Origin of the sequence: Anaerorhabdus furcosa, from assembly GCF_900167375.1 — a bacterium.
Lineage (GTDB): Bacteria > Bacillota_I > Bacilli_A > Erysipelotrichales > Erysipelotrichaceae > Anaerorhabdus > Anaerorhabdus furcosa.
The window spans coordinates 230,686-288,356 of sequence record NZ_FUWY01000002.1 but is presented as its reverse complement, the minus strand read 5'-3'; the positions used below and the strand labels follow the sequence as shown (position 1 = coordinate 288,356).

57 protein-coding genes and 2 tRNA genes (2 of these 59 only partly in view) are annotated in these 57,671 nt (G+C 31.1%); 5 read left to right on the top strand and 54 right to left on the bottom strand.

Going from position 1 to position 57,671, the window contains the following annotated elements:
- The 19 genes from B5D14_RS04520 to B5D14_RS04430 all read right to left on the bottom strand — a co-directional run.
- Positions 1–311, bottom strand: the 5' portion of a protein-coding gene (locus B5D14_RS04520) for a GNAT family N-acetyltransferase (protein WP_078711404.1). 142 nt of this gene lie to the left of the window's left edge; the window shows 311 of its 453 coding nt (coding positions 1–311); the start codon lies at positions 309–311; its stop codon lies off the left edge, out of view.
- A gap of 3 nt (positions 312–314) precedes the next feature.
- Positions 315–569, bottom strand: coding sequence for a thioredoxin family protein (locus B5D14_RS04515; RefSeq protein WP_078711403.1), 255 nt, complete (start codon positions 567–569; stop codon positions 315–317).
- 103 nt (positions 570–672) lie between these two features.
- On the bottom strand, positions 673–1,266 hold the full coding sequence (locus B5D14_RS04510) for a TlpA family protein disulfide reductase (protein WP_078711402.1): 594 nt from the start codon (positions 1,264–1,266) through the stop codon (positions 673–675).
- Between the two features lie 78 nt (positions 1,267–1,344).
- Positions 1,345–2,274 carry a 1-phosphofructokinase gene (locus tag B5D14_RS04505; RefSeq protein ID WP_078711401.1) on the bottom strand — a complete coding sequence of 310 codons (930 nt, stop codon included), beginning with the start codon at positions 2,272–2,274 and terminating at the stop codon, positions 1,345–1,347.
- Positions 2,275–2,276: 2 nt separating this feature from the next.
- The gene (gene pepT, locus B5D14_RS04500; protein WP_078711400.1) at positions 2,277–3,497 is read right to left on the bottom strand and encodes a peptidase T; all 1,221 of its coding nucleotides are present in this window, start codon (positions 3,495–3,497) and stop codon (positions 2,277–2,279) included.
- A gap of 13 nt (positions 3,498–3,510) precedes the next feature.
- Positions 3,511–4,110, bottom strand: coding sequence for a DUF1349 domain-containing protein (locus tag B5D14_RS04495; RefSeq protein WP_159443723.1), 600 nt, complete (start codon positions 4,108–4,110; stop codon positions 3,511–3,513).
- A gap of 89 nt (positions 4,111–4,199) precedes the next feature.
- Positions 4,200–5,384 carry a SpoIIE family protein phosphatase gene (locus B5D14_RS04490; protein ID WP_159443722.1) on the bottom strand — a complete coding sequence of 395 codons (1,185 nt, stop codon included), beginning with the start codon at positions 5,382–5,384 and terminating at the stop codon, positions 4,200–4,202.
- Positions 5,377–7,047 (bottom strand): [Fe-Fe] hydrogenase large subunit C-terminal domain-containing protein, encoded by a 1,671-nt coding sequence (locus tag B5D14_RS04485; RefSeq protein ID WP_078711397.1) that lies wholly within the window; start codon positions 7,045–7,047, stop codon positions 5,377–5,379. The genes B5D14_RS04490 and B5D14_RS04485 overlap by 8 nt, the downstream gene beginning before the upstream one ends.
- Complete coding sequence (locus B5D14_RS04480; RefSeq protein ID WP_078711396.1) at positions 7,044–7,298, bottom strand: (2Fe-2S) ferredoxin domain-containing protein; 255 nt, start codon at positions 7,296–7,298, stop codon at positions 7,044–7,046. Before B5D14_RS04480 ends, B5D14_RS04485 begins: the two co-directional genes overlap by 4 nt.
- A 10-nt stretch (positions 7,299–7,308) precedes the next feature.
- Positions 7,309–8,769 carry a 4Fe-4S dicluster domain-containing protein gene (locus B5D14_RS04475; RefSeq protein ID WP_078711395.1) on the bottom strand — a complete coding sequence of 487 codons (1,461 nt, stop codon included), beginning with the start codon at positions 8,767–8,769 and terminating at the stop codon, positions 7,309–7,311.
- Between the two features lie 510 nt (positions 8,770–9,279).
- Positions 9,280–10,260, bottom strand: coding sequence for a carbohydrate kinase family protein (locus tag B5D14_RS04470; protein ID WP_200804757.1), 981 nt, complete (start codon positions 10,258–10,260; stop codon positions 9,280–9,282).
- Positions 10,257–11,249, bottom strand: coding sequence for a LacI family DNA-binding transcriptional regulator (locus B5D14_RS04465; RefSeq protein WP_159443721.1), 993 nt, complete (start codon positions 11,247–11,249; stop codon positions 10,257–10,259). Before B5D14_RS04465 ends, B5D14_RS04470 begins: the two co-directional genes overlap by 4 nt.
- Positions 11,250–11,304: 55 nt before the next feature.
- Positions 11,305–12,741: a glycoside hydrolase family 32 protein gene (locus tag B5D14_RS04460; RefSeq protein ID WP_078711392.1), complete on the bottom strand. Its 1,437-nt coding sequence runs from the start codon at positions 12,739–12,741 to the stop codon at positions 11,305–11,307.
- A gap of 11 nt (positions 12,742–12,752) precedes the next feature.
- Entirely contained in the window at positions 12,753–14,594 is a 1,842-nt protein-coding gene (locus B5D14_RS04455) for a PTS sucrose transporter subunit IIABC (protein ID WP_078711391.1), read from the bottom strand.
- 118 nt (positions 14,595–14,712) lie between these two features.
- Complete coding sequence (gene typA, locus B5D14_RS04450; protein WP_078711390.1) at positions 14,713–16,545, bottom strand: translational GTPase TypA; 1,833 nt, start codon at positions 16,543–16,545, stop codon at positions 14,713–14,715.
- Between the two features lie 101 nt (positions 16,546–16,646).
- Positions 16,647–17,408, bottom strand: a complete 762-nt coding sequence (locus B5D14_RS04445; protein ID WP_078711389.1) for a DUF1295 domain-containing protein — start codon at positions 17,406–17,408, stop codon at positions 16,647–16,649.
- The gene (locus B5D14_RS04440) at positions 17,405–19,171 is read right to left on the bottom strand and encodes a DegV family protein (protein WP_078711388.1); all 1,767 of its coding nucleotides are present in this window, start codon (positions 19,169–19,171) and stop codon (positions 17,405–17,407) included. The genes B5D14_RS04445 and B5D14_RS04440 overlap by 4 nt, the downstream gene beginning before the upstream one ends.
- A gap of 1 nt (position 19,172) precedes the next feature.
- Positions 19,173–19,562 (bottom strand): DUF2177 family protein, encoded by a 390-nt coding sequence (locus tag B5D14_RS04435; protein WP_078711387.1) that lies wholly within the window; start codon positions 19,560–19,562, stop codon positions 19,173–19,175.
- Between the two features lie 104 nt (positions 19,563–19,666).
- Entirely contained in the window at positions 19,667–20,962 is a 1,296-nt protein-coding gene (locus B5D14_RS04430) for a D-alanyl-D-alanine carboxypeptidase family protein (RefSeq protein ID WP_078711386.1), read from the bottom strand.
- Positions 20,963–21,056: 94 nt separating this feature from the next.
- On the opposite strand from B5D14_RS04430, the gene B5D14_RS04425 reads away from it, so the two are divergent.
- A tRNA-Leu gene (locus B5D14_RS04425) sits at positions 21,057–21,140 on the top strand.
- Between the two features lie 525 nt (positions 21,141–21,665).
- Here the strand turns inward: B5D14_RS04425 and B5D14_RS04420 are convergent.
- The 9 genes from B5D14_RS04420 to B5D14_RS04380 all read right to left on the bottom strand — a co-directional run bounded on the left by B5D14_RS04420 (position 21,666) and on the right by B5D14_RS04380 (position 31,011).
- A complete protein-coding gene (locus tag B5D14_RS04420) occupies positions 21,666–23,240 on the bottom strand; it encodes an ATP-binding cassette domain-containing protein (RefSeq protein ID WP_078711385.1) in 1,575 nt (524 codons plus the stop codon).
- Between the two features lie 524 nt (positions 23,241–23,764).
- Positions 23,765–24,613, bottom strand: coding sequence for a CPBP family intramembrane glutamic endopeptidase (locus B5D14_RS04415; RefSeq protein ID WP_078711384.1), 849 nt, complete (start codon positions 24,611–24,613; stop codon positions 23,765–23,767).
- A gap of 31 nt (positions 24,614–24,644) precedes the next feature.
- Complete coding sequence (locus tag B5D14_RS04410) at positions 24,645–25,073, bottom strand: helix-turn-helix domain-containing protein (protein ID WP_078711383.1); 429 nt, start codon at positions 25,071–25,073, stop codon at positions 24,645–24,647.
- A 259-nt stretch (positions 25,074–25,332) separates the two neighbouring features.
- Positions 25,333–26,004: an ABC transporter ATP-binding protein gene (locus B5D14_RS04405; RefSeq protein WP_078711382.1), complete on the bottom strand. Its 672-nt coding sequence runs from the start codon at positions 26,002–26,004 to the stop codon at positions 25,333–25,335.
- A complete protein-coding gene (locus B5D14_RS04400; RefSeq protein WP_078711381.1) occupies positions 26,004–26,486 on the bottom strand; it encodes a hypothetical protein in 483 nt (160 codons plus the stop codon). The genes B5D14_RS04405 and B5D14_RS04400 overlap by 1 nt, the downstream gene beginning before the upstream one ends.
- Positions 26,487–26,498: 12 nt before the next feature.
- Positions 26,499–27,695, bottom strand: a complete 1,197-nt coding sequence (locus tag B5D14_RS04395) for an ABC transporter permease (protein WP_078711380.1) — start codon at positions 27,693–27,695, stop codon at positions 26,499–26,501.
- On the bottom strand, positions 27,696–29,117 hold the full coding sequence (locus tag B5D14_RS04390; protein WP_078711379.1) for a permuted SH3 domain-containing protein: 1,422 nt from the start codon (positions 29,115–29,117) through the stop codon (positions 27,696–27,698).
- 70 nt (positions 29,118–29,187) lie between these two features.
- Positions 29,188–30,336, bottom strand: coding sequence for a sensor histidine kinase (locus tag B5D14_RS04385; RefSeq protein ID WP_078711378.1), 1,149 nt, complete (start codon positions 30,334–30,336; stop codon positions 29,188–29,190).
- A 3-nt stretch (positions 30,337–30,339) separates the two neighbouring features.
- Positions 30,340–31,011 (bottom strand): response regulator transcription factor, encoded by a 672-nt coding sequence (locus tag B5D14_RS04380; RefSeq protein ID WP_078711377.1) that lies wholly within the window; start codon positions 31,009–31,011, stop codon positions 30,340–30,342.
- Positions 31,012–31,400: 389 nt separating this feature from the next.
- Here B5D14_RS04380 and trxA point away from each other — a divergent pair, with 389 nt between their 5' ends.
- A complete protein-coding gene (gene trxA, locus B5D14_RS04375) occupies positions 31,401–31,715 on the top strand; it encodes a thioredoxin (protein WP_078711376.1) in 315 nt (104 codons plus the stop codon).
- Positions 31,716–31,739: 24 nt separating this feature from the next.
- Here trxA and B5D14_RS04370 read toward each other — a convergent pair whose 3' ends face one another.
- From B5D14_RS04370 to B5D14_RS04320, 11 genes are all read right to left on the bottom strand, one after another.
- Positions 31,740–33,266, bottom strand: coding sequence for an HAAS signaling domain-containing protein (locus B5D14_RS04370; protein WP_078711375.1), 1,527 nt, complete (start codon positions 33,264–33,266; stop codon positions 31,740–31,742).
- A 3-nt stretch (positions 33,267–33,269) separates the two neighbouring features.
- Positions 33,270–33,590, bottom strand: a complete 321-nt coding sequence (locus tag B5D14_RS04365) for a PadR family transcriptional regulator (protein ID WP_078711374.1) — start codon at positions 33,588–33,590, stop codon at positions 33,270–33,272.
- Between the two features lie 113 nt (positions 33,591–33,703).
- Positions 33,704–34,387, bottom strand: coding sequence for a Crp/Fnr family transcriptional regulator (locus tag B5D14_RS04360; protein ID WP_078711373.1), 684 nt, complete (start codon positions 34,385–34,387; stop codon positions 33,704–33,706).
- An 82-nt stretch (positions 34,388–34,469) separates the two neighbouring features.
- Positions 34,470–35,393, bottom strand: a complete 924-nt coding sequence (locus tag B5D14_RS04355; protein ID WP_078711372.1) for a GGDEF domain-containing protein — start codon at positions 35,391–35,393, stop codon at positions 34,470–34,472.
- On the bottom strand, positions 35,390–35,641 hold the full coding sequence (locus B5D14_RS04350; protein WP_078711371.1) for a hypothetical protein: 252 nt from the start codon (positions 35,639–35,641) through the stop codon (positions 35,390–35,392). The genes B5D14_RS04355 and B5D14_RS04350 overlap by 4 nt, the downstream gene beginning before the upstream one ends.
- A gap of 57 nt (positions 35,642–35,698) precedes the next feature.
- On the bottom strand, positions 35,699–36,103 hold the full coding sequence (locus tag B5D14_RS04345; RefSeq protein ID WP_078711370.1) for a VOC family protein: 405 nt from the start codon (positions 36,101–36,103) through the stop codon (positions 35,699–35,701).
- A gap of 313 nt (positions 36,104–36,416) precedes the next feature.
- Positions 36,417–37,925: a response regulator transcription factor gene (locus B5D14_RS04340; RefSeq protein WP_078711369.1), complete on the bottom strand. Its 1,509-nt coding sequence runs from the start codon at positions 37,923–37,925 to the stop codon at positions 36,417–36,419.
- A 323-nt stretch (positions 37,926–38,248) separates the two neighbouring features.
- Positions 38,249–38,836: a Crp/Fnr family transcriptional regulator gene (locus B5D14_RS04335; protein ID WP_078711368.1), complete on the bottom strand. Its 588-nt coding sequence runs from the start codon at positions 38,834–38,836 to the stop codon at positions 38,249–38,251.
- Between the two features lie 253 nt (positions 38,837–39,089).
- Positions 39,090–41,612 carry a bifunctional diguanylate cyclase/phosphodiesterase gene (locus B5D14_RS04330; protein WP_078711367.1) on the bottom strand — a complete coding sequence of 841 codons (2,523 nt, stop codon included), beginning with the start codon at positions 41,610–41,612 and terminating at the stop codon, positions 39,090–39,092.
- A gap of 614 nt (positions 41,613–42,226) precedes the next feature.
- Complete coding sequence (locus B5D14_RS04325) at positions 42,227–43,183, bottom strand: virulence RhuM family protein/type II toxin-antitoxin system death-on-curing family toxin (RefSeq protein ID WP_078711366.1); 957 nt, start codon at positions 43,181–43,183, stop codon at positions 42,227–42,229.
- A gap of 109 nt (positions 43,184–43,292) precedes the next feature.
- Positions 43,293–43,369 (bottom strand) — tRNA-Arg (locus B5D14_RS04320).
- Positions 43,370–43,536: 167 nt separating this feature from the next.
- Between B5D14_RS04320 and B5D14_RS04315 the strand changes: the two genes are divergently transcribed.
- Both B5D14_RS04315 and B5D14_RS04310 read left to right on the top strand, forming a co-directional pair.
- The gene (locus B5D14_RS04315) at positions 43,537–44,061 is read left to right on the top strand and encodes an FUSC family protein (protein WP_159443720.1); all 525 of its coding nucleotides are present in this window, start codon (positions 43,537–43,539) and stop codon (positions 44,059–44,061) included.
- 32 nt (positions 44,062–44,093) lie between these two features.
- Positions 44,094–44,894: an HAD family hydrolase gene (locus B5D14_RS04310; protein WP_078711364.1), complete on the top strand. Its 801-nt coding sequence runs from the start codon at positions 44,094–44,096 to the stop codon at positions 44,892–44,894.
- On the opposite strand, the gene B5D14_RS04305 is transcribed toward B5D14_RS04310, so the two are convergent.
- From B5D14_RS04305 to B5D14_RS04235, 15 genes are all read right to left on the bottom strand, one after another.
- Positions 44,884–45,765 carry an RluA family pseudouridine synthase gene (locus B5D14_RS04305; RefSeq protein ID WP_159443719.1) on the bottom strand — a complete coding sequence of 294 codons (882 nt, stop codon included), beginning with the start codon at positions 45,763–45,765 and terminating at the stop codon, positions 44,884–44,886. The two genes, B5D14_RS04310 and B5D14_RS04305, sit on opposite strands and share 11 nt — an antisense overlap.
- A gap of 42 nt (positions 45,766–45,807) precedes the next feature.
- Positions 45,808–46,605 (bottom strand): ABC transporter permease subunit, encoded by a 798-nt coding sequence (locus tag B5D14_RS04300; protein ID WP_078711362.1) that lies wholly within the window; start codon positions 46,603–46,605, stop codon positions 45,808–45,810.
- Positions 46,602–47,489 carry an ABC transporter ATP-binding protein gene (locus B5D14_RS04295; RefSeq protein ID WP_078711361.1) on the bottom strand — a complete coding sequence of 296 codons (888 nt, stop codon included), beginning with the start codon at positions 47,487–47,489 and terminating at the stop codon, positions 46,602–46,604. The genes B5D14_RS04300 and B5D14_RS04295 overlap by 4 nt, the downstream gene beginning before the upstream one ends.
- 12 nt (positions 47,490–47,501) lie before the next feature.
- Positions 47,502–48,302 carry an ABC transporter permease gene (locus B5D14_RS04290; protein WP_078711360.1) on the bottom strand — a complete coding sequence of 267 codons (801 nt, stop codon included), beginning with the start codon at positions 48,300–48,302 and terminating at the stop codon, positions 47,502–47,504.
- A 7-nt stretch (positions 48,303–48,309) separates the two neighbouring features.
- Positions 48,310–49,101, bottom strand: coding sequence for an ABC transporter permease subunit (locus B5D14_RS04285; protein ID WP_078711359.1), 792 nt, complete (start codon positions 49,099–49,101; stop codon positions 48,310–48,312).
- An 8-nt stretch (positions 49,102–49,109) separates the two neighbouring features.
- Complete coding sequence (locus tag B5D14_RS04280; RefSeq protein ID WP_078711358.1) at positions 49,110–49,982, bottom strand: ABC transporter ATP-binding protein; 873 nt, start codon at positions 49,980–49,982, stop codon at positions 49,110–49,112.
- A 102-nt stretch (positions 49,983–50,084) separates the two neighbouring features.
- Positions 50,085–50,645, bottom strand: a complete 561-nt coding sequence (locus B5D14_RS04275; RefSeq protein ID WP_078711357.1) for a DUF4256 domain-containing protein — start codon at positions 50,643–50,645, stop codon at positions 50,085–50,087.
- A 115-nt stretch (positions 50,646–50,760) separates the two neighbouring features.
- Positions 50,761–52,080, bottom strand: coding sequence for a 23S rRNA (uracil(1939)-C(5))-methyltransferase RlmD (gene rlmD, locus B5D14_RS04270; protein ID WP_078711356.1), 1,320 nt, complete (start codon positions 52,078–52,080; stop codon positions 50,761–50,763).
- 10 nt (positions 52,081–52,090) lie between these two features.
- Complete coding sequence (locus tag B5D14_RS04265) at positions 52,091–53,197, bottom strand: DHHW family protein (RefSeq protein WP_078711355.1); 1,107 nt, start codon at positions 53,195–53,197, stop codon at positions 52,091–52,093.
- Positions 53,198–53,206: 9 nt separating this feature from the next.
- Positions 53,207–54,550, bottom strand: a complete 1,344-nt coding sequence (locus B5D14_RS04260; RefSeq protein WP_200804756.1) for an MBOAT family protein — start codon at positions 54,548–54,550, stop codon at positions 53,207–53,209.
- A gap of 61 nt (positions 54,551–54,611) precedes the next feature.
- A complete protein-coding gene (locus B5D14_RS04255; protein ID WP_078711353.1) occupies positions 54,612–55,148 on the bottom strand; it encodes a DUF4358 domain-containing protein in 537 nt (178 codons plus the stop codon).
- Positions 55,149–55,284: 136 nt separating this feature from the next.
- A complete protein-coding gene (locus B5D14_RS04250) occupies positions 55,285–55,674 on the bottom strand; it encodes an Inorganic pyrophosphatase (protein WP_078711352.1) in 390 nt (129 codons plus the stop codon).
- Between the two features lie 76 nt (positions 55,675–55,750).
- A complete protein-coding gene (locus B5D14_RS04245; RefSeq protein WP_078711351.1) occupies positions 55,751–56,752 on the bottom strand; it encodes an alpha-hydroxy-acid oxidizing protein in 1,002 nt (333 codons plus the stop codon).
- A 9-nt stretch (positions 56,753–56,761) separates the two neighbouring features.
- Positions 56,762–57,046, bottom strand: coding sequence for an ArsR/SmtB family transcription factor (locus tag B5D14_RS04240; protein WP_245289555.1), 285 nt, complete (start codon positions 57,044–57,046; stop codon positions 56,762–56,764).
- A gap of 5 nt (positions 57,047–57,051) precedes the next feature.
- A complete protein-coding gene (locus B5D14_RS04235) occupies positions 57,052–57,516 on the bottom strand; it encodes a hypothetical protein (RefSeq protein WP_078711349.1) in 465 nt (154 codons plus the stop codon).
- Positions 57,517–57,607: 91 nt separating this feature from the next.
- On the opposite strand from B5D14_RS04235, the gene tgt reads away from it, so the two are divergent.
- A protein-coding gene (gene tgt / locus B5D14_RS04230) for a tRNA guanosine(34) transglycosylase Tgt (RefSeq protein ID WP_078711348.1) crosses the window boundary here: on the top strand, positions 57,608–57,671 show its 5' end (the start). The gene runs 1,067 nt beyond the window's last position; the window shows 64 of its 1,131 coding nt (coding positions 1–64); its start codon is at positions 57,608–57,610; the stop codon falls past the right edge of the window.

Below are 57,671 nucleotides of genomic sequence, written 5' to 3'. Positions count from 1 at the left end.
GTAATGATTAGCTGATCCATTAAATACTTATCTTTTGCGAGTTGAAATAATATCTTACAAGCTTTGTATGCATAATTATGACCACGAAACTCTTTGGCTACACTATATCCAATATTACCCACAAGATATAATTCTCGATCCATTCCAATCCTCAAATCACAACGTCCAACTTTTTTATTAGACTCGTGTAGTCGAATATCATAACATATTGATGGTATAAAATTATTTTCTTTACTACCTTTTAGTTGATAAGTTTCAACTAAATCAATTTCTCCATCAGTATACTTTGGTTTTTGAAATGGCCAAAACATAGATTATATTGCCTTATCTAAAACTTCTTTTACTTGTTCAAGAGTAACAGTTCCTTCATGTACTTTGACTTCATCCACATAAAAAGTTGGCACATAGTAATAATCATATTGATTTGCAATATCTGGTTCTTTATGCTCATCAATCATTTCAATTTCTACATGACTATATTTATCTTCTTTACGTAATTCATCTAAAAAATCTAATGCCTTTTTGCAATGTGGACATCCATCAAACATAAACATTTTAATCTTTTTCATTTTATCACCTCTAATTATAGTTTAGCAGTATTCGACTGTTTTGAGTATGGATATGCTTTGCTATCTCTATTTTAGCACGATTTAAAACAATAAAAAACTACGCTTAGCGTAGTTTATTCATCATATCAATGTAAATTTTCTTTAACTCATTACGTTGTGATTCATCCATATCTTTTCCTAAACTAATATCATAGCTTTCAATTAGGCTTAAATGATCACCTACAATTTCTCCATCCTTAATTACGAAGACTTGTGGAACATAGAATACTGGTTCCCCTTCATCTTTAATTAAGAAGTCTTTAATGTGATCAACTAATGTGTTGTATGCTTCTTCACTATTTCCTTCATCACTCATTACATCTACATAGTAGATATCTAAACCTTCTTCACGAGCTGCATTATTTAATACAGGAACAGCTTGTTGACAGAAAGGACAAGAATTGTACCCATAATAAATTACACCAGATCCTTTTTCTTCAAATAAACGAATTGATTCTTCCAATGTAATTTCTTTGTAAACATGTTTTGTATCTGTCAATAAAGTATAACCACTCATGTCTGCATCAGTAGTATTTAAATCTAAGATATTTAATGTTGAAACATCAATCTTTTCTTTAGTTGAAGACCCACCTGTAGGTGTAGTTGAACAACCAAACAATAAGAACGCTGTTAAAACTAAAGTTAATATTTTTTTCATTTGAATTACCTCTTTTCAACTAAATCATTTTACCAAAACAAGATGTTATAAACAAGAGGAACACATAATTTTACATAATTAAAAATCTTCTAGTTTTTCAATTTCAATGTTGTCATAGATTGCATTAATCTTATCTCTAATCTCCAAACTCTTAGAAAATCCTGTTGCATCACTACAACTATTTGCGAATTTAAAGCATTCAATTGCTTTTGTTGTTCGTAGTGAATTCATGACAAAACCAGCAACCATTGCATCATTCATCCCCACAGTATTAATACCTGTCATTGTCGTTTCAGTTTGTTGAGATCGATAAACACCTTCTTTGTTAACCAGTAAAGAACCTTCTTTTAATCTTATCATTACATTCTTTGCACCTTGCTTTACGCAATGTTTACCTGCAATGATAATCTCTTCTAGTGTACCGCATGACAATGCCGTAATTTCTTCTAGTTCTGTAAAACTTGGGTTTATCAAATACGGTTTATATTGCAAACAACGGCTAATGATATTTGGATTTGTATCCAGTACAACACGTACACCTTCTTTGGCACAATCCTTCAACATCTTTTCTACTTGGTCGAGTAAATAGTTTGGACTATTTCCAGAGAAAACTAAAATATCATTTTCATCCAAACGTTCTAACCTTGCGATAAGTTGTTCCATATTCTTATCAGTTATATAAGGTCCTGCTGCATTTAAATCAATACTATCTTCATTCGCTTTTATTTTGACATTAATTCGTGTATGCCCATCAATGTAACAAAAACTTGGTTGGATGTATTCATATTTTTGAAGTAAATTAATATAGAAATCTTTTGTAAATCCTCCAATAAAACCAAGGGCACGAGAAGGTATCATTAAATTATTCAACACAATTGAAACATTTATTCCTTTTCCACCTGCTTCGTAATATTCTAGTTGACTACGATTGGTAGATTCTTTACTTAACTCCTCAGAAAATTCCATGTAATAATCTAATGATGGATTCAATGTGCAAGTATAAATCATAGTTACTCCTTACTAGCGACTAATTCTGCAATTTTAACAATTAAAGATACAGCTTGTTCCATTTCTTGTATACAACAATATTCATAACGACCATGGTAATTTCCACCACCTGTTCCAAGATTTGGACAAGGTAATCCCTTAAATGTTAATGTTGCACCATCTGTTCCTCCACGTACACTTTCTTTCTCAACATCTATTCCTAATTCACTAAGAGCTTTTGTTGCGATTTGTACAGGTTCTGGATTATCTTTAAGTATTTCAAACATATTTTTATATTCATCATGAATAGAAATTGATACTAGTTCTTGTCCATAGAGTTTATTGATATATTCTTTCGCTAACTCCATTGCTTCTTTTTGCAGATCTAACTTACGAGCATCATGATTACGTAGAATATAATGCATCTTTGCTTCCTCTACACTGCCTTCCATATCTGTAAGGTGATTAAATCCTTCTCTTCCCTCTGTTGTTTCAGGGCGTGCTGATTTTGGAAATAATGCATGGAATTCTTGGGCAACATTCAGCGCATTAATCATCTTCCCTTTTGCTTCACCTGGATGAATACTGAATCCTTTAATACTCACATCAACACTTGCAGCATTGAATGTTTCATCGGCAACGACATTTACTTCGCCACCATCCATTGTATAAGCAAACTTAGAATTAAATCCTTCTACATCAAAGTAGCTAGCACCTCGTCCAACTTCTTCATCTGGCGTAAAGCCAACTCGAATTTCTCCATGTTTAATTTCTGGATGAGCAATTAAATATTCACAAGCACTCATAATTTCAGCTACGCCTGCTTTATCATCAGCACCTAATAAAGTATTTCCATCTGTTACAATTAAATCTTTTCCTTTTAATTTTTCCAATTTTGGAAAATCACTTATTTTCATTACAACTTCATTATTTAGTTGAATGTCTAAACCATCATAATTTTCAATAACACGTGGATTTACATTTTCACCAGTAAAATCTGGTGCTGTATCTACATGGGCAATAAAACCAATTGTATCTACTTCATAGTCCACATTTGATGGTAGTGTACCATACAAATATCCTTGATCATCTAGTTTTACATTTACTAAACCAATTGATTCCATCTCTGCTTTAAGCATTTTAGAAAACTCAACTTGGCAAGCTGTTGTTGGTACTGTATTACTTTCTGGGTTTGATTGTGTATTTATTTTACTATATTGTATTAATCTATCTTGTACTTTCATCTTTTTTCTCCTTTTAGTATTCAAATGAATCTTCTTTTATTATGCAATCTTCTACAATCATTTCTTCAAATGTTACATCAAATGAAGAATCTTTGGGACTAGCTGCAAACATACCCACTTCAAATTTATCTCCACGAAATTTCATGTGAAATACTCGCATTTGCTTGTAATGAATTCCATCAAATGAATTTTCAACGATGATATTTTCATAGTAGTGTGTTACTCGAAACCACATTGTTTCTACTGCACTACCAATTGAATGCGTTGAAGCATCACTATAGCCATGATAAGTTACCACCGTTGATAATAAGGAATGCTGCTCATCAATGTATTCGACACACAACTTAAACCAGTTATCATCATTTGCATAAATTACCATCCCTGCTTGATCAAATTTTTCTTTAAAATGATAATTCACTTTACAAGAAAATGTAAAATTCTGTTCAATTCGAAATGTGAGTGAATGCGCATCATTCTTCACTATTCCAAATAAAGTTCTTGACCATAAATCTGTGTTGGGCATCGTTTCAAAAATAATTCGATTTCGTCCTACAACATAATTAATGGGTCGGTTTTTCCATTTCAAAATCGATGTATCTAATTCTTTTCTCATCTTGCCCTCCATGCTTCTATTATATAATAATTTATGATATCTTGGTCATTATTTGACTCATAAAAATGAAGTTCTTAAAGAACTCCACTTTAGTATAATTCGATTGAAACAATTTTCCCAAGTTTCTTTAAATTCTCTGCCATTTCTCTAATTAATTGTATCTTTGCATTCAAAGAAATTGTAGAATATGCAATTGCTTTATGAGCTGGATTATCAGAACGCCCTACCATAAATGTAATTTGGCTACATTCTTGAAGATACAACTTTACCATACACAATGCTCCATCTTTTCCTTTTGATTGAATTAGTTCTTCTAAATATTCAGAACTTTCAACACAACGACTTAGATACTTATTTACCTTTTGAAGTGTTAAGACACCTTCCGTAACTAAATCAATGCCATCAATATATGCCATTGGAGGTACATCCGATACTAGAGAAACTAATTCATCCATTTTTATTTCTTTTCCAGTTATTCTTGAAACAATATTGCTTGTTGTACCACCACAACATACTTTTTTCCCACTCGCAGATAATAATTTCATAACTACTTTTTCATCATCTTCTTCATTCAAAGGTGGCCCTACCATTACTCTTGCTTCTTTTGCCTCAAGAATTTTTGCACATGCGACTGTTGAATCATCACCTGGCTTACCACCATACAAATTATTTACATTCGCTAAAAGAATTTGAGCGATTTGTTTTGCACTATCTTCATTTTTTGTATAGGTTAATAAGAATTCTTGTACCTCGGGTAAATCCCAACCAAAGTTCAATGTTTGTCCAATACCCGCATGAATAATTCCATCTGAGAACATAACAAAAACATCATCTTTTTCAACAGTGAAGGTACTATCAGTAATTTTTCTTTTACCAATGATTCTTACTTCACGATTCATTTCAACTAATTGATTATTACGAATAAAAATAGTCGCAGGATTATCAAACTCTACAAGATGAGCTTGCCCATCATAAAAGACTTGTAGAATTGTGAAGGTTGAATATGCAATTCCTCTTTCTTGGCATTCTGGTAAGGTTTGCGCCATGGTTTCAACAGCATCTTGAATCGTAGCACCTGATGCAATCATTTCAGAAATAATTGTACTTGTCAGTGTACTTAAAATATTCGCCTTTACACCACTTCCCAAACCATCCGCTAAAACCATGATAAAAGAATCTTGATTTCTTCTTACTTCAACTTTATCACCACAAAGTTCTTCATTTTTTTTATTTAATGATTTGAAAAAACTTTCGACATGTACCTTATTACTCATCTTCATCCATCGCCTTTTTTAAACGTGTTAAAGCTACTTTTGATTTTGCAGTTGTTTCACCTAACAAACTCGCAATTTCTTGTACTGTACGCATTTGATCATCAATGACTTGTTGTGTAATTTCAACTGTTTGTTGTCGAATTTGTTTCATTACTTTTTCTTTTGTCTCTTCAACTGTTAAGTCCATTAAAATCAAGACCACATAATCTCCTTCTTCAAGTTTCATTATGGCATGATCAAATGTTCTATGATATTGAGGATATGCTGCACGATGATATTGAACGCGTCGAACTGTATTAACCAATTCAATTAACTCGTTATCTGGTAAGACACTATATAATGGTAATCCTACAACATTGACATTTTCTAAATCCAACATTAACTTTGCTGAAGGATTTATTTCTAATATGTTTCTATTTTCATCTAAAACAATAATACCATTGGGTGTATTTTCAATGATAAGACTTGAGATTGATTCTGCATGTTCTAGTGCATTCGGCAAACAAATCTTCGGATCTGCTTTACCATCCAAAACTGCTATCGCTTTATCACGACATGTTTCATAACCACATGCACCACAATTAAGTTCTTTATCAATATTTGTTTTTCCCATCATGTATAACATATCTTGAATTTCTTCGTCAGTATGATGGTTTCTTTGGATATTTTCATTTTCCCATTGAACTCGATAAGTATTCATATGGTCTTTTGCATTAATTTTTTTATTCTCGTCTACACTATTTCGAATAACACTTTGTCCTAACCATTCATTATGTTCACAATGTGTTAATAAAGGTCCACCCATACAAGACTCATGACAAGCACTCATCTCAAAGAAATAACCTTCTAACATATCATTGCGGATTGAGTTAAGTACTTGTTTAATTCTTTCTACTCCCTCAACATTTACCTTTTTATAATTTATTTCGCGAGGTAAGGTTTTTAAAATACCTCCTGGTGTTGGATATAATCGTGCAATACTGCCTTCAAAGTCTTCCCATTCTGTATCATCTTGTTCAATGTTACCAATGAATTCTAAACAATCAGCCATACTTATGGTTGCATCAATTGCTTGATTGAAACGTTCATCATTCTTCTCTTTTTGTTTTGCAATACATGGAGATAGAAAAACAACTTTCGCATCAGGATATCGTTCTTTGATATGAATACCATGAGCAATCATTGGTGATACAATTGGAGCTAGTTGATCTACCAAATCACCATACTCTTTTTCTACTAGTGAAACAACCGCAGGGCAGCAAGTAGAAATAATATTCTTCATTTTTCCTTCTACTAAAAGTTGACTATAAGATTCAGATACGATTTTTGCACCAATAGCTGTTTCTTCTACTAGATAAAATCCTTTTTCTAATAGAACTTTTTCTAACTGTTTGAATTTTGGCCAAATCGCAACAAAAGAAGGAGCAACACTTAATACTACCTTCTCCTTTTGTTCTAACCATTTTTTTACCGATTGAAAATCACTATTTACTTTCTTTGCACTATGTGGACATACTGAGTAACATTTTCCACATAAAATACACTCATCTTCAATTATTTTAGGTTGATGATCAATATACGTCATCGCTTTAGTTGGACATATCCTTACACAACGCAAACAGTTACGACAATTACCTTCTTGTAATCGGATGTATTGTGTCATGATAATAACGCTAAAACTTCTTCTTCAACAACTTCTTGGATATTGTGTAATCCAACACCTAACATTTGACGTCCATTAATCTTAATACCTAAACCATGACCACCTTGACAAGATTGCATACAGAAAGATCCTTTAATTTCTACTTTATCTTCCCATTGTTTATCTTTTAAAAGAGTTTGAAGGATGGTTACAGCTTGGTTGCTACCTTTTACATAGCAAGCACTACCTATACAAATTTCAATCGTAATCATACATTTCCTCCTATTTACCACGGTGCATATCAACACCGTTAAAGTCAAATATTGCTAATGATTCTTGTATATTCTTTCGATCATGAGTTAAATTTTCTTTGTTCATTCTGCCCTTTGCAACCATGGCTGTCTCAACCGTTCCAGGTCCTGCAATACAACCACCTGTACAACACATACCCTCTAAGATATCTGCATCAAATTTACCAACTTTCATCATTAGTAATTGTTTCTTACATTCAAAGCATCCATCTGCATAGATTGCTTTAAATTCACCTTGATTTGCCTCTTTTGCCGCTTGAATAACTGCTTTAGAAACTCCACCACCTTGTGCAAATCCTCTTCCAAATACTGTAGGATAATCACTTGTATCAGGCTCTACCTCTTCACAATAGATATGTTCAGCTACAAGCATTGCTGCTAATTCTTCAAATGTTAGTACATAGTCAACTGCTGTAAATTCTTCCATCGCCTCTTGTTTCTTCGCTAAACATGGTCCAATAAAAACAATTCCATGATTTGGATGTTCTTTCTTTAGTTTTCTAGCAATTGCCATCATTGGCGAAATTGTTGTTGATACATTTTTCTCATATTGTTCTGGGAAATGAATTTTAGCCATATTTACAAAGGCAGGACAACATGATGTTGTTAATGGTATTTTATTTTCAATGTGTTCTTGTAGTTCTTGATTTTCATAGAATGCAACTGCATCTGCTCCAATTGCGGCTTCATATACATCATCAAAACCAAGCATTTTAATACTTTTCTTAATTTGTGGAAGTGCTGCATTATCAAATTGCCCTTGAATTGCCGGTGCTATGATTGCATACATTGGTGTTTTTAAACGAAGTAATTGAATAACTGGAACTATCCATGAAATATCTTCAATTGCACCAAATGGACAAGCTGCTTGGCATCCTCCACAGTTAATACATTTCTTTTCATCAATTAATGCGATTCCATTTTCATCCCAACGAATTGCATCAACAGGACAATGTTGTGAACATGGTCTCTCTGTTACAACAATTGCATTGTAAGGACAGTTTCTTGCACATGCTCCACATTCCTTACATTTATCATAATCAATTTGAGCGCGATCTTGCCCCATTGAGATAGCACCAAAATTACATGAACCCATGCAACTTTTAGCCATACATTTGCGACAGTTATCTGTAATATTAATCTTTTTAATCGTACATCCATCACAAGCTGCTTCGATTACTTGAACGATTTGTCTTGGATTATAATCTGCAGCATCATTTGCCATTTTCCCCATTGCCAAACGTGCTCTTTGTCTTAAAATTTCTCTTTCCTTATATACGCAACAACGAAAATCCGCTCTTGTTGTCGGTATTAATTTTCTTGTAAATGCTTGTATTTTTTCCTCAGTTAAGTTATCTTGAAATGCTTCTTCAGCAATTTCTCTTAGAATATCAAACTTGAACTGTCTTGCTTCATGTTTAAATAATGACATGCTATCCTCCAATGATAATGTTTTCACAATAATAAAATACCATAAATAGACACTAAACACAACGAAATGAAAAGAAGGAATCCAACTAAATCTTAGATTCCTTCAATTATTTTAATCTATTTATCTTTGTCTCTTTACGTCATTTTAGAATTTCTTATATCTAAAGCTAGATGACTTTCAAAATAGCTTTTTAGTTTCCTATATTCTAGGTAAGGTCAATCAAAGTTCTTTTCTACTTCTTAATCTTCATACTACAAAATAACTTTGAATTGTAAATCGTTTTCAATAAATTCATTCTTTAATTATTTAATTTTTCTACTTATTGAAAAATACCCACATACTGTCCAGGTTCCATTTACTTTAACCTCCTCAGAGTCTCCTCTTAGAATCAAATTCGATTCTATCACACAAGATATCTTCTTGTACCTTCATTATACCTAAATAGGAGAAAAAGTAAGGTCTATTTTTATAATTTTTTTTGATGTATAATGAAGAAGTGGGAGTAGAAAATTATCTACTCCCTTTTTTTATTGTATTTATAAAAGAATTCATTTCTTTTTGATTTGCAAGAGCGTTCAGTGCCCCTTCTTTAGTTGTTGTATGTGCCGCATAACAATTCGCAAAATCTAGATAGGACTGATAATCCTCAATAGCAATCTTATCCAAATCTTTTTCATCTTCTAACAACTTATATAAGAACGCACCAATAAAACTATCACCAGCTCCTGTTGTATCAACTACATCAACTGAATATCCTGGGCAATAAACGCTTCTTCCATCTCTAAAATAAAGTGTAGCGCCTTCTTTACCTTGTGTATAAATAATAAGCTTGCATCTGTGTTGAAACAATTTGCCAAGTTCTTTTGTAATATCTGTATTTCCTGTAATAAATTCTACTTCTTCATCTGATAACTTAAGAATATCTGCATATGGTATAAAATCATGTACTGTTTTTTTCAATGCTTCATGGTCTTCCCATAATGATAATCTTAAATTTGGATCAAAAGATATCACAAGTTGATGTTTTAAAGCATATTCTAAAAGAGCAATGTGAGCATCTTTCATTTTAGATTCTACAAGTGATACACTACAAAAATGAATAATCCCACAATCATCGATAGCCTCAAATGGTAAATCATCTTTAGAATAATCTAAATCTGCAGCAGTTTTACGATAAAATTTAAAATCACGATTTCCATCATCACTTAATGAAACAAAAGCAAGTGATGTATCTAAATCTTTACTGCGTTTGATATAACAAGTATCAATACCACATTCATTCAATGTATCTACAATATTATCGCCAAAGGCATCCTCACCTAGTTTTGTTAAGACAATGCTCTCTCCACCTAGTCGAGCTACACTTGCAGCTACATTGGTAGGAGCACCTCCAACTACTTGTCGAAAACTTCCAACATTCTTTAACCGTTTTCCTTTTTCATTTGGAATAAAATCAATTAATGCTTCTCCAATTGCACACAACTTTTTCATGATTCTCTCCTTTTAACACTTGCCCCTTCTAGAAACACAAAGGGGATACATTGTAGTTGTACTACTTCCTTATCGTCAATGACATCGAGTATCGTTGTCGCTGCTACTTGTCCCAATTCTTTTGGATTAAATTGAATTGTCGTCGGTAATGGTTCTAATAAATCGACGACATCATAGCCACCAAAAGCAATAACCGAGATATCATCTGGTATCTTATATCCATGATCTCTTATACATTTGTATGCAGCTAGTAGTTGTCTTGTAGTTGAGCACAAAATTAGATCCGGTTTTTTCTTACTAAGTACTTCATCGATAACTCGATATGATTTAATATTACCAAAGTCACTGCGCACTACTTCAACATGATCGACACCAAAATCCTTACATCCCGCAAGTATACCATTCAATCGTTCAACACCAATTGCAACATCATCTGGATCTACACTCACGCACAATACATCCTTATTATTTAAATTACCAGCTACTTCTCCAGCTTTATAGCCCGCTAGATAGTCTTCATTGATAATCGAGATTTGATTCTCAAAATGTTGTGCAAGGAAAACAACAGGAATATCTAATTGATTTGCGATTTCAAAATGACGATTGCATATCTTTGTTGCATTGACAATAATTCCATCAACATTCATGTTGCCCAAACGCTCTATATCTTTTAATTCTTCTTCTATATCATGGTTTGTATTCAAAATTAAAGATGTATAACCTGCTTTCTTTAATGTTTCATCTAAGCTCATTAAAACCATAGAAGTTACTGTTGAATCAAGGCAAGGTGCAACAACACCTATAATGTTACTTTTCTTTGCCTTAAGTCTTGCAAATGCATTTGGCTCATAGTTGACTTCTTCAATTATTTCTTTGATTCGCTTTTTAGTTGATTCTTTCACTGCACCATTATTTAAATAGCGGGATACCGTACTCTTAGCTACCCCTGCTGCTTCTGCAATATCTTGGATTGTTAGATTTTTTTTCATAAACATCTCCTGCACTACTATTATAACTAATGTTTTAGCTATAACAATCAATTATTTACTCAACACTTAAATAATCGATGATCATTGAATCCAACTGATATAATTCTAAATCGCATTCACCCTGTATTTCAATCTTATTTGGTTTTAATGAATAAAAACGGCTGGTAATTGTTTTTTCACCATCATTCACAAAGATTTCTATACATGAGTGATCTACAAAGATATGTAACTTATCTAAGGAAGCAATCTTCATTTGTCTATGTGTTCTTCCATTACCAATAGGTTCTATATTAAAACTTAAGACACCTTGTTCATAATTTATTTTTATATCCTCTTTCACTATGCAAGAGAAACAATCATTATTTATATTCGCAAGAATCAACTCAATTAAATCATGCTCAGCAACAAACTCCTTCTGTTTTACACTCAGTTCTTTATATTCACTTTTTCTTAAATTCTTAAGTTCGTCAATTGGTTTTTGGAAGATCTTACCTTTGTGCTGTGTTAGTTCACGTGGCATTGTTAAGGCATGTTGCCAACCACAATCGATTGTTTGTTGATTATGATAAGAAGCATCAGGTATTCCCATCCACGCAATCAGTATTCTTCTATTTAAATCATCAACATATGTTTGTGATGCATAGATATCAAACCCACCATCAAACTCTACAAAATCTTTCAAACGATATGATTTATTATGCAAATCTAAATCAATTGGAAAGTAACCCAGTTGATACACATTTTGATACTGGTATTTTTCTTGTTGAACACCTTGAGGACAAATGATTAAAAACTTTTGTCCATCAAGTTCAATTAAATCTGGGCATTCCCACATATAACCAAATTTATTCTTTGTTTGAATTCGCATGTGAAATGTCCATTTCTCTAAATCTTTTGAATGATACAACAAGACAAGACCACAATCATTGACATCACGAGCACCAAGTACCATGTAATAATCATCACCTTCTTTAAATACTTTAGGATCACGTACATGTTTTGACATATCGCTTGGATAATCATCATGATCAAGGACTAAACTTTTTTGATCATAGGTATACCCATCATTCGAAGTGATGTGCAATGTATTCTGTTCTCTTCCTTCCAATATGTAATCATATTCTTTATCCAAAAGTTTTACATTCCCAGTATAGAAATAATGAATTTGATTTTCTTCAACAAATGCACTACCACTGTATACTCCATCTCGATCATATGAACAATCAGGATATAAGAAGGGTTCCTCTTCTTTAAAATGAAGGTAATCTTTTGTTGAGTAATGCCCCCAACATTTCATTCCCCAAAGCGGTGAAAAAGGAGTGTATTGAAAATAGATGTGATGTGTACCTTTAAATTGACAAAGCCCATTTGGATCATTAACCCATCCACTTGGACCCATCAAATGAAATCCAAGTCGATAAGGATCATTTTTTATTTTCTTTTGTAATTCTTTTTTTACTCCAATTTGATTTAAATAATCTTGCTTTGTCATTTTACCTCTCCTTATTGGAATGTTAACCAATTTTCTTGATTAGCGTTTACTTTGGTTGATACTGTTTCTGGTGTTTCTGTAACGATAACTAATATTTGCGTATCATAACCTAATTTTTTTATTGCCTCAATATCCATTTTTATAAGCGGTGTGTTCGCTTTAACTTTTTGATTTGCACTCACCAATACTTCAAAATGCTCCCCATTTAATTCCACTGTATTAATACCACAATGAATTAATATTCCCACACCATTATCTAATCTTAGCCCTATGGCATGTTTAGTAGGAAAGGTAAACTCTACAACAGCATCACAAGGTGCAACAATCAAATTATCAGTAGGTGTTACCACAATACCATCACCCAATGACTTTGAACTAAAAGTTGGATCATTAGCTTTTTCAATTGATTCAACCTTACCTTTAGCAGGAATAACAAAATTAAATGCTTTGTGTGGTGCCTTTTGAAGTTTTCCAAATACAATCGTTAACACCATAGCTACAACTAAACCGATAACATGTGCAATTATATAATTTATATATCCATTGTTACTTGGATCTACAATCGCAATACCTGGAACGGCTGTTGTACCAAACCCAAGAGAGGTTAGTTGTGAGAAATAAACATAAGCACCTGCTATTGCACCACCGATACAACCTGCAATGAGTGGATAGCGATATCTCAAGTTAACTCCAAAGATAGCTGGTTCTGATATTCCAAATAATGTACTAATAAAACTCGGAATACATAATTCACGCATTTTAACATTTTCCCAATGAAGAGCTAAATAACCAAGAACTGCTCCCGCTTGTCCAATAAGAGCAACTGACATAAGCGGATTAAGAAAGTTTGTTCCAGTTGAAGAGATTAATTGTGATTCAACAGCACCTAAAATGTGATGTAACCCCGTAATAACAATGATTTGTTGGAAACCACCAAATAGTGCATAACCAATAAAACCTAAATTCTCTGTCATCCACAACAATGAGCCCGTAATTGTATCACCCAATAATCTTCCAAGAGGCCCTACTATTGTAAAAAGAAGTAGTGTCGAGATAAACACAGTAAGCATTGGTGCAACTAACAACTTCACCACATCTGGTATTTTCTTGATAAAATATTTATCTAGATTCGCAACAACCCACCCCATCATAAGGGCAATGATAATACCGCCTTGAAATCCCACCATTTGTATTTGTAATCCAAATAAATTTAAGACTTCAGGATTAAATCCAGCAGTTCCAATACTATACGCATTTGCAAGACTACCATCTAACATAATTGCCCCAACAACTAAACCAAGAACAGGTCTTCCACCATATTTTTTTGTTGCAGAGTAGCATACCGCCATGGGTAGTATCGCAAAGATTCCTGTTGATGCTAAGTTTGCTAAGCGATTTAAACTATATAATGTTGGATTACTCGCAACAACATCCCATTTACCCAAAACGCCAGTTAATCCCATCAACAACGCTGCTGCTAAAATCGCGGGTATGATTTCAACAAAAACATCTGACAGTGATTTAATCGCTTTTTGTAAAGGATTTTGTTTCAATCCACTTTGTTCTTTGATACTTTCCAAAGACATATTTTCACGATGCACTAGTTTTGAAAATATTGCATAAATATCATTTACAAGGCCAGCTCCAAATATGATTTGAAGTTGATCTCCTGCTACAAAAACACCTTTAACTAAATCAACATTTTCTAATTTCTTTAAATCAACCAAACTATTATCGTTCAATACTATACGTAATCTTGTTGCACAATGAGCAACACCTTGGATATTTTCTTCACCACCAACAAGTGTTGCGATTTCTTTTGAAATTAATAAGTATTTTTCACTCTTTTCCATACTATCCTCCTTAATGGAACCGGTTCTACAATTCTAGTATATCGCTCTTTTTATTGTTGTCAACACTTTTTTTGGAACCGGTTCTATTTTTACTTTAAAAAAAGAAGTGTTTCCACTTCTAGTTTTCATCTTGAACTCTTGCGCTAAGACGCATTTGTTGTTTTCTTTCATTTGGTGTTAAGTATTTTTTACGAAGACGAATACTATCTGGTGTTAATTCCACAAGCTCGTCATCGTTAATAAATTCTAGTGCTTCCTCAAGAGATAAAATCTTCGCTGGAACAAGTTTCATTGCTTCATCGGCTCCTGATGATCTTACTGCAGTCATCTTCTTATTCTTGATTGGATTTACATCCATATCTAAATCCTTTGCAGCACGTCCAATAATCATACCTTCATAAACATCTGTTTGTGGAGTAATAAACAATTGACCACGCTCTTGGATGTTCCATAATGCGTAAGTCATTGCATTTCCAGCTTCAGTAGAAACCAAAGCACCATTGGTACGTTGAGGAATATCCCCTTTATGAGGTTCATATCCAGCAAGACGTCTTACCATTGTTCCTTCACCACGAGTATCATTGATGAATTCAGAACGATACCCTAGTAATCCACGAGTTGGTACCATGTATTCAACGCGAGAGTAACTTCCTTCGTCAACAATATTAACCATCATTCCTTTACGTAAATTTAGTTTTGAGATAACTGATCCAGAATATTCAGTAGGAACACTACATACTACTTCTTCGATTGGTTCTAATATTTGTCCATTTTCTCTATGGAAAATAACTTCAGGTTTACTTACAGCTACTTCATAACCTTCTCTTCTCATATTTTCTAAAAGAATTGAAAGATGAAGTTCACCTCTACCACTTACTTTAAAGCTATCTGTACTTCCTGTATCTTCAACTTTTAGTCCAACGTTAACTTCAAGTTCTTTTTCAAGTCTTTCTCTAATATTACGAGAAGTAATGTACTTACCACTCTTACCCGCAAATGGAGAACTATTAACCATAAAATTCATTGATAATGTTGGTTCTTCAATCTTAATTGAAGGAAGTGGATTAACTGCATCATTGCTACACAAAGTTTCTCCAATACCAATATCAGATATCCCTGAAATCATTACGATCTCACCACATTGTGCTTCACTTACTGCAACTCTACTTAATCCTCTATAAACAAAGATTTGATTCACTTTGCATTTCTTTACTTTGCCATCTTCATCACAAACTGTAATTTGACTAGCTTCTTTAAGCGTACCAGAATAAATACGACCAATTCCAAGACGTCCAATATAATCATCATAAGCTAATGCAGAAACTTGCATTTGAAGTGGTTCATCAATTTTATTTGGGAATGGTTGTGTATGACTTAAAATTGTTTCAAATAGTGGAGCTATATCCGTATTTGTATCATCTAATGCCTTGCGTACAATTCCTTCTCTTGCAATACCATAGAGAATTGGGAAATCCAATTGCTCATCTGTTGCATTAAGATCAATAAACAAATCATAAACTAAGTCAATAACTTCTACTGGACGTGCATCTCTTTTATCAACCTTATTAATTAATAAAATAGGTTTTAATCCAGCTTCTAAACTTTTTTGTAATACAAATCGTGTTTGAGGCATTGGCCCCTCAGCAGAATCCACTAACAAAATAACAGTATCTACTGTTTTAATAATACGTTCAACTTCACTAGAAAAATCAGCATGCCCTGGAGTATCCACAATATTGATTTTGTAATCTTTGTAATTCACTGAACAGTTTTTTGAATATATTGTAATACCACGTTCACGTTCAATGTCGTTGCTATCCATAACACAATCCACAACTTCTTCGTTTTCACGGAAGACATGTGATTGTGATAAGAAAGCATCAACTAAAGTTGATTTCCCAGCATCTACATGCGCTATTACAGCTATATTTAATATTTTTTGATAATCCATCTTTGTACCTCATTCTCTATAACCTAGTAATTATAATCTTGTATGAGGTAAAACACAAGATAAACTATAATTTCACAAAACAAGAAACCCTAATGAAAGCGCTACTTTTTAGGAAACCAAGGAATGAAAACTGATGTTTTTCTCTTATACTCATCATAACCAGGTTTACTCGCATTGCGTTTTTCCAATAGTGGTACACCTGAAATAAAGCAAAGCGAAAATGTAATAAATGCTGCACCGATAAAACTCAATCCATTACAGGATAGACTATAACTAATTAAAGCCAAACCCCACCAAAGTGTTGCTTCACCAAAATAATTTGGATGCCTTGTATATTTCCACAAACCTGTTTCAATAATTTTACCCTTATTGGATGGATTATGAATAAAGTCACTTAATTGTTTATCTCCAATTGCTTCAAATGCAAATCCAATAATCCAAATCAAGACACCAAGAATGGTTAAATAAGTAATCGGTTGTTTTGCTGGATACAAAGTATGAATCGGAAAAGCAACAACCCACATAAAGACAGCCTGTAACAAATACACTTGAAAAAATGAACGTAAGACAACCCATTTACCCCATTCCTTGCGCCATGTAGCATATCGAAAATCTTCAGGTTTGTTATAATTTCGTTTAAAAATATGGAGAAACAAACGCAATCCCCAAATTGTGAGAAATACTGTAAAGATAAAAGTTCCCAGCGTAATTGGATAGAGAAATGTCAAAATAAGATTAAGTATGACAAACCCAATACCCCATCCCATATCCACAATTGAATTATTACGGATGAAAGTCCCAACTAAGAAAAACAAGAAAAAATAAACTGAAATAATTAAAAATGACAACATTCCTACATTCATACCTCACCTACAAATGCAATTGCGAGTGAATCTCTTCCCACATGCAAAGCTGTAGCAGAAGAAATTGGAACACAATAAATTGGTTCTTTCTTTATTCGTTCTTGAACTTTATTTTTAAACTTTTCAAAGTCCTTACTTTCATTTGTGTAAAATAAAACATATTCATCAATATTTCCATGTTTTAACGCTGTATCAATTTCACTTAAAATTTTCTTTTCAACATGTTTAGAACTCAAAGAAAAACCATACGCTTTTCCTTTACCATCTTGGTCAAGTGATAGAATTGCTTTCATATTGAGTTTGTGTGCAATAGTCGCAACTTTTTTATTAACACGACCACTTCTCGATAAGTTTTCAAAATCATTTAATGCAACATAGATTTTAATTCTAGAACGTAAATTGATAATCTTCATTAAAACATTGTCAATTGACTCTTCACCTTGAATTAATTGAGCCACTTTTTTTACGAATAAACCTTGTCCTCCAGAATTAAGATAACTATCAATTAAAACAATTCGATTTTTAAGTTCTGGATGTTTCTCTAAATACTTTGCGAATCCTTGATAAGTTCCACTTAAATGACTTGAGACAGTGATCACTAATAATTGGTCATAATAATCTAAATAGTGACCTAATTCATATTGAATTTGTTGATCATTTGGCTGAGAACTAGTTGGAAATTCATGGCCTACTTTTACATATTCTAGAAAATCTTCTATTTGAATCGTTTTCTTATCTAAAAATACATTTTGATTCACCATCAAATTCATGGAAATCACGCCAATATCATATTGATCAATCAGTTCTTGTCCAATATCCGCTATACTATCTGTTAATATACCTATTTTTTGTTTCTTTTCTCGATGTTTATTTTGAATAGCCATATCATCTACTTTTGAATTCACGATGATTCCGGCGTTATAAAATAAATTACTTACTTTCCATGGTTCATCTGTATGAAGATGAATATTCAAATATTTTTCATCCCCTGAATAAGCAATTGAATCACCATATTTTTCTAGCACATTAATTAATTGCGATAAATCAACATGAATATCTTTTATGTAAAATTGTGTACAATAGCGATATTTTTCATCAATGAAATCCTCAACAATTTCCAATGTTTCAAATTGCTTCCAATCATTGGTAACACGACCTGTTTCACCATTAATGTATTTACTAAAGCCCTCAATAAACAAATAGAATCCCATAGCACCAGAGTCTGGTACTTTATATTTTTGTAAATCTTTTAACTCTTTTTCCGTTTCATCAACACCTTGTTTAATTATTGGTAAAGACAGTTCAAACAAATCATTGAATGAAATGACATTGATTGATTTCAAATAGATTGACCATTTACGAATAACTGTAAGTATTGTTCCCTCAATTGGGTTTTTAACTACCTCATATAATCTTGTTGACGATTGATGTACAAGTTCAATAAAATCGATAACATTTAATTGTTCACTTCCATTATAAAATGATAAACCATGAATAAATTCAGAAAAAATAATACCTGAATTTCCCCGGGCAAATGTTATCGCTTGCTCACTTATACTTTTTAACGTTTCAATTGCTGAATCACTATCATTTGAAAATGATAAAGCTGACTTAAGAGTATACAAAAGATTTGACCCTGTATCTCCATCCGCAACTGGAAAAACATTTATCTTATTTAATAAATCTTTATTCCTTTCAATTTCTTCTACACCTGATTTAAATAATTGGAATATTTCTTGTCCGTTTAATATTTCGTTTTTCATATTATTTTAGAATAAAGTAACTGATAAGTGATGTAATAACTGACAATGATGATCCCCAAATTAAATCAATTATGGTAATAGATAATGGCCACTTATTTAGTGTTGCATAATTTGTAAGATCATACGTACCATAAGTAATTAATCCAAAGATAATTGCTGAAATTACCATGGTTTTCATATCATGTGACAACAATGCAGGTGTAATAACAAAATAAAGTAATGCAAAGACAAACAGTAGATAGAATACAACAGCTCCTATCCACTTCACATCGCTACCCATTAAATGCTGAAGCTCCTTTGTATAAAATCCCTTAGTCGTAAATAGCCAAATCGCATCTAAAATAATGAATATAATGAATGTAACTAGAAAATTCTTAACGTTGAATAACATATATAACCCCTTTTCCTTTATAATCTCATTATATTTCTAAGAATTTTTCTTGTCACTTCACATGATTTTTAGAATGCTTAAAAGAAAAGAAATCCTAGTTTTTTCTAGAATTTCTTGGTTTTCTTTCGTTTTCTTGATTTTCTTGCAAATAATACAAAGATAGATCCTCCGATTAATATGCCCCCAAATACTGTCACTAGCATATTGTTCATCATCCATTCTCCTGTATTTGCCAAAGACAATAGAATGAAGTTTTGGTTATAGTCTGAATTACTGATGATATCCTCACGATACACTTCATCACCAAAGGACGTAATAACAATTTGCCCTACTACATCACCTTTTTTAATGTTTTCATCTATTACTTCAGGTATAGTAACTTCGACTTGGTAATTATTTGAATCAATTGGTAAATCCCAAATTAATGTATCTGGCATTTCCCATTCAATTTCTTTATTAAAAATACGATACTTCATAATACTTTCTCGAATTAAATCACCTTCTGTAAATACTGTTGCACGCTCATACAAATCTCGATAGGTATTATAAATCAAACCTGCGTCCAAATAATGACTTGGAATTTTACGCTCAACCCAAGCATGTGCAGTAATCAACATGATATCCATATCATTTATATTAGCAATAGAAGCCAAACAATATCGAGCTTCAACGGTATACCCCGATTTACTTCCCATAAACCCATCAATCGTTACCTTGTAGGGTTGATTCGAAGTAGGATTATTTATATATTTGTAAGATGTTGATTCCATCTTTAAACCTTCAACTGGGTAATTAAAGGATGTTCCTGCTTGATATGTATCAGATGTAAATACTTCATAGAACACTTCATTTTTCAATGCATACTCTAATAACAAAGCTATATCTTGCAACGTTGAGTAATGATCATCATCATGTAATCCCGTAGTATTAACATAATGGGTATTTTTCATTCCTATTTCTTGTGCTTTTTGATTCATAAGATCGACATAACCTTCTACACTACCCGAAATCGTATAAGCTAATGCTTGAGTACATTCTGCACCCGATGGAAGAAGTGTACCATAGATTAAGTCCCTCATTGTTACAATATCACCTACATTGAATCCTGCACGACTTGCTCCCGCTTCTTTTAATCCAGCCATGATTCTTTCATCAATCAGAACCTGTTGATCATAATTCGATGTATTCTCTATCGCAATTAGGGCTGTCATAATTTTAGTCATTGAAGCAGGATAGATGATTTCATCGGATCCTTTATCCCAAAAAACTTGGCCTGTCGTACGATCAATCATATAGACATAATCACTTGTAATATCTGGTTTTTCTTCTTCGCCACGTACTTGTAGGGGTGTGTTAAAAAAACTAAGTACGAATAAGCAGATAATTAATATTTTCTTCATTTCATCCCTCCAACTGATATATTATAACACAATGAATTTTTTCATTGATTTCCATTTTCTTTTTTTTAAAGTTCTTGTATAATAGTGTATGCATGATCGAATGGCGGAATGGCAGACGCGCAGCACTAAGGATGCTGTGTCTTATGACGTGAGAGTTCAAGTCTCTTTTCGATCACCATATTGAAAGAGGATATGAGTTATAAGCATTTTGTATAAGACGCAGACTCATATTTTTTTATTTTCATCTAGAAACCCTTTTATAATGACATCTCATTGATATTATATATATATATATATATTGATTCAGGGCAAAATAATGTGAGAGGTTTTTTTATATCTATCTTTTTTTCTACTCTTTTTTATCAAAAATAAACAGCACTCTGAGATATTAATTTACTCTTCTCCTAATTTAATAAATTATTCACTCTCATTTTCCAGTTAAACAAAATATTTTTTACTGAACTTTTCTATGCACTTTTTAATTAATCTATTGGCAAAGAATATCTATCTTTTATTTCCAATATTTTAGTTTTACTTCCGCTTTTAACTATAACAGTTGAAAAAAATATTACATTATACACAAGAATATGCACTCACTTTTTTAAATTTGTTTCCTAGGAGTTTCTTAGTAATAAAACATATTTGAAAATGTTAACTATAAAACTTAATTTTCAAAAATTTAAACAAATCAATAAATATAACTCTATATTAACTTTTCTGCCTTTGAATCAATTTTGTAAACATGATCGAAATAATTAACATATTCGCTATAATTATGTGCTACTATAATAAATGTTTTTTCATTAATAGCAAATCTCTCTAAAAAGTACCGAACAATTCTTTCATTCATTGCAGAAAATGGTTCATCTAATAACAACCATTTTTTTTCGCTACAAAAAACTCTTAGTAATGATATTATTTGCTTTTCACCACCACTTAGATTTTTCAAATTTTCTTGATTCTTTATTTTTTCAATTACTTCAATTGGAAACATTTTTTCATATTGCTCCAAATTATCTAAACTGTAAGAACCATAGAGTGAAACATTATCATAGTAATCACCAGACAATATAACCGAAGTCTGTGGGGAATATGAAACTAAATTTGAAACCTCTAATTTTTCAATATTCTTTTTGTCATATTCAATACATCCCTTATCTAAAGTAATAAAATTCATCATAATTTTTGTTAGAACACTTTTTCCAGTTCCGTTATCGCCAGCTATTAGATAGCTATTTCCTTTAGCAAATGTAAAATCAGGATAACTGATAGTGAAATTATGCACTCTTTTTTTAGCATTCTTGATTGTTATTGTATCTGCACTAGATATCTTTTCATGTTCAAATGAACTATTCTTTTCATTTATTATTAGCATTAATTTCTCTCTAATTTTTTCAACAGATTTAACTCTGCCAATATTTAAATTCAATTCATAGAGAGGTTCAATGAATTTTGTACTATATAAAAATGTAGTTGTAGCCATACCAATAGTGATGTCATTATTGACTAATAACAATGTTACAGTAATAAATGATATAACCATAACTAAATCAACTGCACCACCATTGATTACAAATGATAAACTATTCAATTTTCGAAAATGCATATTTTTATCTAGAACATTATCTAAGTTTTTCTCATGTACTTCAGATATTGCTTTCATGCTTCTTTTATCTAGCATCAATTTAGTATCAAAAAATTTACTTATTGCTTCTGTATATACACCGACAGATGCTAAGTAATGATGATTCCTACTAGATAAATTTTTTGATGTAATTTTTGGCGATAACCCGGCAATAAGAGAGCTTGCTAAAATAACAAAAGCAATTCTAAAATCCACAAAAACGATTAGTGCTATACCAAAAACTATAATCATAATCAAAGATCGATAAATACTGATATAAGGGCTTAAATAATTTTGACATAATTCGCTAATATCATTTGCCTGCATCGAAATATATTCCCCCACATCATATTTAGAGAAATTATCATAATCTTTATTTAGTACTGCATTAAAAAAATCACTTTTAAGATTTTTTTCAAATTTTATTCTTCTATAATCTGCTAATCGATTCGATATATAGCAGACTAATAAATTAACTAAATAAAGTACAACATAGGTTGTAATAAGTCCAGCAATTATATTAAAACCTTTTTTATAGTTATCTATCAAATAACCTGGCATAAGCAACATTGCCGAAGCAACCAATGTCTCCAATATATAAAAAAGCAAACTAAATGCAATATAAACTCTAATTTCCTTTAAATATTTTGCCATATGCTAAATCCCCTATTCTCCAAATATTTTTAATAACATTAATTTTCTATATTATTAAAAGCATGGATATTTGTAAATTTTATACTTATTTCTATTAATTTAAATAATAACACTTAGAAGAAGATATGAAAATATTAGTTGAATAATTTATCAAAAAAATATGTTGTATATGGAGTTGTCAGCAAAAAGCAGACACAACTAAAAGGTAGATTAAAGCCTTACTCGATAGTTTATAGAACAGGATTTTTATAAAGTAGTTTAAAAAGAGGAAGAGAATGATTAAAATAATGGATATATTTTTCAAGACATCCCTATTCATTAATCGTATTTATTCAATCTAATTGAATTTCAATTCATACATTTTTCTCTCTTTTCGATCACCAAAAAGATAAAGAATATGAGTTATGAACATTCTTATTAGATATCAAACTCATATTTTTTATTTCTATAAAAAAGCTCCTTTACTGTATCAACTCATTATTAGCATTGAATATCACAATATAAAACATCATTAATTCATCTTATTAGCTCATTTTATTAAGATTTTTATATTTGAAACAAAGAAAAATTGAATATCCAATAAATCCAATTCCACCAATTATTCCTACAGGATTTGGACCAATAAATAAATTTGGCTTCACTCTCATAAATAACGATGCTGGTGCATATAAATCAATTGCATTTAGCGATGCATGGAAAATTGTAGGCGCAATGACACTCTTTGACTTTAGAAATAAATATGAACAAATATTTCCTATAACTATGCAAAATAAAATCATTGCAAATACACCAAGTACAGAATTCTCTTTTCCATAGTTAAATCCTGTAAGAATTATTGGACTATGCCATAATCCCCAAAGTATTCCATTGATTAAGACACCTTTTCTCTCACCAAATACATAAACTAATTTAGTCAATAGATATCCTCTCCATGCAAATTCTTCACCAAAGCATTGGATTAGACCTGCTATTGGATTGATTAGTATCGCAATTGGAATGATAACCGCCAATTTTAAACTATATTCACTATCACTTACTACTCCTAAATTAATTGCATATTTACTTTGCAATGGATTAAAAAGATTTTGAAATAGCAAAAAGAAAATAGTTGCTCCAATTATCATCAAAAATGGCGGTAGAAAATATGCTTTAATATACAATTTCCAATTTTTCTTAAAATCAGGTTTAATATTTAAGTTTCTAAAACCTTCTTTAGTTGATAATCTCGTTAATAAACTTGAAATCATTGGCGTTAGCATTAGTATTGTAAGCAAAAATGTATTCTCACTCTTTGAATATAAAATACTAAGTGGTGTTAAAAATATTAAAATAAAAATTAAAAATAATAAAATACGTTTCTTTTCTAGTTTCATAATAGCCTCACTTTTCCATGAGGTTAAGGATTTATTTTTTACGATTTTTTAAATAACTTACCAAGAAATATGCACTAAATAAAATTCCCAAGCCAACAATTACAGCTTCTATATTCTTTGAAATATTTAATTCATTCATAATTGGAATTAGTAATATTGTCAAAAAAAATGTGAATACAGTCAACGTAAGAAAAGATATGTTCTTTCTTTTATTTTCTATTTTTTCTGAATCATCATGTTCATTTGTTTTTTTGCATTCAATAGGTTGATCTCTTAACAGATCATCTGTAGAGATTTCAAACAAATCACATAACGTATTCACCTTATCAATTTCAGGAAGGCTTTGACCTGTCTCCCATTTTGATACAGTTTGTCTGGTAACATTGAGCTTGAATCCTAATTCTTCCTGACTCATCCCTGCTTTTTTTCTTAGTTCATAAATTTTATTATTTATACCCATCCTTCACCTCACCCAAAGTCTACTATTTGAATTAATTTAACACTACCAACTATGCATTGAAACTTGTCAACCAACATTAACATATCAAAATATATGCCTTTTTATGCCCTTTTTCATAATTAATTATTTCATTATAGCACTAACAAAAGTTATCACGAATACTTTTATCACAATTTTTTTCTATGTATACTCGTCAATTCCAAAATATTTTATAGAAAGAAAAATCGCTTTCTATCGAATAGCGACCTTTCAATTACACCTATATCTCTGTTTCTATAAATCTACCATCTTCAAGATAAAATATTTTTTCACTTAATTTAGCGACTTTCACATCATGTGTAATGACTACAATTGTATGCCCTTGCTGGTGCAGTAATTTAAACAATTCCAGAATTTCTTCACCTGTCTTTGAATCTAATGCCCCCGTCGGTTCATCCGCTAACAGAATTTTCGGTTCAGTTACAAGAGCTCTTGCAATCGCAACACGTTGTTGTTGACCACCAGATAATTCATGTGGTTTATGCTTTCCTCTATTATCTAAACCAACTAGTTTAAGCATTGCATTTGCCTTTTCTATCGCTTCATTTCTTGAAACTCCTCGAATAATTAGAGGTAGTATTACATTTTGCAAAACTGTGTAGGTTGATATTAAATGATATTTTTGAAAAATAAATCCAATTTTTTCATTCCTTATTCTTGCAAGTTCATTTTGAGATAAGTGACTTGTTTCAATTTTATCCAAACAATAGGAACCATCATCTAGTGTATCCATACATCCAATAATATTCATTAAAGTGGTCTTACCTGAACCAGATTTCCCAAGAATCGCAATATAATCTCCTTCTTCTACATGTAAATCAATGTTTTTAAGAACATGCAATGATTCACTTTTCATCAAATAAGACTTATTTAGATTATTGATTTCAATCATTACTTTTCAATTAGACTTATGCTTATCAATGCTTTTGTTGTCTTATCACGAGTTACAGCAATGACAGACCCTTCTTTTAAATCAGTTAGTTTTAGTTCACTGCCACTAGAGAAGTTACTAATGTCGATTCCTGCCGGAACATTTACACTTAGCTTTTCACCAGTGTATTCCAATTTCATTTTATCTTCATTTTCATTTGTCTGATTTGCATTATCTTCTGCATTTGCTGATTCTGTTAGTGTTGCAGCTTTAATTGAACCATCTTCATTTTCTTCCAAGTCTTGTTCTTCGCCTGTTGGATCTTTAGCTAAATCTAGTTCAATTTCATTTCCTGTCATGGAAGTAATTTTTCCAAATACAAGTTCAACTTCTTGTTGCTCGTTTTGTCCATCCTTTTTACTCTCACCATTTTGATTTGGTGCTTTTGTTGAACAGCCTACAAGTAATAAACCTACAACAAGTACATAAATTAGTTTTTTCATCATTTTTCTCCTTTATTCGACTAATAGTGCTTCTATTGGCTTTAATTTTGACGCTTTATATGCGGGATAAATGCCAAACAAAGTTCCCGTAACTACTGCAAATGCAAACGCCATTACTTTTCCTTCAATGGTATCTACAACTGCGACATTGGTCATAGTAAGAATTGGAAATACGAATTGACTTACGATAACTCCTGCTAATCCACCAATACAACTAATAATTGCTGATTCAAGTATAAACTGTTGCAATATCTCATTGTTTTGACTTCCTAATGCCTTGAGTATCCCTATTTCCCTCGTTCTTTCTCTTACTGATAGAAACAAAACATTCATGATTCCGATTCCACCAACAATAAAGACAATCATACCTACAGAAATAAGTAACACGTTCATTGTTTTAGCTGATGATAGCGCTGCTTCAATTCTACTTCCTGCATCATCAATCATATAAAACGTTGCATCATCTAACATATAATTCAATGTACTCATGATTTCTTTTTTTGTTTTTCCTATATTGTCAATGCTATCCGAGAGACCAATTATTCTCGGAATACCAGAATCACCAATAATTTTTTTGCCTGTTTCATAAGGAAGAAATATGGAACTGTCAGGATTGAGTCCTTGAATACCATCTCCTTTACCTTTTAAAACACCTTTAATTTTATATAGATTATTACCAATCTTTATATTTTCTCCTATCGCAGCTTCACTTACACCATAGTATTTTTGTGCAAGTTTACCTCCAATAACAACTACATTCTTCCCACTTAATTGATCTTCTTCATTTAGTTCTTCGCCAAACTCTATTTCTAAATTTGATACTTTATCATAATTTTCACTGACTGCATTTATTTCTACATACTCATTTTTATTAGCTATTGTCACCTCTTTATAACTTGAGTTTAATAAGTAAATATCGACAATTGAAACACTCTCTGCTTTGATTTGGTTTACATGGTCCAAAGTTAATTTTTCAAGTTTATCTGCGTTTTCAGCATCAAATTTTTCATAGTTTAAATTCACATATACTGTTTCAGCACTTAGACCTGTAAATTGATCTAGTACTTGTTTCTCCCCACCTTTTCCAATCGCTATTACCATAATGATTGTCATAGTTCCAACAAAGATACCAAGAGAAGTAAGAAATACCTTGAACTTATTTTCTAGTAAATTAAGTACAACAATTCTACATGTTTCTAAGAAATTCATTTATTCACCAACAACCACGATATCACCATCTTTTAAGCCGTTGGTAATTTCACTCACTTTGCCATCAGAGAATCCAGTTTGTATTTCCCTTTCTTCTATTTTTTTATCTTCGCCTTGTACAAGTACAATCTGTTTGCCATCTTTGATTTGAATTGCTTTGTTAGAAAGTTTGATGACATCCTTTATTTCTTTAGTAATGAATGTAACAGTACATGACATACCAGATAATAGTTCTTTATCTGTTTGGTTCAATTCAACATATACTTCATAAACAATGACTCCATTTGCATTCTTACCCACTAAATCTCTTTTACTTAAAACTCCTATAAATTCTTCATCACCATAGGCATTAAATCTAAGCTTAACTTCTTGACCTTCCTCAAGTTTTAATATTGACTCTTGGTCTACTGACACTAGAACATATTTTCCTTCTGGTTTACCTATTGTTATTCCTATTTCTTGTGGATCAACCTTTTTATTTTCCTTATAACTTATATCAATGACTACACCTTCAACATCTGTAACTAAATAAGGATTATTTTTTAACTTTTGATATTTTTCTATTTCTATATTTATCTTATTCAAATCTCTTTCTGATGCTCCTAGCGTTGTATCAAAATTCGCATTATTTTTTGATTGAATCGCATCTTTTTCATCTTTTTGCCTTTTTTCTTCATTTATCTCTGCATTACGTGTATTTTGCAGATTTGTTAATTCTTTGCGAAGTGTAGTTTCTTTATTTTGAGCATCCACTAATTCTTTTTTCTTTTCTTCTAATTCTTTTTTTAATTCATCAACATTAGGTATATCCGTAGTTCCATTTCCTAAATCATTTTCGTTGTTTACTTCTATGCTACCTTCCTCTATTGGTGAAGGAGCTTGACTGATTAAATTTTCTAATTCCAAGATCCTTGCTTGAATTATTTGAATGCTTTGTACAATATTAGCTATATCATTTTCTAGTTGTGCCTTTTTTGATTCAAAAGTATTTTTCGAATTATTCACTCGATTATTCCATTCATTATTAGATGATGAATTTTGAATATCCTTGTTGTTTTTTGTTTGCGAGAATTCATCCTCAGCTTTTTTCTTTTCTTCACCTAATATTTTTAATTTCTCATCAATACTCTCAATCGATAATTTTACTAATTTAGTTTCTTTTTCAACCCAGTCTCCTACTTTTACATAGATTTCTTCTACAACTAGCTCATCTTCGTAGTTAAAATTGTCACCTTCCAGTTTTAAAGTCCCATTCCCATCAACACCGACCACGATATCTCCTGTTGTAACAGGATACTCTCGGTATAAGATATCTTCTTCTCTATCTTTTCCTTTTGCTAAGATTATTTGAGTAACTAAGAGCAAACTTACTAAGCAAGAAATTCCTACTACTATCCATTTATTTTTCTTCGATATTTTCATACATCTACCTCTATTTAACATTGTCATTGTAATCAACGATGGTTAAATTACGGTAAAGAAAAAGCTTATTTTAAATAAGCCTTCTTTTAAATATCATTTTAATCATTGTTCCTTCATTTATCTGTGATGTTATTTCTATTTTCCCTTGATGCTGTTCAATGATTTCCTTAACAAGTGTTAAACCTAATCCACTGCCTCCAATATCTCTCGATCTTGATTGATCGACGCGATAGAATGGCTCAAATATTAAACCCAGCTGATCTTTTTTTATTCCTATGCCATTGTCTTTAATTGTTACTTCTATGTTGTGTTCTGTGTTAGTAATTTCAATTTCTATCCATGGAGAGCATTCTTGCGAATACTTAATTGCATTCTCAATAATATTTGAAAAAACTCTATGTAACATTAATTCATTACCTTGTATAACCTCATCATTATTATCAAATTGAACAACAATTCCCTTTTGACTTATTCGTTGATCTAATTCTTCTAATGTATCCATAATAATTTTTTTCAACGATACGCTACTACTACATTCATACGAAGATGAGGATGCAACTAGCATGAGTGTATTCACTAAATCATTCATGCGATTTATTTGTCTTTTTGTAACTTCAAACAAATGTTTGTATTCCTCAACTGTTGGCGAATCATCTAATACTTCAAGGTTTGTCTTTATAACGGCAAGGGGTGTTTTCAATTCATGTGCTGCTGCTGTTGAAAATCTTTTCTGTGAACTGAAACTCAATTCTAATCGTTTTAACATTTTATTAAATGATTCTGTTAATTGTTCTACTTCTTTTGATGAAGTTGTAATCTCAAGTGATTCATTTATTGCATTCTCATCAATCTTTTCTATTTTATTTGTAAGTTTATTTAAGGGAGATAAAGTTTTACTGACAATAAAGTATGTACTTATTGTTCCAACTATACCCACTAACCCCATCGCAACAAAAGCAAGTGTATTATATTTTATTTGCCCCGTTGCCACTATAATGGGTAATGCATCCATCACTGTTTGTGAAGGGACAGTGAGTCGTGCTTGTTCTATCTCTTTTGTAGGTTCTAGAGGAATTGTTGGAATTACTTCTTGTACTGGTATGATTAGCAAGCGGTTAAGCGCCTCTAAAGATGCAAAAGTCAAAATAAAAACCATGCATAGAAACATAATCCCAATGCTTAAGGTTAATTTAACTTTTAAACTCATTTTACTTTTCATTTACTAACCTCTGAATATATATCCTGTTTTTGGGATATATTCTATCAAGTCTTCCTCAAATAAATTTCTCAATTTTTTTCTAAGAGTACTTACATGTACTTTCACCGTATCAAATGAATCAATAGAATCACTTTCCCAAATTTTATCAATTAATTCTTCTGTCGAAATCGGCCTTTTATTATTTATCAATAAATACTCAAGAATCTGATACTCTTTAGAAGTAAGTCTAATCATGTTATTATTCAAATCAGTTATGCATCTTCCAACCAAATCACATTTAAAATACTTTGTTTCGATTTGAGCATCATTTTGTATGAAATTTCGTCGCAATAACGAACGTATTCTGGCTAATAATTCCTGAAAACTAAATGGTTTAGTTAGATAATCATTGGCACCTTTATCTAGTCCCTCGATTCGTTGTTCTATCTCTGTTCTTGCTGATACAATTATTATTTTTACCTCTTTGCTATCTTTTCTTATTAATTCTAGTACTTCTAATCCATCTATATACGGTAAGTTAAGATCCAAGACAATCAAATCATACACAGTTGAATAATATAAATCTATTGCTTCTCTACCATCTCTTGCAATATCAACAAAATATCCTTGTTTCCTTATTCCTGCTGCTAGTGCATCTACTAAATCTCTTTCATCTTCAACTAGTAATATTTTCATACATTTACCTCAATCTTAAAATAATTCTACTTTTCTATGGTTAAATATAGGTAAAGTTTATCATATTCTTAATCTTTTACCTATTCACTGCAGAAATTCTTAATTCATCTTTGTTGAATCCATTATCACTTTTTCCTGAAGTATCAAATATAATAAAAAAAGATGTTGTATAAACATCTATTTTTTTAGGATTTTTAATCCATTAACGGGGGAAAGAAATCTATATCAAATTGGCATTATTTCCTATTTGATGTCTTTATTATAGATTGAGTGTGTGTAAACAATATGGTAGAAATGTGAAAGTTTTGTGTAATTTCTCTGTGACATAGTCACTGAATTAACCTATTGTATGCTATATAATTTGACTATAAACAAGGAGGTAATGACCTATGTCAGTAAACCATTTAACAAAAGAAAACTTTGAAACAGAAGTTTTAAATTCAAAAGAACCAGTATTAGTAGACTTCTTCGCAACTTGGTGTGGACCATGTAAGATGCTATCACCAGTTATCGAAGAAATAGCTAATGAGGCTCAAGGATACAAAGTTTTCAAGTTAGACGTTGATGAGCAAGAAGAACTTGCTGCAAAGTATGGTGTTATGACGATTCCAACTTTAATTGTATTTAAAAATGGACAACCAGTTCAAACATCAGTGGGCTTTAAGCCAAAAGCTGCAGTTCTTGATTTAGTTAAAAACGTATAGCAAAATAGACAACCAATTGGTTGTCTATTTTTTTACTATATTCTCAATTTGATTGAATTGATTTAATACTTCGAATTTATTTGCATTGGCTGGATAACGTACAATTATTTTTATTTTTCGTGAGTCATAACCAGATATTTTACCATCTTGCAATGTATCGATTGTAAAGCTAAGAGATTTTCTAAAATCGTAGAAATCTCCTCTATAATGATCACGATATAGCATAATTTCTACTTTATCTGGTGTATCAGATACATGTAAATAATAATCATAAGTATCATAAGCTTCAACGATAAGCTCATTTTGAAGTGTGTCATCCGCAACATAAGTTACATTTTCACTATATGAGAAATCATATACTACGTTCTCATTGAAACTAAGCTTGCCAATAATTTCCAAATCATCATCTAGATACAATTGAGATTCATCAGTTCCCATATAAACGATATCGAAACGACTAATATCATGTAGTGTTAATGGCATACCAATTCCTATACAAATTGCTGCAATAACTAAATTCATTGTAATGAAGAAACCACCTATTTTCTTATTAAACACTAATAACAATGCTAGTCTTATAATCACAGAGACAATTCCAATTGCACCTATAACAAGTAAGAATACTCCCCAAATCGAAACCCCTTGGAACAATAAGTAAACAATCAATCCTACCGCAATACCTAAACCAACAATTGCACACCACAATGGAATCATCAATAGAATACCAAAGAATCGAAGAATCCATACAAAGACTGCTACAATTGATTTACCAAAATAGTTATTTGAAGATCTTGTTTCTTTTACTGAAGTATCTCTTTGTGATTTTTCCTCACTTTTTTGTTCAGTTGCTTGTTTCGTTTTATATTCATAAGTAGAAGCATTACTTTTTTCTTTTGATTCCTCTTTTACTTCATCAGATGCAGTCTTTTTTTTTGTACTTTTTAAACTATCTAAGCCTTCACTTAAAGGACGTTTAAATAAATTTTCAGTATTGATTTCTTCACCATTGACACCAACTCTTATAAAACTGATGATAATAACAATCGACAACACTAGGAAAATCAAGGAAACAATAACTGAGATAAATCCACTGAATACATACGCTAAGCTATTAGGTAATAAGATGTGGATAAAGCTTCTAAATAAGCCTTCAATAATTGCAAATGGAATTCTTAGTAAAAGTAGAACAACTAATCCCACGCCAATTAAAACTAAAGTCTTTGATAAACCTTCAACAGTTAAATCCTTAAAAACAGTTGAGAAGAATCTTGATAAACTATCAATAATATCGTTTAACACTTCTCCAGCCTTGCCAGCTGCATCTTGATGTCTATTTGATTCCTTTTTACCTTTGATCTTATATGCATCATAAATTTCATCCACAAGTTCATTGATATCTCCAAAATCATTTACAGCTTCTTCTTCTGATTTACCCTCTTGTACCTTTTGATCGATTGTATCAGAGTACTCATCTAAAATATCTTTTACTTCCATGTCTGTTAGTAAATCTAACTTTTGTTTAAGTTTTTCTAAAAATTCTTGTTTTGTCATATTCTATACCTCTTTATTCTCTTCAATAAACTTGTTAATGCTGTTTGAAAATTCAATCCATTCTCTTTTTATTTCTTTCATTACATCCAAACCTCGTACAGTAATTCGATAGTACTTACGTGGTGGTCCTTCCGTTGATTCTTGTAAGTAAGTTTCAAAAATCGACTCATTTGTCATCCTCTTAAGAAGCGGATAAATTGTTCCTTCATTAACGTGAACAATATTACATACCTCTTTTACAAGCTCATAACCATATATATCTTTCTTCGCTACAACCATCATAACGACGAGTTCTAGTACTCCCTTTTTAAACTGGGTATTCATTTGATCACTTCCTTGAAATTACTTTATCACCACTACTATGCAATGTCAAGTACTGTTTAATGCCAATTATTAAGAATTTTATAGTAGTGAGAAAAAAAGACAGATATTTCTATCTATCCTTCATTGATTAAGTCTTTTAATTTTTTCTTGTTCGTAACCAAGATTCCCCCACGATTTAACTCTACAATGCCTTCTTTCTCAAAATATTTCAACATTCTACTAACCACTTCTCTTGCACTTCCTATATACTTCGCAATCGTTTCATGAGTAACTTCAATACAATCTGTTTTACTTCGATTCATCTCATCTAGTAAAAAGATAGCTAATCGCTTATCCATACTCATAAATAAAACCTGTTGCATTGCCCACATCACATCACTAAAGCGCTCCGTTGTTAGTTTATAAACATAATTCTCAAGATAAATGTTTTTATCCATTAATTTTGAAAATGCCTCCGTATTAATCAATATTCCTGTGACATTGGTTTCTGTATCAATAAAAACATCGAAACTAATAGAAGATAGAATACAAGATGCTGAAAGTATACAAACATCCCCTTTACTTAATCGATACAAAGTAATCTCTCTACCTTCTTCAGATAACATATAAATTCTCAAGTCACCCTCTTCAATGATTAAAACACCTAGGCAAGAATCTTGTTCGCCATGAATCGTTTGATGTGCTTTGTAGCCAACCTCTATTGAATTATTCAGTAAATATTCTTTTTCATGATTTGATAAATTTGTCCATGCGGGAATCGTATCTTCAATGATGTGCTGTAATTTTATTTGTTCCATATGCAATTCCTCTCAATTTAATTTCATTATAAACATTTATAGTGAATATTACATCTAAAGCGATTAAAAAGAATCCTTATAATTAGGATCCTTGTTTTTGTGAATAAAATTCTTTTTTTCCTTTATACATTGTACTGTCTGCTGATTTTTTGGTATTTTCCCAATCTTCTTTCTTATTCCCCATGCAAATTGCATATCCTGCTGAGAAAGTAGGATGATCTACCAATTTTGATGCATCTTCACTAAACGCTTTCTCTAATAAACATATCAAATCTTCACACTTCTTCTTTGTTGCATTTTCCACTAAAATAATAAACTCGTCTCCTCCAGTACGATAAGGAATAGATTGATTATCTATAACTCTTACGACTGAACTTGCAAATGTTTTTAAATATAAATCACCTGTTTCGTGACCAAGAGTATCATTGATTGGTTTTAATCCATTTAAATCAATCATGATTATCCCAGTATTTTGAGCCATTTTTTGTGCTATTCTGTTTTGACTATCTACTTCGTAAGCATTTCTACTCTTTAATTCAGTTAAGTAATCTGTATTACTCAAATCTTTATGTCTTGGATTGGATATTCTTCTAAAATACGCGATTGAGAAAATAGCACTAATAATGCAAGATATTGCAATAATAAATGGTGTTACTTTTCTTATTTCTGTATATGCTTTGTATTGGGAATTGGCTGGAAATTCAATTCCAATTACACCAACAATTTTATCCTCAGATCCATGAATTGGATAGTAAGCAACAAATACATTACCCCATTCTGTAACCAAAATATTGGTAGGCATTACGACTTCCCCATGAAGAGCTTTCAATAAATCCGCTTGAAAACTATCTTCAATCAAATCTCCAGGGTAGCGAAAATCATCAGAATTCATAGGTAATCCATCAATAACATAAATCAATTCACCTTGATCATTTAACTTAGCAGTATATAAATATTGAGCATTGGTCAAAATGCGAATATCAGAAAACAATTCCTTTGTATTCACATAAGATTCTTTATATATATATCACTCCTCGTGTTAATTGTTTCAAAGGTTGATAAATCAAAACTTTCTGATTCAACATAATTAACAATTGAAATCACTCTTTCTTCAAGTGAGTGAATCATATCATTATAAGCTAAACTATAGACAATTTTATTCAGTACTACACATGAAAAAATAACAATAAAAGAAGTCAAAAGTACCACTTGTACGTCAACACGTCTTAAATAAAATTTTGACTTATTTCCCATTATTTACCTTCTATTCTATTCTTAATGCCATTATTTTATAATAATTTCAAATTATCTTCAATAATGTATATTTTTTTCAATATCATAACTGCTAAACTCTAATAAATTCCCTTCAGGATCTCTTAAATAAATAGAATACATCTCTCCTACCACACCATGTCGACAAACAATACCTTCCTCGACAACTATCCCTTGTTTTTCTATGAATTCTTTAAACTCCATTAAATCACCACTTATTTCGAAGCAGAGATCCCCACTACCCACTTGTACATTTAATGCATGTGGTTGTAACTCGTTACCCAAATAATGTACATTAATTTTAAAATCACCCGCAAACATTTCTGCTCTATGAATTTCTTTTTTAATAATAAAACCAAGTTTTTCATAGAAATCTAAAAATCGATTACAATCACTTGTAGTTAAAACCAAGTGATCTATCTTTTTAATAAATGATTTTTTCATTATTGCACCTCTCTAATAAAAGCTCATTAATTGCGTTCATGTACTATCCTTTTTCAAAGACACGCTTCCATATTGTTTCCCATCATAAAATCAATACCCAATTTTTACATATCTATTAGGATATTTAGAATTTTTTTCACAATTCTTTGTAAGAAAATATTCGACTCTTTTACAAATAACAGCAAAAGTAACTTTTTGTACAAATCTATATTCAATTAATTTATTAAACCGCTCTAATCACATGTTTTAGGTTTCCTGCATAAACCTCTATCAGTCTTTATACTTATATTTTAGCATGATTAATAGAGTATCATTAGACAATATTGTATTTTCTTGCAATTTTTGATGCTTGTTGACGATTTTTTACATTTAATTTTTCAAATATATTACTTGTATGAAATTTAACTGTACGAAGAGAAATATTTAAATAATCACCAATTTCTGCATTTGTTCTCTCAGCACACAGTAATCGCAAAACATCTGTTTCTGTTGCAGTAAGGGATACTAATTTATGCAATTTCGGTTTCAAATAATCTGGATAGTATAGTCCAACTTCTTTACTCATTTGCATAAGCTTTATTATTACATCAGTTTCAGCATTTTCACATGCATAGTCACGCAGTAAAATATAAACCTTACTTCCTTCATTCGCAATTATTCGATAAAACTTATATTTCTTACATAAGTCAATTGCTTTTCGAATATAGTAATATGTTTGATCATAATCTTTTTGATCGTAATATGACATTGCCAAGATTGTATATAATTCACATAACTCAGCACTACGATTTAAAATCGTTAAAACTTGCAGCAATCTCTCTGCAAGATCAACTAACAATAAATGTTTACCATTTAATAGATAAACACGAAGTTTTATAAAATATTGAAATCGATCCAAATTACTGTATTCACTATTCTCATCTGGTGCTTTATATTTCATCCATTCATCAACAACGGAGTAATCACAATTAAGCATTGCTGTCCACGCAATAATTGCATCCAAATTAGGGATCAAGTAGTCAGCATGCAAATCTATTAATTTTTGTTTGATTGTATCAATCATACCAAAAACCGAATCCAATTGACCTGTCATTACTAGAATTGAATATCTCAAATATAAAGCAACAAACAAAATATCTGCATCCTTTTTTCTTTCAATAATTGGTATATTATTCGCAAGCAATAACAATGATTTCGATATTTTATTTTCTTGATACAAAGCTTCCGCAAGTGCTACATTTAGAATAATCATTCCTTTTTCAGAATAAAGTTTTTCTGCTATTTCATTTAGTGGTTTTCTTGCATTAACCAAATAGGAAACATAACGATAGTTATCTCTAGCACCATTTAATAAACTTGGACGATTTAAAGTGATGGTTGGTTTAAATTTAAAATCTTTCCCATCCCCAATCACCTCTAATAATAATTTGAATTTATGGAAAGGATTCATGATGGAGCGATGTGATAATTCAATATCAATGCATCGTAAATAGTTTTCTATCTCATTGTACTCAATTGAATTTGAGCGATACCTTAGTTGCATCTCTTTTAAGATATGCATGTACTTATCTGCTTGTTCAAAATCATCTGATAATTCAGCTAAAATACCACATGCAGAGCATATGGTAGGTGATTTTCTAATTATATCTATTGGTAATTTTCTAAGTATATTTCGGTGATTCCAAATTTTGTATCGTCCTTGGTCATTCATTATATCAAGCTCAAGCATTGGTATTAATTCATCAAACTTTTTTTCTTTAAACAATACACTAATTTTATTATTGGTATTGTTTTGTTTTTTAGTAACTCTCTCCCTAAACAAAACTTACACCTCCATTATTATGTTTTCAATAGACCCACTCTCCAATTATATCGAATCAAGTAATTTTTACTACTGTACCAAAGTACAGTAATCATTCGTACACGAAAGACTGAAAAATCTCTATTTTTAATTCAACACAAACATTTTCAAAACACAATTCTATTGCATATAAATTATACAATTCTAGTATAGAGAGACAAGTAGTTACTTTTATGACCTTTACTTACTAAGTACAATTTCATGCGTATTTTCATCTTAACATCTCATAAAACAATATTTAATAGACTATATTATATCTATAAAAAAACAAACGGTAATCTACATTACCGTTTAATTATATTAATAATTCCATCTTCATTGAGTTCTAAAATTCCCTCGTCGATTAAACTATAAATTTCTTTTGATAATGCAGGCCTACTAACTCCTAAGTATTCAGCCAATTCATATCTCTTTAAGTAAACAATATCCTTTATTTTAATAACTTCAAGGATTTTCTCTCGCAAACTATTTTTCATAAGCACTTGAAGTTTTCTTGAAAGAATATAAGCTTTCTCCGCAAGAAATTGATTCATACGCTCAGTTAAAACTTTTTCACTTAAGAAAACATCTTTTGGTATTTGTATGACTTTTACTTTTGTTGTTGCGATTGAGTAATATGGATAATCCAAATTCATAAATAAATACACTTCCCCAAAGCAATCATTCTTTTCATTCACGATAGTCAATATATTTCTTTTTCCATCAATTGAATCATCACAAATATATACGCTTCCTTCTAATAAAATAAACAAATAAGTTGGTTTACTTCCTTTTGAAAAGATAATCTCATGCTTGTCAAATTCTCTAACGATGGATTTGGATAGTATTCGATTAAAATCTTCATTCAATAAATCATCAAAGATTTTACCCATTTTAATCACTCCTTACTACTATAGTAATTAATATATGCATTTTTTACTACCCCTCAGTAAGATAAATGTAATAAATCATACAATTATTTTTTTCATACTTCTATTTGTATTAATAACTATTTTTGTGATTACATACTTAAAATAGCTAGTATTCCTTTAAAAATATTTGTAAAAAAAGAAAAGGCTTATAGCAAAGCACTTATTAAAACAAACGCTTATCATCTGTTTCAATATGTCTTTACATAAATAAGCCTTAAGATAAAGTTAAATGTGCAAAAGGAACTGGTTTGCTGAAGCAATAACCTTGAGAATATTGAATTTTGTGTTTTATGACTTCTTCTTGTATTATAAGATCTTCCACAAATTCAGCAATAATCTCTACATTGAGTTGCTTACCCAAGAATACAATGTTTTCGAGCACCTTCTTGCATAATTCATCACGTTGTATATTCTTTACAATACTGCCATCTATTTTTATATAGTCTGGTGCCATTTGTGCAATCGCCATGAAGTTAGAGTAACCAATACCAAAATCATCTATTGCAATTTTAACTCCAAATTTTCGTACTTCTTTTAAGAATTTTCTTAAAACTTCCATATCCTTAAAACTTTCATCTTCAAGAATTTCAAACACAAAATTTTTACAATCTTTCATTTTTGATAATTTTTGAAGGATGAATTCATTTACAGAACGATATGAAATATCATAAGCAGATAGATTAATTGAAACTTCAAAATTCGAACCATCAAACAGTGTTAGTACTTTTTCAATCATACTAATACTTAGTTTTGAATACAAATGATACTTCTTTGCAATGTCCATAAATTGACTTGGTACATACACATTTCCATCTTCATCTACGATTCTCATTAGTGCTTCAAACTTATTTATACATTGATGTTTATTATCATGAATTCCTTGGAAATATGGAATTATATTATCCGTATCAATTGCATAATTCAATACATTTAGAATCTCTTCTTCTTTCTCAAGAGAATTTCCTCTATTCTCATCAATCTCATTGTAATCTACATAGTGAGTTTGAAGACTTTGACATTCTTTTAGTGCAAGTATTCCAGTTTCTAAAAGATTCTTATCAGCATTAACAATGATAAAACGATTGATTAAGACTTCATTCACTGCATCAAAATGCATTGTTTGAAAATGATCATAAATATAATCGATATGTTTTATAAACAATTCTTTAGTTACCATTGATCCTGCGGCAATAAATAATGTTGAATCATTCAAAATATAGTAATTAAATTTTTCTGCATCTTCAAGACATACTAGGTAATGATGTAATTTTCGTGTTGCATCTTTTAAAAGTTCATGGTAACCTTCTTGACCTAAACGTGATACGAGCAAGTTGAAATTTTCAATTTGAATTAAACACATCTTATTAAAATGCATTTCTTTCTTATCATTAGTATACTTCAATGTATTTCCTAATCCAGTTATCGAATCTTGAAATAATTGCTGTTTCGATTTCTCTTGTTGATCTAATAGTTTGTCCATTAATAATTGATTTTCATGTGTCATTGCTAAACTTTGTTTCTTTAAAACAAAGTTAACTAACTTATCATCATCTGTATGAACTCTATATAAATCATTGAATACTGAAAAATCTGGAGTTATATAACTTTCTTCTTCACTAATTCCAAAATAAACGCAAGATCCATTAAACACTTCATTTCGATCAACATTCCAGCCTATTTCGCCAAGCATAAATGCTCCACTTATATTTGCACTAGCAAAAGGCTTTAACTCCCATTCAGCACAATTCTCTAAGTATAGCTTTCTAAATACACATGTATAGCAGAATAAACTTTCAATAGGTTCTTTTGCAATACGAACACAGATATCATGACATTCTTTTACACATCGAGTAGGACTAACATATCCTATTCTAAATTTTGTATTCTCTGGCAATTTCATTTGATATAGTGACATCTTACCCTTTGTACTATCATAATGTAAAAATCGACTTACACCATGATGTCCTTCGAGAATTAGTGGGAATTTCGTAAGTTCATCATTTTCAACGATTTGTTGCCAAAAACGATATTCTTCTAACTTTTCAATCCCAAACTGTTCGAAGCACCAATCTGTAGCCGGTGTCTTCTCAATTGACTTCAAATAACATCCATCTACACTATCGATTGAATAAACACTACTTATTGGTTCATGTGATATGTTCGCATCACAGAAGATATTCATATCGTCATTTATATATGCCGCAAAAACAATTCCTTCTTTTCTTATCTTTGATGACTCAAAGACAAATGGAATTTTATCATGACCAATTTCCCCACCAGCAATACCACCTGTTAGTTTTAAGTCTGGTAAGATTTGATTGATCAATTCTACACACTCAGTAATTTCAATCCATTGTGCACCACTAAAGATATGCATTGCTTTACCTTTAACACTACCTAGAATTTCTTTCATTTCCAACACAACTTCTCTTGGTGTTTTGTTTGTATACTCGACTAATCCAGTAATAACATCTGTTTCTCTAAATTGTTCTATTATAACTAAAATATGATCCTCGTATTGCTTCCCTTTATAAATAACACCACTTGTACTGCATCCAATTATTTTGCTTTTTGATAAAATACTTTCTATATCATTGACTACATCAGCTATCTCGTTTTCTTCCTTATTGCAAGCATAAACCCTAACGAGACAAGGTGAATCAGTATTTATATTTATTTTGTCTAATTCGATTTGAAATTGTTGTTTTGATTCAAATAATAATTGTAAGTTCAACATAAGATTCTCCTCCTATTCTATTAACTATACACCTTTAATTTAGCTTTCGAATATAGCTTATAAGCCCACGATATCATTGTATCATTGTCTGCTTACAATTAGCAAAATTTATTTTTATTATTAATTAAAAAAAATAATTACAAATTTGAATAAGATCTTTCACTATATCCCTCTACCAAACATCTCTAGACATTACATCTTTTATTACATCTTCTTTGGTAAGAAAAAAGTAAATACAATTTTGCATTTACTTTTTCCTGTACTTCATCGATACGACTACTTATTAATATATGGAACTTTCATCATTGTAACCAAAAGAATTTTTATATATTTTTCACACTAATCGAAGCATCTATATTGTAACTTTTATCATCTACAGCAGTTTAGGTAAAATTTACTCAAACTGAATTTTTATCTAACTAAACCTCGTCAAATAATGCTAAGTTATTTTCTTCCATTTATACTTTCACCTTCTAATTTATTAGTAAGAGAGGCATAATCTCCTAAAACTACTTATAGACAAGCACATAAAAACCTGTGTATTTGCCACAGGTTCGTTCAATCATCATGGAACATCCAACGGAGAGTGAACTCCCATATTTAGACTCATCCCTTTATAACTTAATTAGTTCTTTTGAAAAAGCGATTACATTTTCTCTTTCCTCTGGCTTTGATGAAGCGATTAATACCGTTAAGGTTGCAAGTGTTGTATTACTAATTCGTTGTCTATTATTCACAATCAATTGTCTATTTTTCATCAAAAAATAAATGAAGATAGTTGCAGCTATTCTCTTATTTCCATCATAAAAACTATGATTTTTAGTAATAAAATACAGCAAATTAACCGCTTTATCTTCTAATGTAGGATATAGTTCTATTCCACCATAGCTTTGATAGATTTGATGTATACTTGATTTGAATGATTCATCTCTTTCCTTACCAAATAAATCACCTCTTCCATCAAAAGGCGATTGTTCAATGACTTCCATACATTCTTCATAACTCAAAACATATATGCATTTATTATCTGTATTTTTCTTTTCTAAAAGTATTAGATGATCATAATCATCTAATAATTGTAAACCTTGGGAATATAGATTCAAGATACTCAAAACTTCAGAGGCATCAAACCCTTTAACACCTTCTATCATATCTACTTGAATTTCTTGTATACGCTCTAATTGCTTCAATCGTTGTTCATTATATACAACACCATTTAAAGTATATTCTTTAATAATTTTAGTTGCCCATTGCCTAAATTTTGTAGCTTTTTTAGAGTTTACCCTATACCCAACAGCGATAATCGCATCTAAATTATAAAATTGAATATTTCGTTTAACATTGCGATTCCCTTCAATTTGAACTATCGAGAAATACTCGGCAGTTGCCTCTTCACTCAATTCATTATCATCAAATATATTTTTCAAATGTAAACTTATGTTGTCTATTGTACAATCAAATAAACAAGCAATATCTCTTTTTGCTAACCAAATGGTTTCATTACTTTTATCTAATTTTACTTTTACGAATAATTCTCCATCTTCAAAGATAGTAATATTATTTTCTTCCATTCATACTTCCTCCTACTTATTTATTAGTAAAAGAGGCATAATTTCCTAAAACTATTATAGATAAGCACAAAAAAACCTGTGTATTTGACACAGGTTCGTTCAATTAGCATGGCGCGCCCAACAGGATTCGAACCTGCGGTCTTTCGAATCGGAATCGAATGCATTATCCAGCTATGCTATGGGCGCACTTATCTTTGTAAGTTTATCACAAACAAAGAATTTTATAAACTGGCATTTTTTGAGATATCGCTGTTCTTAAATCACTTAAAAACACAAATACCTGCTTTTTTCCTCTTGTCTTTTCCTTGAATTCTAGCTACTATTGTAATGTTTATTATAAGGGGATTTATATGATGACAGAAAATATTAATACAAATGAAAAACGGGTTCCTAAACTTGGTTTAAGAAGTATTAAAACCGCTATAAGTACTACATTATGTGCTATCGTTTATATCTTGATTAATCGAAATCCTACGTTCGCTTGTATTGGTGCAGTTTTTGGAATGGAAACTTCAACCGAACATCCATTTAAAAGTGGAGGAAATCGACTAATTGGGACCATTATTGGTGGATTTTTGGGAATGGGATTATTCTACTTACAAAATCAATCCACTAACAAAATAGTCCAAATTATTTTTCTACTAATTGGAATTATATTACTTATTTTCATCAGTCAATTCTTAGGATATCCAGGTGCAATTCAAGGTGGAGCCGTTGTCTTTTATATTGTTATGCTAAACACTCCTGCTGATCAAACAGTTAGTTACGCTATTAATCGTATGATTGATACTGGAGTTGGGGTTGTTATATCACTATTTATCAACATTTTATTATCGAGGAAAAACCTGTCAGGAATATTTAAAAACATCAAGGAATAATGCTATAATGAATTATCAAAGGAGATTTCACTATGAATATAAAATTACTTGTTTGCGATATTGATGGAACACTAATACCTTATACCCGTGATCGAATCACACCTACACTTAAAGAAGCTTTTGATCAAGCAAAAGCAAAAGGAATTGAAATTCTTATTGCTACAGGTAGACACTATTCCTTTATCCATAAGAGTCTCTTTGAAGACATTAACCCTGATTATTTAGTAACAATCAATGGCGCTTGTCTTGTCGATAAACATGGACATGTTTTAGAGTCTCACCCTATATCAGAAGAAGATCTTTATAAAATATGGGACTTATGTAAAAAGCATGATATTGGTTTGGGTTTTAAATTTAAAGAAGGTGTTGTTGGTTACCACAATTACGATAAATTCTATAAAGGTTACGTTGGAGATCATGATTATGGAGATGCAGTATCTGAGAATCCTAAAGAGGAGGACTTCCATATTCAACATGGATTACCATTAGGTATCTTCTTGATTGGTGATGAAACCATAATTGAAACATTCAAAGAATTAGTACCTGATTTATTCTTTGCATGGTCATATAAAGATGGCTATGATGTATATCCCTTAGGTTTTAGTAAAGCAATGGCAATAGAAACAGTATTAAAAATGAACCATCTTACTTGGGATAATGTCATGTCTTTTGGAGATGCTGAGAATGATATAGAAATGTTACATTGTGCCAAGGTTGGAGTTGCTATGGGAAATGCAAAACCTATCGTACAAAAAGAGGCTGACTTTGTGACAACCTCTGTTGATGAAGATGGAATTGTATTTGCATTAAAGCATTTCAACATTATAGATTAATATTTTTACAAAGAGGATCTTCTACGATTCTCTTTTCTTTTGTAAATGGATCTATCCAAGAGAGTGATACCGCAAATAAACCCATACATGAATAATCGTTTGTTTTATATCCATATAATTCATCATTTACAATTGGACAATTGATTGATGATAGATGAACTCGTATTTGATGAGTTCTACCTGTCTCTAATTTGCATTCAATAAGTGAGTAATTGGCATTTGTATTTAATAGATTAATATTTGTCACTGCTTCTTTACCTGACATGGACACTCTCATTTTTTTAGCATTATGACGATCTCTTCCTAATGGTTTATTAATCACCATTTTATTTTTACTTGGTTTATTAAAAGTAATCGCATGATATGTTCGCTCGATTCTTTTCTCCGCAAGCTCTTCATCAAACCATGGTTGGAATAATGGAACTTTGCAAAAAAGTACCAACCCCTGTGTTTCTTCATCCAATCGATGAATGTAACGTACTGGAATGCTATACCCTGAATCTTGATAGTATCGCGCAACTTGGTTTGCTAACGTCCCTTTTTTATCCTTTTGATCATCATGAACAATGATTCCTGGGTCTTTATGTACTACACATATTAAATCATCCTCATAAACCACGGTTGCACTTTGATCATCAGGTGTATAATCTATATCGTATTCTTGAAGTTTAATCGAAATTCTATCATCCTTTGATAATATATAATTTTGATTTACAACTTGATTATTTATCTTTATGTATTTATTTTGAAATAATTGATGCATGTTTTTTTTAGATACTTTAAAAAGTTGAAGGAATTCTAACACCGTTTTTCCTTCAACCTCACTTAGACTATTTATTTGTAATATATTGAGATTTATTGTATATTTCATAACCATATCATATTACGCATTTTCGTGATTCGCAAGATACTTTTAAATCGCTAATCTTTTTTGTTTAAAGATAATTACGCTTAATGATAACAAAATAACGATAATGATTAAGTAAACACCATTTACCACCCAAACTGTATTCCCTGCTGCAATACTCATTGGATCATACCAACCAAAGATGGATATCTTCTTTAGAATTTCAACTTTATCAGAAACATCACCTAACATTTTTAATAAAAGAAATGCAATCGGTATTCCTGCGCCAAAGCCAATAGAAAGTTTTGAATCAGAGAAGACACAGGAGAAGAAAAACGAGATACACATAACAACTAAATTCACTAAAAGCACAGTAATATTTAAATTTAAAAATGCTTCAACATTTAAATCATTAGGAAACATCGCTTTACCAATTAATACATTAAACGCAAATAATATAGCTAACATCACAGTTAATGATAACAAAGCATATACTGCCTTTGTAATAATGATTTTTACTCTTGATGTTGGTGTTGATAATAAACAAGCAATAGAGCCCGTATCAACTGATTTCGCAACTAATTTATTCGCAAGTAGAATACTATAAACCATTGGAAATCCAACCATGAGTAATCCATATAACCAACTTGCTAAATACCCTGTCATATCAGTAAAAGCACTTGCAAACCCAAATGCTTTCATCATTTCTGGTGGAAATAATTCAAACATCTGCATTAAGTTTTGTACATTCTCTGGACTATACATAGAAATCATTACCCCTGAATACATCATCAAAACAAGTGTAAATATTACAAAGAGTAACCAGTTCTTTTTTATTGAAAGTTTAAATAATGCAAAACTCATACGTTAGCCCCCTTAGCATAATAATGCATAAATACATCCTCTAATGATTGTGATTTTACATCAAATGAATCAATATGAAGCATTGAACACGATTTGATAAATTGATCTGTTGATTCACCTGTAATGTAAACTTCTACGATATCATTAACAAGCTTTGCATCAAACCCTAATTTTGTAAGTAATGTGACAGCTTGCGCATTATCTTTTGTTTTGATTTCATATCCTTTTCTTTGTGAATTCTTTAAGGTTTCAATATCTGCTGAAGCTACCAAATGACCTTCTTTGATAATCAACACATGGTCACATGTTCTTTCGATTTCTTCAAACATATGACTCGACATAAGAATTGTTTTTCCTCTTCTTTTTTCCTCTTGAATCAACTCGACAAAACGATTTTGCATCAATGGATCCAATCCACTTGTTGGCTCATCTAAAATAAGTACATCTGGATCATGCATGAAAGCAGCAACAATTCCTAATTTTTGTTTCATCCCTTTTGAATATTTTTTTATATTGCCTTTTGGTGAAAATTCAAACATCTTGATTAATTCTCTTTGACGTTTTAAATCTTTCATTCCTCTAACTTCCGCTAAGTAATTTAAGTATTCTTCACCCGTCATTCCCTCTAAAAATGTAATCTCTCCAGGTAAATAACCAAGATTCTTCATAATTTCAGGAGCATCTGCAAATGTATCAAGACCATTAATACTTGCACTTCCATCATCTTGTTTTATAAATCCCATAAGAGCTCTAATTGTAGTTGTCTTTCCAGCACCATTGGGTCCAAGATAACCTACAACCTCTCCCTTTTTTATTTCAAAATTCAAATCAAAGACACCTTTTCCACTACGATACTTTAATGTCAAATCTGTAACTTTAATCATTTTTTATCCTCCTTAGTTAACTGCCTTAAAATCTTTTTTACTGAAGTATTGATAAGCAAAAATCGCACATAAACTAATACAAACTATAGACACCATAGCATATGCTACATTGAAGTTTCCATTAATTATTTCTGCAGGTGTAAAGTATTTTAATGGCGCAAATACACGAAGTAACCCTGGCTTTTCTAACATATCCACGCCAACTCCAATGACAAATGTTGTAAAAAAGAATATATTGCTATAGAGAGTTCCTTTTTCTGGACGATTAAGTATCGTTAATATCAGAGTCGTTATTGCATAATACAGACTACTTACCAAGTAAATAGCCAAGCTATAATAAAGTATTTCATTGGTTATTGCTTCTTTTATGTTTAATAATGATAATCCAGCATAGGAGAATAAAATATTAAGTACTGCAAACAAAGTTAAATAAATCATCCCTGCAATAAGCTTCATCGATAGTATATAGCCACGACTTCTTGGTTTTGTAAAAATAAATTCATATGTTTTATCAACTATCTCTCGATTAACTGCATTGGAAGCTAAGAACATAGCATAAATACAAGCACACAACATAACAAAGTAGCCAAGGATTGAATAATAACCCGATAAAGATTCAATATTGATTCCAACGATACCAATTAGCGCTTGAACAACGCGCGGAATCTGATCAACAATTGCACTCATTGAAGCCCCACCTTCACTTACACCAGTAAATTTAATTAATCCTGCAACATCCAATATAAATAAGCCAATAATCCATAACATAAATGGCTTAAATCCTAGTCGTAATTCTTTTCTTAGTATATTCATAACCCACCTAAACTGCTTTCACATCTTCTTGATTAAACTTTGCATAGGATACAAAGAGAAAAAGAATAAGAAGAAAAATCCCTGTTAACATGTACATGTATTCATTTGAAGTTGTTGTGAAAAATTGAATTGGATCAAAGTATTTTAGGGGTGCAAGAAATCGCATTCCTTTAATTTCTAAAATATTATATAAAGCAGAAAGTATAAATCCAATAAATCCTAAAACTGAGGCTGTATTGGATACTGAGCGTATCTTTTTAGAAAATATAGCTACCAAAATACCTAGATTGTAATAAAAGAATTGAGTCAAGAACATCATACTCGATGCAAGAATCATTTCTTCTAAGCTTTTCCCAAAATAAATTCCAAAAATACAACTTAGTACCATATAAATAATATTAAAAATCGCAATTAGTGTTAGACCCGAAAGAAATTTAGAAGTAAATATCCATTGACGACTTATAGGTTTCGTTAATAGAAAATCTGTACATTTCACTTTCTTCTCTCTTGCGAAAATGGATAAAGAAATTGAGGATGCCATGACTGCACCCATCAATGAAAAGTATGCAAAGATAAACTCATAATACCCACCAAAATCAACCATTGAATTCAAATCAAAGCTAAATGCTTTGGTGAATTCTGCTGGCATTTTGCTTATGACTGCAACAATATCTTGTAGGCTATTATTAAAAATTGGATAAACTCCCATACATAAAACAAACATTAGAACACTGAATATTATGATCCAACCTGTAGTATTCTTCCATTGATTCTTGAGTTCAAATAAATAAATATTCATAGGATCACCTAAATATAATAGTGAAGGAATATTTCTTCAAGTGTAGGTTCATTGATTTCAATATTTTGTAATCTATATTGAACCAATTTCTTTAGAAGTAAATTGCAATCACCTTTATACAAGAATGAAATCGAATTACCCTGAACTTGTACATCACTCATTCCTTCAATTTCTATATCTACAATTTGATTTGTAAAAACTAAGTTTACTCTTTTATAAGCATGATCTTTTAAATCGCTTATTTTTTGAGTGCTAATAATCTTACCCTCTTTAATAATTGCTACACGATCACAGATTTTTTGTACCTCACTTAATATATGTGATGAGAATAAAACAGTAGCACCATTTTTATTTTCTTCTTGAATAATATCAAAGAATTTCTTTTGAATTAGTGGATCTAATCCTGATGTTGGTTCATCCAAAATAATAAGTTTTGGTGAATGTAATAATCCTTGGATAATACCTACCTTTTTCTTATTCCCCAGACTCATATCTTCAATTTTCTTATTTAAATCTAGTTCTAATTTTTGTGCTAGATCTTCAATCTTTTGCGTACAGTCTTTCTTGTAAAAGCTAGCAGAGTATTTAAGTAAATCAATCGCTTTCATATTGTCATAATAGAATACTTCACTTGGTAAATATCCTATTTGATCTAATATTTCTACTCTATGATCATGACAATCTAAACCAAATATTTTTGCATCGCCGCTTGTTTTTTTTATAAGTGAAAGTAGTGTTCGTATAGTTGTTGATTTTCCTGCACCATTTGGACCAATAAACCCAAATATTTCTCCTTCTTGAATCGTTAAATCCACATCAAGTATGCCCCTTGATTTTCCATAATACTTTGTCAGTTTGTTTGTTTCAATAATCGCTACCATACATCCTCCTAAAATGAATTACTTCATGATTTCATTATAAATCATTAAAAAGAAAAAAAATGCAAGACACATAAAGAATTATGCATCTTGCATATCGGTTTACTAAATTTTTAAAATACCTCGAAAACCTCTACCTCCATAATATGATTCAGCGCCATTGTGATAAACAAATACAGTATCAAATCTTCGATCACAAAATAAGGCACCTCCTAATTTACGAATTGAGTTAGGTGTTTTAATCCAACTTGATGTCTTTGTATCAAATGGAGCTAGTGATTGTAAAGACTTGTATTGTTCTTCGTCTAAGAGTTCAATACCCATCTCATTTGCTAAATCAACTGCACTATTTTCAGGTTTGAATTTCTTTCTTGCATTCAATGCTTCTCTATCATAACAAAGATTATATCTCCCCTTAGGACTTTCCTTTGAACAATCCACATAAAGATACTCTTTTGTTTTGGAATCAAAACCAATGACATCTGGTTCACCACCTGTTTCATTCATCATAAATAATGATTCTAGTTTTGATGGATTTTCTTGAAGTTTAATCAATATATCTTTCCATTTCAATGTTTCGTGATATTTCATATTGTGATTAAATCTTTCTTCTAATATGAACAACAGTTCTTCCTTTTGACTCTTAGTTAGTTTTTTACTAGGCATATTTTTTCCTCATTTCACATTTAATGCTCTATATTATACGTACATCTATTTCTTAAGCCTGTCAATTATAGTACTTCTAAAAGTAAAAAGTGCTATTTACTTTCGTAAACAACACTTAAAATAGTTTTAATGACACAATTGTTTCAACATGAGGCGTTTGAGAAAACATATCATACGGAATAATCTTCTCAATGCGATAACGTTCTTGTAATACATTTAGATTTTTCGCTAATGTTGCTGGATTACAAGAGACATAAATCAACTGTTTTGGTCTAGCTTTCAAAATACAATCTAGCATCGCATCATCCAATCCTGCTCTTGGTGGATCAACAACCAATGTATCAATTGTTTCTCTCATGGCAATCGTTTTCATTTCTTCTGCTGCATCTCCACAAATAAAATTGACTCTATCTTCACAATGATTAATGCGAGCGTTATTGTTTGCATTCTTAACTGCATCTTTAATGTATTCAATTCCTATAATCTTGTTTGCTTTTTCTTTCAATAATAGTGACATAATTCCAATCCCACTATATGCTTCAACAATCAAATCACAAGGTTGTATTAGTGAAACTACCTTTTGATATAAATTGCTTGCTTGTTCTACATTCAATTGAAAAAACGATGCTGGTGAAAGTCGTGCTACAACACCTTCTATTCTTAACTCCAATGTCTTACTTCCACCTAGATGAATAAATTCTTTACCAAATACTTCATGTGTTTTCTTTGATGTATTAATGCTTTGGAAGAGTGAACCAACTTCATCTAACCCTAAAATCTTTTCTACTAAATCTTTTTCCAAAGTCATTTTACCTGTAACCAAAGTACATTGATAAACACCATGAAAGCCACGTAATACAATATAGCGCAAACCTCTTTCGATTCGATCGTTATAATCTCTTATACCAGCTTGATTCAATAGATTCATAATCTTCATCCGGACTTGGTCTAATCCTTTTTCATGAACCTTACATTCATCCATGTACAATAATCTACTAGAATTCGCTTCATAAAGTCCACTAAATAAAGTTCCTTTTAACCATTTCACTGGTAATTTACATTGATTTCTATAATGCAGTGGATTTGGATTCGCTACAACATCTTCAATATCAATATTTTTTATTCCAGCATACTTTACAAGACTTTCTCGAATAAGTTCTTTTTTTATTTCTAATTGACTTGGATAATTTGTAATCATCAAACTACAACCACCACATCTTGATTGAAATGGACAACTTGGTTTTATTCTACTATCACTTTTTTGTAATATCTTCGTTGTGATAGCTTTTGCATAACTCGGTTGTTTTTCTGTAACCTCAATCTCAACTTGCTCATTTAAAAGAGCCCCATCAACAAAAACTGGTGTTTTATTTATATATCCTATTCCCTCACCATTAATACCCACTTTTACAATTCTAACATTTGTTTTTCCCATAAATCTCCTTCTACTTCAAAAACGAAAAATTCTTATCAAGTAAGAAGTTTTCTATATTATATACTAATAATACGTTTGTTACCTCCTCTTCTTGAATTAATTTTGAAATTGGTAATCTATAATACCTTAAATCCACCAAGATAATTTCATCAAAATGCGATGCTAAATAGGGTGTTAGAATATGACTATATGAGTCTTTTACCACTAATAAGGTGCCTAAACTGTCTTGTACTCCTTCATTTTTTATTTTCACTAATGCGTGATTTCCATCTAAATAATAGGAATATTTATCTTTTTGACTTAAATATTTATCACTATACAAAGAATTCATTGAGGTACCATCTTCAAAAGTAATCGTTGATTTCACTTGATTAACTGGGTTTATTTTATATAATGGTTCACCTTGCAACCAAAAAGTCCCCGCTTTAGAATAAAGTGTCCCTTTAAAGTCATCCGTAACCTTCTCATAAGTAAATTCAGTAGGTTCTACACCTAAGAAGTTCAAATAAGCTAAATATGCCAAGTAAGCACCTTTTTCATTCCAATGGTGATCTAAATTGAAAAATACTTGATCTGTTCCAGAAAGAACTGAATAAATATCAATCCAATTTGCATCAATCTTGCTTTCAATCATTTGAAGGATGGCTTCTTGATTTTCATTATAAGCAAATACAGGCAAAGCACTAGATTCTATTTCACTTGCCGTGGGAATAATCATCATATCAACTGGAACATCAACCTTATGGATGAATTGATTGATATAATTAATCGAGTTATTCACAGTTTCCATATCCGTTGTAGCAAACATTTGAAGCAATTGATTATTCTTACCAAAATAAACACCGTTATTCTCAATACTCCCTGTTAGTTTCTTAGACAATGACTTTACACTAATCCATTGATCACGAAAAATAAATTGGTCTGTAAAATAAGTTTCTAATTTTCCAGTATAATTATCGTTAAATAGTGTTTTCAGGCTAAATGTAGGTACTTTTGCTAAGTATCTATTTTCATTCTCAGAAAATTGTTTATTGGGCTGTATGATGTTTGCAATTGACAAAAATCCAATGAAACCACAAAAGCAAATACAACTCAAAATTTGAATGTTTCGTTTCATATTTACCTCCTAAAATCTAAAGTATAAGAACGGATTATAACTTGCATCTACAATAAATGCCGTACAAAGTATCAAACCACCTAAAATCAAGATAGGTGTTATCCATTCCAACTTTTTCCCTTCAATGTATTTTTGATAAATCATTTTGAATAATGGTGTCGCTGAAATAATTAGTACGATCAACAAGACAAAATTATTTCGAATTAAGTAAATAAAATAATCATTTATAAATGGAACATTCGCAAACCCAAAAAGAATTCTAAAAGATTCTTTTAAAACACCCAAATCTTCAAATGCAAAGATTACCCAACTAATTAAAACAAGAATAATTGTATAAGTGTGTTGTACAATTGCTGGAGCTTTTTGTAATCTTCTCAATAAGAATAATTTTTCAATCATCAATAAAATCCCAAAATAAAGTCCCCATAGAATAAAGTTCCAACTTGCCCCATGCCACAATCCTGTGAGTAACCAAACTACAAGAATATTACGCATGTTTACTAGTTGGCTACAACGATTTCCACCCAATGGTATATAGACATAGTCTCTAAACCAAGATCCCAATGAGATATGCCAACGTCGCCAAAACTCTGTAATTGATTTAGAAATATATGGATAATTGAAATTCTCAAGCAATTCAAAACCAAACATTTTACCTAAACCTATCGCCATATCACTGTATCCACTAAAATCGAAATAAATTTGAAAGCCATAGGCAATAATTCCTAACCACATTGTTAGAATCGACATTTGTGATGAAGAAGCTGATTTTATCGTTTCAAATACTAGCCCTATATTATTGGCTAGTAATACTTTCTTTGATAACCCAATCATGAATCTTTGGATACCTTGTGTAAATTTATCCATTGTTTCATCCCGTTTTACAAGCTGCTCTGCTATATCTCTGTAACGAACAATAGGTCCAGCGATTAATTGCGGAAACATTGCAACATAGGCTCCAAATGAAACCATACTCTTTTGAGCCTCTGCTTGTCCTCGATAAATATCAATTGGATAAGACATTGTTTGAAAAGTATAAAATGATATCCCAATTGGAAGTGCTAATCCAAGAGGTTGTAATAACTCAAAACCAATACCATTTAAACTTGAAATGATAAAATCATAGTACTTAAAGAATCCAAGTAGTCCTAAATTAAAGACAATTGAAAATAGTACAAATCGCTTTGCTATTTTCTTTTGATCACGATATTTGTAAACAAAATAGCCGTTAATGTAATCCACTACGGTTGAAATTAATAAAAGTACAATATAAAAAGGTTCTCCCCAGCCATAAAACACTAAGCTAAGAAGAAACAAAAACAAATTGCGAAGTTTTAGTGGTGATGTTTTCATCACCACTAAGACTATCGGTAAGTAGACAAATAGAAAAATTATACTACTGAATACCATACGCTTACTTTAAAGCTGCTTGAATATCTTTTGCGACAGCTTCTGCATTTTCAGAAATAACGACACCTACAATGTTACCATCTGTGAATTCAACACGATTAAGTACTAATTCATTTTGATCTGGTAAATATTGTGCCCAAGTTGTTTCAATATCAGCAAGTCTTTTTGCAACTGCTTCTTTAACAACATCTACTTTTCCTTCTTTAGCTTCAATTACAATAATTTCTGTAGCTTGTACATTCATCATTGGTAAGTAAATTGCATAATCTTGTACATCATCACTTACTAAATAATAAATTGTTTCTAATGTTGGTTCATCTACGGTCATGAAACTAGGGAATTCATATGTTCCTCCATTGACAACGGAATCAACTGCTTTTTGAAGTTTTGTCATTTCTGCTGACTCACCGCCAGTAACACCTTCACCATCAACTACTTCTCCTGGAGTCATCTCAGGAGTCTTTACAGGTTCATCTTTTGGTGCTGTTGAACAACCTGCAAGTACTAATGCCAAAGACATTAACGCTAATAATTTCTTCATAAACTTCCTCCTGCACACCTTTAATGGAATGCAATTTGATTATATCAAACCATGCTCGAATGTCTAGGAATGTACTCTGAATTTTATGTGAACAAATACTTTCTTTGACAAAATAAAAATCTGCAACTATTGCAGATTAATCAGTAAGTCCCCAGTTTGGAATTTCTTGACCACGGCGAATTAACACCGTTTTTTGAAAATCTGTATGATTTAAGAAACGTAAAACTTTTTCCTCTTCTTCTGGTGTACATCCTAAAATCAATTTAGTTTGTAAATCCTTTTTTAGGATATCGGCTGCAATGATTAATGCAGAAACAGTAGAAGATTTTTGTGATCCTTTAAATACGGTAATTCCCTCAGAAGTAGCCGCCTGTGTATCTTTTAGACGTCCATAATCTACTGGATAAATTAAATTACTATAATCCGGATGTTTTGCACCTTTCTCACGTAATATTTCTAATTTATTAGATAGATATAGTGTATCTATTTTTTGCCAAAAAAACGCATTATTTTCGAAATCTGTCATAGTCGTTACCTCAATCTCTTTTCTTATTATAACAAAAATGAAAAAATGTAAACAAATTAAAAAACTATGTAAATTTTTACATAGTTTGTTTCTTTATTTTTCTTTTTGTAATATCAGAAATTGTTGCACAACCTGTCATTCGCATTGCATGTTGAAATTCAGATTTTAGTTTACTTATTATCTTATTTGCTCCTTCAACACCTTCTGTTGCGCAAGCTAGAGCAATTGGTCTTCCAATTAGAACACCATCAGCACCCAATGCAATCGCCTTATAAATATCTGTACCCGTTCTAAATCCACCATCAATAAGAATTGTAGTTTTTCCTTTAACAGCAGCTACGATTTCTTCTAAAACATCGATTGTTGCACAACAATCATCAAGAACTCTTCCACCATGATTGCTTATTACAATACCATCAGCTCCAGCATTAACTGCTGCAATTGCCGCCTCTGTCGTCATTATTCCCTTTACAATAAAGGGTTTTCCATCACATAGCTTCTTAATTTCACGTAATGCTTTTTCATCCTTATTTTCAACAGGAGTAACCGAATTTCTTAATAATGGTAACCCTGCAGCATCAACATCCATCGCAATACCCAATACATCAAATTCTTTAACTAAATTGATTCGCTCAATTACTTTCTCCATAGCCCAAGGTTTAATTGTTACAAATCCTTGACCACCTTGTTCATGAATTGCACGTGCTGGAAGATGGAAAAAATTTTCCATATCAATACCATCGCCCACAAAACAACTAATACCTTGTTCATCACATGCTTTTGCTAATTCAGAGTTATATACATAATCTGGAATATCAGTGCCATAGTTATTCTTGATTCCTGCAATAGGTGCTACAAGCAAAGGAAATGCATATTTCTTATTAAATAGTGTTGTTTCTGGATTAACTTCTTGAATATCATTGACTACATCCATTAATAATTTCACTTTTTGAAGTTCTTTAACATTGTTGATAAATGAATTTCCTTGACCAATACCACCTACTCCAGGTATTTGCCCCTTACATGCTAGTCCATTGCACACTGGACATTGTTTACATAAATTTGCTTCTCTTTTCATTTTTCTCTCCTATTCATTGACATGGTCTAAAGCCATTTTAAAAATACTGACAATATGCTCATCTGCTAAAGAGTAATAAACATTCTTCCCTGCCTTACGAGATTTAATAAGATGGGTTTTTTTAAGTGTTGCAAGCTGATGAGATACTGCCGATTGACTCATTTGAAGTTCTTCAATAAAATCACTGACACAACGTTCTTGTTCAAATAACAAATGAAGAATTTTCAAACGTGTGCTATCTGAGAACATTTTAAACAACAAAGACATTTCTTCATATTGAAACTCTACATCCATTGATTTCATGCCACCTTAACTCGCTTTCCTTTTTGAATAATTTTTTCTTTTTCTCTAACAAATGCTCGAAGCAAGGGTACAACTGTTTTCTTCGAATAGCACTCGATTGATTCGATTGTATGATCCACTAGCTCAATTCTCAATTCATCACGATCAGCTCGCCAGATATATTGCCAAGTTAGAATATCTTCCCAATAAATTAATGTACAATCTCCTCGTTCTTTACAATTATAAAGAATGATATAATCATGAGTAAATTCAATTAATTTTCTATCTGGTAAAACAAACAAACAGAAGGATGATAATCCAAATAACAATACTCCCATATAGGAAAAGATTTGATTAAAAATAATCATGATAAAACTAATAAACATCATTGCGGTTAAAGCTGGTGTTGGTTTTACACTTACTGTTGCAATAATTGGTGGTTCATTAGGAATATTTCTAATTTTTAATGTCTTCGATTTCATACAATCACCTACATAGGATTATTATAGCATTTTCATACCCATTTCTCTATCATATTATGATGAACTCATGTATAATAAACCCGGTGATATTATGGAAAAATTTAAATTTGAGTTAACACATATTTGTAAACAAACAGGAGCTCGGCTAGGTGTCA

Excerpts from the sequence above, each read along its gene's own strand:
- B5D14_RS04515 (WP_078711403.1), bottom strand. The coding sequence starts at position 569 with ATGAAAAAGATTAAAATGTTTATGTTTGATGGATGTCCACATTGCAAA.
- B5D14_RS04510 (WP_078711402.1), bottom strand. The coding sequence starts at position 1,266 with ATGAAAAAAATATTAACTTTAGTTTTAACAGCGTTCTTATTGTTTGGT.
- B5D14_RS04505 (WP_078711401.1), bottom strand. The coding sequence starts at position 2,274 with ATGATTTATACTTGCACATTGAATCCATCATTAGATTATTACATGGAA.
- pepT (WP_078711400.1), bottom strand. The coding sequence starts at position 3,497 with ATGAAAGTACAAGATAGATTAATACAATATAGTAAAATAAATACACAA.
- B5D14_RS04495 (WP_159443723.1), bottom strand. The coding sequence starts at position 4,110 with ATGAGAAAAGAATTAGATACATCGATTTTGAAATGGAAAAACCGACCC.
- B5D14_RS04490 (WP_159443722.1), bottom strand. The coding sequence starts at position 5,384 with ATGAGTAATAAGGTACATGTCGAAAGTTTTTTCAAATCATTAAATAAA.
- B5D14_RS04485 (WP_078711397.1), bottom strand. The coding sequence starts at position 7,047 with ATGACACAATACATCCGATTACAAGAAGGTAATTGTCGTAACTGTTTG.
- B5D14_RS04480 (WP_078711396.1), bottom strand. The coding sequence starts at position 7,298 with ATGATTACGATTGAAATTTGTATAGGTAGTGCTTGCTATGTAAAAGGT.
- B5D14_RS04475 (WP_078711395.1), bottom strand. The coding sequence starts at position 8,769 with ATGTCATTATTTAAACATGAAGCAAGACAGTTCAAGTTTGATATTCTA.
- B5D14_RS04470 (WP_200804757.1), bottom strand. The coding sequence starts at position 10,260 with ATGAAAAAGTTGTGTGCAATTGGAGAAGCATTAATTGATTTTATTCCA.
- B5D14_RS04465 (WP_159443721.1), bottom strand. The coding sequence starts at position 11,249 with ATGAAAAAAAATCTAACAATCCAAGATATTGCAGAAGCAGCAGGGGTA.
- B5D14_RS04460 (WP_078711392.1), bottom strand. The coding sequence starts at position 12,741 with ATGACAAAGCAAGATTATTTAAATCAAATTGGAGTAAAAAAAGAATTA.
- B5D14_RS04455 (WP_078711391.1), bottom strand. The coding sequence starts at position 14,594 with ATGGAAAAGAGTGAAAAATACTTATTAATTTCAAAAGAAATCGCAACA.
- typA (WP_078711390.1), bottom strand. The coding sequence starts at position 16,545 with ATGGATTATCAAAAAATATTAAATATAGCTGTAATAGCGCATGTAGAT.
- B5D14_RS04445 (WP_078711389.1), bottom strand. The coding sequence starts at position 17,408 with ATGAATGTAGGAATGTTGTCATTTTTAATTATTTCAGTTTATTTTTTC.
- B5D14_RS04440 (WP_078711388.1), bottom strand. The coding sequence starts at position 19,171 with ATGAAAAACGAAATATTAAACGGACAAGAAATATTCCAATTATTTAAA.
- B5D14_RS04435 (WP_078711387.1), bottom strand. The coding sequence starts at position 19,562 with ATGTTATTCAACGTTAAGAATTTTCTAGTTACATTCATTATATTCATT.
- B5D14_RS04430 (WP_078711386.1), bottom strand. The coding sequence starts at position 20,962 with ATGAAGAAAATATTAATTATCTGCTTATTCGTACTTAGTTTTTTTAAC.
- B5D14_RS04420 (WP_078711385.1), bottom strand. The coding sequence starts at position 23,240 with ATGGCAAAATATTTAAAGGAAATTAGAGTTTATATTGCATTTAGTTTG.
- B5D14_RS04415 (WP_078711384.1), bottom strand. The coding sequence starts at position 24,613 with ATGAAACTAGAAAAGAAACGTATTTTATTATTTTTAATTTTTATTTTA.
- B5D14_RS04410 (WP_078711383.1), bottom strand. The coding sequence starts at position 25,073 with ATGGGTATAAATAATAAAATTTATGAACTAAGAAAAAAAGCAGGGATG.
- B5D14_RS04405 (WP_078711382.1), bottom strand. The coding sequence starts at position 26,004 with ATGATTGAAATCAATAATCTAAATAAGTCTTATTTGATGAAAAGTGAA.
- B5D14_RS04400 (WP_078711381.1), bottom strand. The coding sequence starts at position 26,486 with ATGAAAAAACTAATTTATGTACTTGTTGTAGGTTTATTACTTGTAGGC.
- B5D14_RS04395 (WP_078711380.1), bottom strand. The coding sequence starts at position 27,695 with ATGAATTTCTTAGAAACATGTAGAATTGTTGTACTTAATTTACTAGAA.
- B5D14_RS04390 (WP_078711379.1), bottom strand. The coding sequence starts at position 29,117 with ATGAAAATATCGAAGAAAAATAAATGGATAGTAGTAGGAATTTCTTGC.
- B5D14_RS04385 (WP_078711378.1), bottom strand. The coding sequence starts at position 30,336 with ATGAAAAGTAAAATGAGTTTAAAAGTTAAATTAACCTTAAGCATTGGG.
- B5D14_RS04380 (WP_078711377.1), bottom strand. The coding sequence starts at position 31,011 with ATGAAAATATTACTAGTTGAAGATGAAAGAGATTTAGTAGATGCACTA.
- trxA (WP_078711376.1), top strand. The coding sequence starts at position 31,401 with ATGTCAGTAAACCATTTAACAAAAGAAAACTTTGAAACAGAAGTTTTA.
- B5D14_RS04370 (WP_078711375.1), bottom strand. The coding sequence starts at position 33,266 with ATGACAAAACAAGAATTTTTAGAAAAACTTAAACAAAAGTTAGATTTA.
- B5D14_RS04365 (WP_078711374.1), bottom strand. The coding sequence starts at position 33,590 with ATGAATACCCAGTTTAAAAAGGGAGTACTAGAACTCGTCGTTATGATG.
- B5D14_RS04360 (WP_078711373.1), bottom strand. The coding sequence starts at position 34,387 with ATGGAACAAATAAAATTACAGCACATCATTGAAGATACGATTCCCGCA.
- B5D14_RS04350 (WP_078711371.1), bottom strand. The coding sequence starts at position 35,641 with ATGGGAAATAAGTCAAAATTTTATTTAAGACGTGTTGACGTACAAGTG.
- B5D14_RS04345 (WP_078711370.1), bottom strand. The coding sequence starts at position 36,103 with ATGAAAAAATCATTTATTAAAAAGATAGATCACTTGGTTTTAACTACA.
- B5D14_RS04335 (WP_078711368.1), bottom strand. The coding sequence starts at position 38,836 with ATGGGTAAAATCTTTGATGATTTATTGAATGAAGATTTTAATCGAATA.
- B5D14_RS04330 (WP_078711367.1), bottom strand. The coding sequence starts at position 41,612 with ATGTTGAACTTACAATTATTATTTGAATCAAAACAACAATTTCAAATC.
- B5D14_RS04325 (WP_078711366.1), bottom strand. The coding sequence starts at position 43,183 with ATGGAAGAAAATAATATTACTATCTTTGAAGATGGAGAATTATTCGTA.
- B5D14_RS04315 (WP_159443720.1), top strand. The coding sequence starts at position 43,537 with ATGACAGAAAATATTAATACAAATGAAAAACGGGTTCCTAAACTTGGT.
- B5D14_RS04310 (WP_078711364.1), top strand. The coding sequence starts at position 44,094 with ATGAATATAAAATTACTTGTTTGCGATATTGATGGAACACTAATACCT.
- B5D14_RS04305 (WP_159443719.1), bottom strand. The coding sequence starts at position 45,765 with ATGAAATATACAATAAATCTCAATATATTACAAATAAATAGTCTAAGT.
- B5D14_RS04300 (WP_078711362.1), bottom strand. The coding sequence starts at position 46,605 with ATGAGTTTTGCATTATTTAAACTTTCAATAAAAAAGAACTGGTTACTC.
- B5D14_RS04295 (WP_078711361.1), bottom strand. The coding sequence starts at position 47,489 with ATGATTAAAGTTACAGATTTGACATTAAAGTATCGTAGTGGAAAAGGT.
- B5D14_RS04290 (WP_078711360.1), bottom strand. The coding sequence starts at position 48,302 with ATGAATATACTAAGAAAAGAATTACGACTAGGATTTAAGCCATTTATG.
- B5D14_RS04285 (WP_078711359.1), bottom strand. The coding sequence starts at position 49,101 with ATGAATATTTATTTATTTGAACTCAAGAATCAATGGAAGAATACTACA.
- B5D14_RS04280 (WP_078711358.1), bottom strand. The coding sequence starts at position 49,982 with ATGGTAGCGATTATTGAAACAAACAAACTGACAAAGTATTATGGAAAA.
- B5D14_RS04275 (WP_078711357.1), bottom strand. The coding sequence starts at position 50,645 with ATGCCTAGTAAAAAACTAACTAAGAGTCAAAAGGAAGAACTGTTGTTC.
- rlmD (WP_078711356.1), bottom strand. The coding sequence starts at position 52,080 with ATGGGAAAAACAAATGTTAGAATTGTAAAAGTGGGTATTAATGGTGAG.
- B5D14_RS04265 (WP_078711355.1), bottom strand. The coding sequence starts at position 53,197 with ATGAAACGAAACATTCAAATTTTGAGTTGTATTTGCTTTTGTGGTTTC.
- B5D14_RS04260 (WP_200804756.1), bottom strand. The coding sequence starts at position 54,550 with ATGAAAACATCACCACTAAAACTTCGCAATTTGTTTTTGTTTCTTCTT.
- B5D14_RS04255 (WP_078711353.1), bottom strand. The coding sequence starts at position 55,148 with ATGAAGAAATTATTAGCGTTAATGTCTTTGGCATTAGTACTTGCAGGT.
- B5D14_RS04250 (WP_078711352.1), bottom strand. The coding sequence starts at position 55,674 with ATGACAGATTTCGAAAATAATGCGTTTTTTTGGCAAAAAATAGATACA.
- B5D14_RS04245 (WP_078711351.1), bottom strand. The coding sequence starts at position 56,752 with ATGAAAAGAGAAGCAAATTTATGTAAACAATGTCCAGTGTGCAATGGA.
- B5D14_RS04240 (WP_245289555.1), bottom strand. The coding sequence starts at position 57,046 with ATGGATGTAGAGTTTCAATATGAAGAAATGTCTTTGTTGTTTAAAATG.
- B5D14_RS04235 (WP_078711349.1), bottom strand. The coding sequence starts at position 57,516 with ATGAAATCGAAGACATTAAAAATTAGAAATATTCCTAATGAACCACCA.